Origin of the sequence: Candidatus Tumulicola sp. (genome assembly GCA_036490475.1) — a bacterium.
Lineage (GTDB): Bacteria > Vulcanimicrobiota > Vulcanimicrobiia > Vulcanimicrobiales > Vulcanimicrobiaceae > Tumulicola.
On sequence record DASXDT010000004.1, the window covers coordinates 57,672 to 114,679 of the forward strand.

General features: G+C 61.9%; 63 protein-coding genes (2 of these 63 cut by a window edge). 15 read left to right on the forward strand and 48 right to left on the reverse strand.

Translation table 11 applies throughout. From position 1 onward, the window contains the following. The 19 genes from recO to rpmE all read right to left on the reverse strand — a co-directional run. On the reverse strand, positions 1-238 hold the 5' end (the start) of the coding sequence (recO, locus tag VGF98_03155) for a DNA repair protein RecO (GenBank protein HEY1680619.1). It extends 530 nt beyond the left edge of the window; 238 of the gene's 768 nt are visible here — the first part of the coding sequence; the start codon lies at positions 236-238; its stop codon lies beyond the left edge, outside the window. Continuing rightward, a complete protein-coding gene (locus tag VGF98_03160) occupies positions 192-1,526 on the reverse strand; it encodes a hemolysin family protein (GenBank protein ID HEY1680620.1) in 1,335 nt (444 codons plus the stop codon). Before VGF98_03160 ends, recO begins: the two co-directional genes overlap by 47 nt. Before the next feature lie 10 nt (positions 1,527-1,536). Further along, positions 1,537-2,328, reverse strand: a complete 792-nt coding sequence (locus VGF98_03165) for a diacylglycerol kinase (protein HEY1680621.1) — start codon at positions 2,326-2,328, stop codon at positions 1,537-1,539. Between the two features lie 10 nt (positions 2,329-2,338). After that, the gene (gene ybeY, locus VGF98_03170) at positions 2,339-2,794 is read right to left on the reverse strand and encodes an rRNA maturation RNase YbeY (GenBank protein ID HEY1680622.1); all 456 of its coding nucleotides are present in this window, start codon (positions 2,792-2,794) and stop codon (positions 2,339-2,341) included. Positions 2,795-2,801: 7 nt separating this feature from the next. Next, a complete protein-coding gene (locus VGF98_03175; GenBank protein ID HEY1680623.1) occupies positions 2,802-3,749 on the reverse strand; it encodes a PhoH family protein in 948 nt (315 codons plus the stop codon). A gap of 8 nt (positions 3,750-3,757) precedes the next feature. Further along, complete coding sequence (locus VGF98_03180; GenBank protein HEY1680624.1) at positions 3,758-4,255, reverse strand: hypothetical protein; 498 nt, start codon at positions 4,253-4,255, stop codon at positions 3,758-3,760. Between the two features lie 3 nt (positions 4,256-4,258). Further along, the gene (gene floA / locus VGF98_03185; GenBank protein HEY1680625.1) at positions 4,259-5,260 is read right to left on the reverse strand and encodes a flotillin-like protein FloA; all 1,002 of its coding nucleotides are present in this window, start codon (positions 5,258-5,260) and stop codon (positions 4,259-4,261) included. Between the two features lie 9 nt (positions 5,261-5,269). Further along, positions 5,270-6,592, reverse strand: coding sequence for an NfeD family protein (locus VGF98_03190; GenBank protein HEY1680626.1), 1,323 nt, complete (start codon positions 6,590-6,592; stop codon positions 5,270-5,272). Between the two features lie 74 nt (positions 6,593-6,666). After that, entirely contained in the window at positions 6,667-7,116 is a 450-nt protein-coding gene (locus VGF98_03195) for a GatB/YqeY domain-containing protein (protein HEY1680627.1), read from the reverse strand. Positions 7,117-7,121: 5 nt separating this feature from the next. Next, positions 7,122-7,292 carry a 30S ribosomal protein S21 gene (gene rpsU, locus VGF98_03200; protein HEY1680628.1) on the reverse strand — a complete coding sequence of 57 codons (171 nt, stop codon included), beginning with the start codon at positions 7,290-7,292 and terminating at the stop codon, positions 7,122-7,124. Between the two features lie 119 nt (positions 7,293-7,411). Then, a complete protein-coding gene (locus VGF98_03205) occupies positions 7,412-7,759 on the reverse strand; it encodes a histidine triad nucleotide-binding protein (GenBank protein ID HEY1680629.1) in 348 nt (115 codons plus the stop codon). 12 nt (positions 7,760-7,771) lie between these two features. After that, on the reverse strand, positions 7,772-9,262 hold the full coding sequence (locus VGF98_03210) for a copper amine oxidase N-terminal domain-containing protein (GenBank protein HEY1680630.1): 1,491 nt from the start codon (positions 9,260-9,262) through the stop codon (positions 7,772-7,774). Beyond that, the gene (locus tag VGF98_03215; GenBank protein ID HEY1680631.1) at positions 9,256-10,296 is read right to left on the reverse strand and encodes a glycosyltransferase family 1 protein; all 1,041 of its coding nucleotides are present in this window, start codon (positions 10,294-10,296) and stop codon (positions 9,256-9,258) included. Before VGF98_03215 ends, VGF98_03210 begins: the two co-directional genes overlap by 7 nt. After that, positions 10,275-11,018, reverse strand: coding sequence for a glycosyltransferase family 2 protein (locus tag VGF98_03220; protein ID HEY1680632.1), 744 nt, complete (start codon positions 11,016-11,018; stop codon positions 10,275-10,277). Before VGF98_03220 ends, VGF98_03215 begins: the two co-directional genes overlap by 22 nt. After that, a complete protein-coding gene (locus VGF98_03225) occupies positions 11,018-12,694 on the reverse strand; it encodes a CTP synthase (protein HEY1680633.1) in 1,677 nt (558 codons plus the stop codon). The genes VGF98_03220 and VGF98_03225 overlap by 1 nt, the downstream gene beginning before the upstream one ends. A gap of 48 nt (positions 12,695-12,742) precedes the next feature. Beyond that, positions 12,743-13,624 carry a peptide chain release factor N(5)-glutamine methyltransferase gene (prmC, locus tag VGF98_03230; protein ID HEY1680634.1) on the reverse strand — a complete coding sequence of 294 codons (882 nt, stop codon included), beginning with the start codon at positions 13,622-13,624 and terminating at the stop codon, positions 12,743-12,745. Then, positions 13,597-13,896 (reverse strand): hypothetical protein, encoded by a 300-nt coding sequence (locus VGF98_03235; GenBank protein HEY1680635.1) that lies wholly within the window; start codon positions 13,894-13,896, stop codon positions 13,597-13,599. The genes prmC and VGF98_03235 overlap by 28 nt, the downstream gene beginning before the upstream one ends. Positions 13,897-13,950: 54 nt before the next feature. After that, a complete protein-coding gene (prfA, locus tag VGF98_03240) occupies positions 13,951-15,000 on the reverse strand; it encodes a peptide chain release factor 1 (protein HEY1680636.1) in 1,050 nt (349 codons plus the stop codon). Between the two features lie 60 nt (positions 15,001-15,060). Next, positions 15,061-15,330 carry a 50S ribosomal protein L31 gene (gene rpmE, locus VGF98_03245; GenBank protein HEY1680637.1) on the reverse strand — a complete coding sequence of 90 codons (270 nt, stop codon included), beginning with the start codon at positions 15,328-15,330 and terminating at the stop codon, positions 15,061-15,063. Between the two features lie 64 nt (positions 15,331-15,394). Between rpmE and VGF98_03250 the strand changes: the two genes are divergently transcribed. Beyond that, on the forward strand, positions 15,395-16,042 hold the full coding sequence (locus VGF98_03250; protein HEY1680638.1) for a hypothetical protein: 648 nt from the start codon (positions 15,395-15,397) through the stop codon (positions 16,040-16,042). Positions 16,043-16,065: 23 nt separating this feature from the next. Here VGF98_03250 and VGF98_03255 read toward each other — a convergent pair whose 3' ends face one another. Continuing rightward, on the reverse strand, positions 16,066-16,575 hold the full coding sequence (locus VGF98_03255; protein ID HEY1680639.1) for a 3-isopropylmalate dehydratase small subunit: 510 nt from the start codon (positions 16,573-16,575) through the stop codon (positions 16,066-16,068). A gap of 24 nt (positions 16,576-16,599) precedes the next feature. After that, positions 16,600-17,919, reverse strand: coding sequence for a 3-isopropylmalate dehydratase large subunit (locus tag VGF98_03260; protein ID HEY1680640.1), 1,320 nt, complete (start codon positions 17,917-17,919; stop codon positions 16,600-16,602). Between VGF98_03260 and VGF98_03265 the strand changes: the two genes are divergently transcribed. Genes VGF98_03265 through VGF98_03280 form a run of 4 tightly spaced genes read left to right on the forward strand, consistent with a single transcriptional unit; the run spans position 17,918 to position 21,176 of the window. Next, entirely contained in the window at positions 17,918-19,156 is a 1,239-nt protein-coding gene (locus VGF98_03265; GenBank protein HEY1680641.1) for an O-acetylhomoserine aminocarboxypropyltransferase/cysteine synthase family protein, read from the forward strand. The two genes, VGF98_03260 and VGF98_03265, sit on opposite strands and share 2 nt — an antisense overlap. Before the next feature lie 15 nt (positions 19,157-19,171). Further along, on the forward strand, positions 19,172-19,564 hold the full coding sequence (locus VGF98_03270) for a VOC family protein (protein HEY1680642.1): 393 nt from the start codon (positions 19,172-19,174) through the stop codon (positions 19,562-19,564). Next, on the forward strand, positions 19,561-20,043 hold the full coding sequence (locus VGF98_03275; GenBank protein ID HEY1680643.1) for a CoA-binding protein: 483 nt from the start codon (positions 19,561-19,563) through the stop codon (positions 20,041-20,043). Before VGF98_03270 ends, VGF98_03275 begins: the two co-directional genes overlap by 4 nt. Continuing rightward, complete coding sequence (locus tag VGF98_03280; GenBank protein HEY1680644.1) at positions 20,040-21,176, forward strand: hypothetical protein; 1,137 nt, start codon at positions 20,040-20,042, stop codon at positions 21,174-21,176. The genes VGF98_03275 and VGF98_03280 overlap by 4 nt, the downstream gene beginning before the upstream one ends. A 15-nt stretch (positions 21,177-21,191) precedes the next feature. Here the strand turns inward: VGF98_03280 and VGF98_03285 are convergent, their stop codons facing one another. Further along, positions 21,192-22,427: a DUF1565 domain-containing protein gene (locus tag VGF98_03285; protein HEY1680645.1), complete on the reverse strand. Its 1,236-nt coding sequence runs from the start codon at positions 22,425-22,427 to the stop codon at positions 21,192-21,194. An 83-nt stretch (positions 22,428-22,510) separates the two neighbouring features. Between VGF98_03285 and VGF98_03290 the strand changes: the two genes are divergently transcribed. From VGF98_03290 to VGF98_03300, 3 genes are read left to right on the forward strand one after another with little or no spacing between them, the layout of a single operon-like run. Continuing rightward, the gene (locus tag VGF98_03290; protein ID HEY1680646.1) at positions 22,511-23,722 is read left to right on the forward strand and encodes an acyl-CoA reductase; all 1,212 of its coding nucleotides are present in this window, start codon (positions 22,511-22,513) and stop codon (positions 23,720-23,722) included. After that, entirely contained in the window at positions 23,712-25,004 is a 1,293-nt protein-coding gene (locus VGF98_03295) for an aspartate aminotransferase family protein (GenBank protein ID HEY1680647.1), read from the forward strand. Before VGF98_03290 ends, VGF98_03295 begins: the two co-directional genes overlap by 11 nt. Beyond that, a complete protein-coding gene (locus VGF98_03300; protein ID HEY1680648.1) occupies positions 25,004-26,038 on the forward strand; it encodes a Gfo/Idh/MocA family oxidoreductase in 1,035 nt (344 codons plus the stop codon). The genes VGF98_03295 and VGF98_03300 overlap by 1 nt, the downstream gene beginning before the upstream one ends. 7 nt (positions 26,039-26,045) lie before the next feature. Here VGF98_03300 and VGF98_03305 read toward each other — a convergent pair whose 3' ends face one another. From VGF98_03305 to glpX, 5 genes are read right to left on the reverse strand one after another with little or no spacing between them, the layout of a single operon-like run. After that, a complete protein-coding gene (locus tag VGF98_03305) occupies positions 26,046-27,302 on the reverse strand; it encodes a competence/damage-inducible protein A (GenBank protein HEY1680649.1) in 1,257 nt (418 codons plus the stop codon). Between the two features lie 7 nt (positions 27,303-27,309). Beyond that, complete coding sequence (locus tag VGF98_03310) at positions 27,310-28,164, reverse strand: NAD+ synthase (protein ID HEY1680650.1); 855 nt, start codon at positions 28,162-28,164, stop codon at positions 27,310-27,312. Continuing rightward, positions 28,139-29,059 (reverse strand): nitrilase-related carbon-nitrogen hydrolase, encoded by a 921-nt coding sequence (locus VGF98_03315; GenBank protein ID HEY1680651.1) that lies wholly within the window; start codon positions 29,057-29,059, stop codon positions 28,139-28,141. Before VGF98_03315 ends, VGF98_03310 begins: the two co-directional genes overlap by 26 nt. Continuing rightward, positions 29,049-30,479: a dihydrolipoyl dehydrogenase gene (locus tag VGF98_03320; protein HEY1680652.1), complete on the reverse strand. Its 1,431-nt coding sequence runs from the start codon at positions 30,477-30,479 to the stop codon at positions 29,049-29,051. The genes VGF98_03315 and VGF98_03320 overlap by 11 nt, the downstream gene beginning before the upstream one ends. A gap of 13 nt (positions 30,480-30,492) precedes the next feature. Continuing rightward, on the reverse strand, positions 30,493-31,479 hold the full coding sequence (gene glpX / locus VGF98_03325) for a class II fructose-bisphosphatase (GenBank protein ID HEY1680653.1): 987 nt from the start codon (positions 31,477-31,479) through the stop codon (positions 30,493-30,495). 57 nt (positions 31,480-31,536) lie between these two features. On the opposite strand from glpX, the gene VGF98_03330 reads away from it, so the two are divergent. The 3 genes from VGF98_03330 to VGF98_03340 are packed head-to-tail and all read left to right on the forward strand — an operon-like array spanning position 31,537 to position 35,103. Then, on the forward strand, positions 31,537-33,039 hold the full coding sequence (locus VGF98_03330; protein ID HEY1680654.1) for a mannosyltransferase family protein: 1,503 nt from the start codon (positions 31,537-31,539) through the stop codon (positions 33,037-33,039). 13 nt (positions 33,040-33,052) lie between these two features. Then, complete coding sequence (locus tag VGF98_03335) at positions 33,053-33,457, forward strand: GtrA family protein (GenBank protein ID HEY1680655.1); 405 nt, start codon at positions 33,053-33,055, stop codon at positions 33,455-33,457. Next, the gene (locus tag VGF98_03340) at positions 33,433-35,103 is read left to right on the forward strand and encodes a glycosyltransferase family 39 protein (GenBank protein HEY1680656.1); all 1,671 of its coding nucleotides are present in this window, start codon (positions 33,433-33,435) and stop codon (positions 35,101-35,103) included. Before VGF98_03335 ends, VGF98_03340 begins: the two co-directional genes overlap by 25 nt. Here the strand turns inward: VGF98_03340 and VGF98_03345 are convergent. From VGF98_03345 to proS, 6 genes are read right to left on the reverse strand one after another with little or no spacing between them, the layout of a single operon-like run. Then, positions 35,100-35,882 (reverse strand): hypothetical protein, encoded by a 783-nt coding sequence (locus VGF98_03345; GenBank protein ID HEY1680657.1) that lies wholly within the window; start codon positions 35,880-35,882, stop codon positions 35,100-35,102. The two genes, VGF98_03340 and VGF98_03345, sit on opposite strands and share 4 nt — an antisense overlap. Before the next feature lie 8 nt (positions 35,883-35,890). Beyond that, positions 35,891-36,550, reverse strand: coding sequence for a tetratricopeptide repeat protein (locus VGF98_03350; protein HEY1680658.1), 660 nt, complete (start codon positions 36,548-36,550; stop codon positions 35,891-35,893). Then, complete coding sequence (locus tag VGF98_03355) at positions 36,540-37,436, reverse strand: DUF2837 family protein (protein ID HEY1680659.1); 897 nt, start codon at positions 37,434-37,436, stop codon at positions 36,540-36,542. Before VGF98_03355 ends, VGF98_03350 begins: the two co-directional genes overlap by 11 nt. A gap of 7 nt (positions 37,437-37,443) precedes the next feature. Further along, positions 37,444-38,700, reverse strand: a complete 1,257-nt coding sequence (locus VGF98_03360) for a pitrilysin family protein (GenBank protein HEY1680660.1) — start codon at positions 38,698-38,700, stop codon at positions 37,444-37,446. Then, on the reverse strand, positions 38,700-39,263 hold the full coding sequence (locus tag VGF98_03365; GenBank protein ID HEY1680661.1) for a hypothetical protein: 564 nt from the start codon (positions 39,261-39,263) through the stop codon (positions 38,700-38,702). The genes VGF98_03360 and VGF98_03365 overlap by 1 nt, the downstream gene beginning before the upstream one ends. Next, entirely contained in the window at positions 39,247-40,704 is a 1,458-nt protein-coding gene (gene proS / locus VGF98_03370) for a proline--tRNA ligase (protein ID HEY1680662.1), read from the reverse strand. Before proS ends, VGF98_03365 begins: the two co-directional genes overlap by 17 nt. Positions 40,705-40,782: 78 nt before the next feature. On the opposite strand from proS, the gene VGF98_03375 reads away from it, so the two are divergent. Then, entirely contained in the window at positions 40,783-41,382 is a 600-nt protein-coding gene (locus VGF98_03375) for a cob(I)yrinic acid a,c-diamide adenosyltransferase (GenBank protein HEY1680663.1), read from the forward strand. A gap of 28 nt (positions 41,383-41,410) precedes the next feature. Then, positions 41,411-42,928, forward strand: a complete 1,518-nt coding sequence (locus VGF98_03380; protein ID HEY1680664.1) for an amino acid permease — start codon at positions 41,411-41,413, stop codon at positions 42,926-42,928. Positions 42,929-42,946: 18 nt separating this feature from the next. Here the strand turns inward: VGF98_03380 and VGF98_03385 are convergent, their stop codons facing one another. The 13 genes from VGF98_03385 to cysD form a co-directional block, all read right to left on the reverse strand. Continuing rightward, positions 42,947-43,384 (reverse strand): copper amine oxidase N-terminal domain-containing protein, encoded by a 438-nt coding sequence (locus VGF98_03385; protein ID HEY1680665.1) that lies wholly within the window; start codon positions 43,382-43,384, stop codon positions 42,947-42,949. Further along, the gene (ispG, locus tag VGF98_03390; protein HEY1680666.1) at positions 43,381-44,523 is read right to left on the reverse strand and encodes a flavodoxin-dependent (E)-4-hydroxy-3-methylbut-2-enyl-diphosphate synthase; all 1,143 of its coding nucleotides are present in this window, start codon (positions 44,521-44,523) and stop codon (positions 43,381-43,383) included. The genes VGF98_03385 and ispG overlap by 4 nt, the downstream gene beginning before the upstream one ends. Before the next feature lie 2 nt (positions 44,524-44,525). After that, positions 44,526-45,653 carry a M50 family metallopeptidase gene (locus tag VGF98_03395; protein ID HEY1680667.1) on the reverse strand — a complete coding sequence of 376 codons (1,128 nt, stop codon included), beginning with the start codon at positions 45,651-45,653 and terminating at the stop codon, positions 44,526-44,528. Beyond that, a complete protein-coding gene (locus VGF98_03400) occupies positions 45,644-46,795 on the reverse strand; it encodes a 1-deoxy-D-xylulose-5-phosphate reductoisomerase (protein HEY1680668.1) in 1,152 nt (383 codons plus the stop codon). Before VGF98_03400 ends, VGF98_03395 begins: the two co-directional genes overlap by 10 nt. Then, positions 46,792-47,595 carry a phosphatidate cytidylyltransferase gene (locus VGF98_03405; GenBank protein HEY1680669.1) on the reverse strand — a complete coding sequence of 268 codons (804 nt, stop codon included), beginning with the start codon at positions 47,593-47,595 and terminating at the stop codon, positions 46,792-46,794. The genes VGF98_03400 and VGF98_03405 overlap by 4 nt, the downstream gene beginning before the upstream one ends. Beyond that, a complete protein-coding gene (uppS, locus tag VGF98_03410) occupies positions 47,592-48,326 on the reverse strand; it encodes a polyprenyl diphosphate synthase (GenBank protein ID HEY1680670.1) in 735 nt (244 codons plus the stop codon). The genes VGF98_03405 and uppS overlap by 4 nt, the downstream gene beginning before the upstream one ends. Beyond that, a complete protein-coding gene (locus VGF98_03415) occupies positions 48,323-48,544 on the reverse strand; it encodes a hypothetical protein (GenBank protein ID HEY1680671.1) in 222 nt (73 codons plus the stop codon). Before VGF98_03415 ends, uppS begins: the two co-directional genes overlap by 4 nt. Next, positions 48,541-49,098 (reverse strand): ribosome recycling factor, encoded by a 558-nt coding sequence (gene frr / locus VGF98_03420; GenBank protein ID HEY1680672.1) that lies wholly within the window; start codon positions 49,096-49,098, stop codon positions 48,541-48,543. The genes VGF98_03415 and frr overlap by 4 nt, the downstream gene beginning before the upstream one ends. Before the next feature lies 1 nt (position 49,099). After that, positions 49,100-49,849 (reverse strand): UMP kinase, encoded by a 750-nt coding sequence (gene pyrH, locus VGF98_03425; protein ID HEY1680673.1) that lies wholly within the window; start codon positions 49,847-49,849, stop codon positions 49,100-49,102. 5 nt (positions 49,850-49,854) lie between these two features. Next, entirely contained in the window at positions 49,855-50,451 is a 597-nt protein-coding gene (tsf, locus tag VGF98_03430; GenBank protein ID HEY1680674.1) for a translation elongation factor Ts, read from the reverse strand. 45 nt (positions 50,452-50,496) lie between these two features. Continuing rightward, positions 50,497-51,312, reverse strand: coding sequence for a 30S ribosomal protein S2 (rpsB, locus tag VGF98_03435; GenBank protein ID HEY1680675.1), 816 nt, complete (start codon positions 51,310-51,312; stop codon positions 50,497-50,499). Positions 51,313-51,442: 130 nt separating this feature from the next. Then, complete coding sequence (gene cysC, locus VGF98_03440; GenBank protein HEY1680676.1) at positions 51,443-53,251, reverse strand: adenylyl-sulfate kinase; 1,809 nt, start codon at positions 53,249-53,251, stop codon at positions 51,443-51,445. A 17-nt stretch (positions 53,252-53,268) separates the two neighbouring features. Continuing rightward, a complete protein-coding gene (gene cysD / locus VGF98_03445) occupies positions 53,269-54,078 on the reverse strand; it encodes a sulfate adenylyltransferase subunit CysD (protein HEY1680677.1) in 810 nt (269 codons plus the stop codon). A gap of 124 nt (positions 54,079-54,202) precedes the next feature. On the opposite strand from cysD, the gene csrA reads away from it, so the two are divergent. Continuing rightward, positions 54,203-54,385 carry a carbon storage regulator CsrA gene (csrA, locus tag VGF98_03450; protein HEY1680678.1) on the forward strand — a complete coding sequence of 61 codons (183 nt, stop codon included), beginning with the start codon at positions 54,203-54,205 and terminating at the stop codon, positions 54,383-54,385. Between the two features lie 9 nt (positions 54,386-54,394). Here csrA and VGF98_03455 read toward each other — a convergent pair whose 3' ends face one another. Next, entirely contained in the window at positions 54,395-56,146 is a 1,752-nt protein-coding gene (locus VGF98_03455; protein ID HEY1680679.1) for an ABC transporter ATP-binding protein, read from the reverse strand. Positions 56,147-56,241: 95 nt separating this feature from the next. On the opposite strand from VGF98_03455, the gene VGF98_03460 reads away from it, so the two are divergent. Next, entirely contained in the window at positions 56,242-56,829 is a 588-nt protein-coding gene (locus VGF98_03460; protein HEY1680680.1) for a hypothetical protein, read from the forward strand. Positions 56,830-56,838: 9 nt separating this feature from the next. On the opposite strand, the gene VGF98_03465 is transcribed toward VGF98_03460, so the two are convergent. Next, a protein-coding gene (locus tag VGF98_03465; protein ID HEY1680681.1) for an FAD-binding domain-containing protein crosses the window boundary here: on the reverse strand, positions 56,839-57,008 show its 3' portion. It continues 1,246 nt past the right edge of the window; only the last 170 of its 1,416 coding nucleotides appear in the window; the start codon falls outside the window, past its right edge; it ends in the stop codon at positions 56,839-56,841.

Here is a 57,008-nt window from a genome sequence, read left to right on the forward strand (position 1 = left end):
CGTCGAGCGATCGTCCGCGGTGCATCGACAAATCGCACTCGTTGCCGAACTCGAGACGGCCGGCCAGATGGCTTCCCGAACGGCGGACGCCTTTTGCGACGGCGTCCAATTTGCCGCGCTCGGTCGTCAACAGCGTTAGAATGCGATCGGCTTCGCCGAGTTGCCGGCCGCGTAAGACGATCCCGCGCGTCTTATAGGCGCGAGGTTGCGTCGTCGTCTTCCTCTTCTTCGCTGGGATCGGGAGTGCCGTTGGAAAAAATGCGCACGGCTAAGATCCGGCGGCCGCGCATGCGTTCGACGCGCAGGCGTGTAGCGGCGTCTCCAACGATTTCTTCGCCTTCTGAAGGCAGCCGGCCGAAGCGTCCGACCGTGTACCCGCCGATCGTCTCGAAGTCTTCGGTTGGAATGTTTGTATGCAAACGCGCGTTCACGTCTTCGATATTAGTGCCGGCATCTACGATCGCTTCGCCTTCGGATACCACGTGAATGGCCTCTTGTTCGTCCTCGTCGTGTTCGTCGCGAATCTCGCCGACGATCTCTTCGAGCAAGTCTTCCATCGTCACGAGTCCGGCCGTTCCGCCATATTCGTCGACGACGATCGCCATCGAGAACTTGTCGCGCTGCATCTCGCGCAACAACTCGGCGATCTTCTTGCTCTCGGGCACGTGGACCGCAACCCGCATCAGCGTGCGTAACGGCGTGTTCGCCAACGAGCCGTTCGCCAAGGCGACCAACAGTTCGCGGTCGTGTACGACGCCGACGATGTCGTCTTTGGATTCCTGATAAACCGGCAGCTTGGAGTAGCCTTCGGCGATGACGACGTCGAGCACGCGACGAGCGGGATCGGTCACCGACACGGCGACCATCTCCGGACGCGGCTTCATCACTTCCCGAACGATCGTATCGCCGAACGCCATGACCGAATGAATCAGTTCGCGCTCTTCTTCTTCGATCACGCGTTGTTCGGCGCCGACGTTGACCAACGTGCGGATATCTTCTTCGGTTACGTACATCTTGTTGCCGTGCTTGATGCCGAACGGCCGCAACAGCAACTCGGTCGCGAACTGAAATGTTTGCGCGATCGGGTTCAGCACGAGAGCGGTTCCGCGAATCGCCCCGCCGAGAATCAGCACCCATCGCTCGTTGTCGGCGGTCGCAACCATCTTGGGTATAATTTCGCCGAACAACAGCATGACGGCCGTCATGAAGACGGTCGAGACTACCGCCGCGGCCGGCAGCGAGAGTTCGATGGCCATGTAGGTTGCCAGCGAATCGGCAGCCAGCAGAACGATCGTGTTGCCGACCAGAATCGATGTCAGGAATCGATTCTTGTCGTCGACCAGTTGGAGCACGCGAGCGGACCCACGGAGCCGGCGCTCGGCCATGGTGCGCGCGCGCAGGCGAGAGACCGAGATCAGGGCCGCTTCCGAGGCTGCGAAAAAGGCCGCAAGCGCGACCAGCAGCAGCAAGATGGCGAGGTGGGCCCAGAAGACCTCGGGACTACTTCGATACGAGTCGGTGTTCAAATCGGCGCCATTATAACACAACGTGCGGGCGGACGAGGACGTAGATCGCCACCGCGACGATCGTTCCGAGCACGGCGCCCCAGAGAACCTCGAAGGCGCTGTGGATACGGGCCTCGACGCGAGTCTGTGCGACGAGGAATGCCACGAAGTAGCCGAGAGCCGCAGCCAGCGGCTTACGATAGAAGAGCGCCAACATCGTCGCGACGGCGAACGCCAGCGCGGCATGACCGGAAACGGCGCCGCCCTGTAACGCCGATCCGCGCCCAAAGCGCGCCTTGAAGAAAATCGTTGCGATTCCGACCACTGCGATAACGATAAGCGCGATATTGGCCGGAACCTGCTGCACGGCTTCGAAAACGGTCTGGCCGCCGCTGAGCAGTCCCTGATAAAAGATCAGATAGCCGGCGATGACGGAGCCGGTGGCCGCTACCAGCACCGCGCCGGCCGCTGCGTCTTTGGCCGTCTTGGCCAATGGATGGTGCGCCGTGGTAAGCAGATCGACGATCGCCTCGATCGCGGTATTCACCAGCTCCATACTCAGTACGAGCGCCACGAACGCGACCGTCGCGATGACGTAGGGACGTTCGAGTCGCAAGACCAACGTCGCGAGCAACACCAACGCCGCGATGATGAAGTGGATTCGCATGTTGGGTTGCGTGCGCGTCGCATGGATAATGCCATCGAACGCATGTGAAAACGAGCGCCAGAATTTACTTTCGTCGATACGAACGTACTCGGGCCGGCGCCGCTTAGGGTCGACTTCGAGATCGGTCGCCGAGGGATCGTCTTGCGGATAACGCATCGGCTAACAGCTATGCGTCGTACGGCCACGGCAGCGCGATGGCGGCCGCTAGCCGGCGTTCCTCACGTGTCATGACTTCTCGCTCGCGTTGTTCTTCGTGATCGTGCCCCAAAACGTGCAGCAATCCGTGGATGAGCAAGCGGTACAACTCGGCTTGCAGTTTCGCGTCGTAATCGGCGGCTTGGCGGCGCGCGGTGTCGATCGAGATGACGACGTCGCCGAGCAATCGCTCGGGATCGCCATCATCGCGCGGGGCATCCGGTTCGAGCGGAAAACTCAACACGTCGGTCGGCGAATCTTTACCACGGTGCTGCTGGTTCATGACTCGAATGGTCGCGTCGTCGACCAACGTCAAGGAGATCGACGAGCCGTCCTCGCCGCAAGCACCGAGTAGCGTTTTAGCGGTGGCGACCAATGCGCGGCCATCGACGCCGCTGCGCCGGACGCGATTTCGGTAGTGGATCACCAGTGGATCACCGCTCGAGTTTTACCTGGTAGGCGCGGATGATCCGCGATACGAGCGGATGCCGCACGACGTCGCTTTCGTTGAGTTCGACGACGCCGACGCCTTCGACCCCGGCCAGTCGGTTAGCCGCGTCGCGCAAACCGCTACGATCTCCCGAGGGTAGATCGACTTGCGTTGCGTCGCCGGTGACGACCATCGTGGAACCCGACCCCAGCCGAGTAAGAAACATCTTGATTTGATCCGATGTGGCGTTCTGCGCTTCATCCAAGATAACGAATGCGTCGGACAGCGTGCGGCCACGCATGTACGCGAGCGGCGCGATCTCGAGCGTCCCGCGCTCCATATACCGGTTGACGATGCCTTCCTCGAGCAACTCCGCAAGCGCGTCGAACAACGGACGCATATACGGATCGAGTTTTTCTCGGAAATCGCCGGGAAGAAAACCTAGTTTCTCGCCAGCTTCGACCGCAGGCCGCGATAAAATTATTCGCGACACGTCGCGACTCTTGAGCGCTCGAACGGCCATCGCTACGGCTAAGAACGTTTTACCCGTACCGGCCGGCCCGACGCCGACCGTCAGCGTGTTGTGCTCGATGGATTCGACGAAGGCGCGCTGTCCGTTGGTGCGCGGGCGAATTTCGGTACCACGCTGCGTTCGAAGCAACGTGCGCGGCACTTCGCTAGTCTGCGGACGCTCGTGAACGTCGGCGATTGCGAGCCGCACGTCGTCGGGCGTAATGTGCGCACCGTCGACCGCGGCTGAAAGCACCCGGCGGACGACGCGTTCGGCACGCTCGACATCGGGAGCCTCGCCGGCGACCAGCAGACGGTCCCCATCGGCGTGGAGCGACACTTTCAGGGCGGATTCGATGGCGGAGAGGTTGCGATCGTACTGTCCGAACAGACGGACGCGATCCGGCAAGCCCTCGAGTTCGATCGTTCGTTGAGCGGTCAACGAGCGAGTTATTCGTTGCGCAGGGCGAGAGGCTTTCCGATGACTTCAGAAAGGATGACTGCGTCGGCCAGCCTGCGGCGATTGCTCAGCAAAGCGTCGATTGCAGATGTCCGGCGTGGAGGCCGTTCGTCGATCAGGTGCATCATCGGCTCGGCGGCGCCTATGACAAGGGACGCAGGCATTGGAGCCGCGGGTGCGACCGGAGCCGTCGGTGCGGAGGGCGAGGCGGACGGTGGCGCCTGCCGGGCCGGCGCCGCTTGAGCCCTCGAGCCACCCGGCGGCGTCGGAGCGAGTGAAGCCGGTCGGGGCGACAACACGGTCGCTCCGCCGGGTCCTACTCTCACCGTGACTGACTCGGCGATTCTGCGAGCTTCGGCGAGAGTACCAGCCACGCCGGCGGACTGCGTTGTCTTCGCGGGAGCGTTGCGGCGGGCGCTCTTCACGATGCTCGAAACGACACCGGCGAAGATGACGATCGCCCAGACGACCAGGCCGAAGTCGTGCATCCGCTATTTCGGCAGCTGGGAGCCCGGTGAAGAATCGGTATTGCCGTCGACCGTGCTTCCAATCGAGGAGCGCATTTCGGTGTCGGCTTGCATGTTCTTCAGACGGTAGTAATCCATCACGCCCAGATGGCCGCTGCGAAACGCCTCGGCAATCGCCTGCGGAATGGACGCTTCGGCTTCGACGACCTTCGCGCGCATCGCTTGCGTCTCGGCCTTTTGCTCTTGTTCGGCGGCCATCGCTGCGTACTGCCGCTCGGACGCCTTTGCTTGCGCGATTCGGCGGTCGGCTTCGGCTTGGCTCGTTTGAAGATCGGCACCAATGTTTTTGCCGACGTCGACGTCGGCGATGTCGATCGATACGATCTCGAATGCCGTTCCGGCATCGAGGCCCTTGGCGAGAACCGCCTTACTGATACGGTCCGGATACTCGAGGACTTCTTTGTGGTCGACCGCCGCGCCAACGGCTGAAACGACGCCTTCACCAACCCGCGCGACGATGGTCGGCTCGCCCGCACCGCCGACGTACCGATCCAAATCGCTGCGGACGGTGATTCGCGCTTTCACATTGAGCTGAATACCGTTTTGCGCGACGCCCTGAAAGATCGGTGTCTCGATGACCTTCGGATTAACCGACGTCTGCAGCGCTTCGAGTACGTTGCGGCCTGCCAAGTCGATTGCGGCGGCGCGCTGCCACTCCAACGGAATCTGCGCGCGTTGAGCGGCGATCATTGCGAGCGTGACATTCTCGATGTTACCGCCGGCCAAGAAGTGCGACTGCAACTGATCGACCGTCAAATTCAAGCCGGCCTTGCGAGCACGAACGTAGTTCGTGACGACGATGCTCGGCGGAATTCCGATCAACCGCATACGAACGAGCGCGATGATCCCCAACGGGACGCCCGCGGCGATCGTACGGATCCACAGACCGACTGGAAAGTAATACAGAAACACGAAAAACAAAATGACCGCAACGACGATAATAACGCCGGCGCTGACTGCAATCATGAACGGCTCCTATTGGTAGCTCGGAAGAGTAACGGCTTCGACGAATACGCGGGCACCTTCGACGCGAACGACGCGAATCGGCGTGCCCTGTGCGATGAATTCACCGGCGGTCAGCACGTCGACGCGCTTCGCGTCGATCGTGGCGATTCCGGCCGGACGCAAGAACGATACGGCGGTACCGGTTCTTCCGGCCAACGCACTGAGGTCGGCCGCGGTAACATACTCCGGACCTTGCGTCGCGCCAAGTGCCAGCCGATGCGCCCACGCATTTTCGGGCAAGCGCTTCAACAACATCGAATACACGATGACGGCGATCACGATCGCCGTCGCAAGCGTTTCGACCGCGACGAAAAAGAACGGCAGCCCGAAGGCCAGCAGCGAACCGAGTAACAAGCACAAGACGCCGACGACGCCGGGCACTGCGTGACCCGGTACGACGTGCAATTCCCATAGAATCGCCGCCACTCCGGCCACCGCCAAACCGATCACCAGCGGGCCGGCACCTCCGGATATGGCGTGGCCGCCAAAAAACAGCACCAGCGCGACGACGCCGACGGCGCCCGCCACACCATGGAGCGTTTGCATCTCGATCAGTAAGCCGACGAGTCCCAACGCGAGCAGGATCGCACCGGCGACTGGACTGCTCAAGAATCGGACGGCAGCCTCGCTCCAACTGTATCCCTGCACGAGTTGCGGGTTGGCGTTGAGCTCGGACAACGCCAACGCGGATTGGAGCGTCGGAGCCATCGCCTGCGCGATATTCGCGCGCACGGCGTCATCGCCGTCGAGTGCCAGCACCGTACCCGAATTTTTATACTGTGGCACGTCGACCGACGGATCGACCATCGCAGCAGCCAGTTGCGCGGGTTTGTGCGTTCGTTGGGCGGCCGATTCGAACGCCGCGCGTATCTCGGCGACTTGGGATCCGATCGCGGGTACCGGTTCGGCCGAACCGATCGAGGCTTGCGGCGTCACGACGATGCGGTCGGCATTTAGCGCAATCAGCGCGGCTATGGTGTCGGCCCGGCCATGCACGAATGCAATAACCGGGACGCGCGCCTTGGCGATCGCCGCGCGAATCGCTGCCGCCGAAGCAAAAGAACCGCTGGCGTTACCGACGTCGAGAACGATGGCAGCGGCGGAGCGTGAATCGGCGAGATCGACCGAGCGACGAAGCAAGTTCGTCGTGCCGGAGTCGACCGGGCCGGAAATCGGGACGACGATAACGTCACGACCCGACGAGGACGTTGCGGCGGCCGACGCGACCGCGCCAACGCCCCAAAGCAATAGAGCCGCGACTCCAAAGCGGCGAACGAACGGGACGACCTTCATGCTGGTGGATACCGAGGGGCGGCGACAAAGGTTACGTCGCGGCCCTCCTTCTTTGACGCAGGAGGCGAGCTGGGCTATTTCGGGTCGAGTTCTTCGCCGACGATCTGTCGTACGGCGTTGCCGTCGGCCAATCCGCGCATCTGCGGTAAGACCACTTTCATAACGGCGCCGACGTTGCGCGAGCCCTCGGAAATTCCCGCGATCGCGGCTCGTACGGCGTCGCGAATCTCTTCCGACGATTTCTGCGCCGGGAGATATTCCACGAGAATCGCTCGCTCGGCACGTTCTTTATCGGACAGATCGGTACGGCCGGCCTTATCGAATTCGGCGGCCGAATCGGCACGCTGCTTCACGAGGCGGCCGACGACGTCGAGCTCCTCTTGGTCGCTTAGGTCCTGACCGGCTTCGGAGCGCTTGTACGTGAATCCCGACAACGCCGAGCGGAGGGTGTCCAAACGAAGCTGGTCGCGGGCTTTCATCGCCGCCTTAAGGTCGGCGGCGATGCGGTCTTTGAGGGTTGCCATCGCGTCTAGGTCCGACGCTTGCGCGCGGCGGCCGACTTCTTCTTTCGGCGAACGCTCGGCTTTTCGTAATGTTCGTGCTTGCGCGCTTCGGCCAGGATACCGGCCTTCTGGGTGGCTTTTTTGAAACGGCGCAGCGCGCTCTCGATCGATTCACCTGGAGCTACGCGTACTTCCATATTATTCGACACCCCCTCGCGACGCGGCCGTGCACGGCACACGCAAAATTAGAGCCCGTGTGGGCTCGAACACCAACGGTAGCACAGGCCCGCTCCGGGCGTCAAATCGCCGCAGGCTCCTACCCGGGCGGCCATGCCAGCGGACGCCCGGCCAACACATGCACGTGGACGTGCCCTACACTCTGCCCGGCCATCGGGCCACTGTTCACGACCAAACGAAACCCGTCTTCGCCCCCGCGCTCGCGTCCGATCCGAGCGGCGGTCGCGAACAACTCCGACAATAGGGCCGCGTCGCCGCTAGTAGCCAGATCCGCGACGGTGTCATGGTGGGCCTCAGGAATGACCAACACGTGCGTCGGGGCTTGCGGGGTCAGGTCTTCAATTGCCAGCACGCCGTTGCCGCGATAAACGATCGTGGAGGGAATCGCCCCGGAGGCGATGCGGCAAAAAATACAGTCGTCGCTCATCGTTGCCTTCGGTCAGCGGGTTCGAATGAAGAACGTCCACGACTTCGTGTACGCGTTGCCGGCTCCATCGGCGACGCGCACCGTCACGCGGACCGGGCCGTCGGGATACCCATAGGCCGGCAGATAGTGCACGAACTGCGACGTGCGAACGGCGTCCGACGTCACGTCGTGTCCGTTCACCACAATTTGCACGCTCGACGGGCTCACGGGTACCGCATCCGTGCTAAACGTCGCGTAGATCGACGGGCGGTTGTCGTTGACCGTTACATTGTTGTCCGGCCCGAAATCCGAAACGCCCGGCGGCACGCTCGAGGCCGAAAACAGCGAGGGGGCTTGGGCTTGCAACGACCCGGAGGCAACGCGTAACCGGCCGATCACCGGAACGGAATCGAAGTTCGCGCCGCGTGGTATTGCGTAGCTGCCGTCGTAGACGCCGGACGAGCTTTCGCGCATTGCAAGATTCGAGACGTACGACCCGATGTCGAACGTCGCCGAACCACCCGCCGGACCGCGCATCACAACGTGTAACGTTTCGTCCGCGCGCAGCGGACGCGTCGCGTCGGTCGACACCGACAGGCCGTTTTGCACCGGCGTTCCTTGAATCTGGCGGCTGGCCAAAATTTCGCGGACTTCGTTCGTCTCGACGTTGTATCGCACGGCAACCATGTCGCCCGCCCGCAGATCTGCAAAGCCGGCCGCGGCGCCGTTGAGCGACACTTCGACAGTACGCCCGGGCGAGATGACCTGTCCGCTGTCCAAAACAAACTCGTTCCCGCCGACGGCCACGATCCTTCCGTCGTGCGAGCCAAACGCATCCACGATGCGCTCGACACGACCGTCTTTGCGCATCTCCACGCGAGCGAAGTCTCCGGGACGCACGTCGCCGAGTTCGCCCGGCGTCGTAACGTTGGCGTCGACATCTTCGATCTCGATGATCGCGTTAGGAGCGATCGAAACCGTTTTCGGCCCGCTGAAATACCCGAACGTCAAGGTCGGCGGATTTGACAAGAGATCGACGGCAGCCACCGTTCCGACACGCGTGTAACCCGAGCCGGTCGAGGATAGACCGGTGTCCGATCGTCCGACGAGTTGCGCCACGATCGTCACGACATTCGAACGGCGGTCGAACGTGGCTTGCGCGCCGAGCACATCGGTAAAAAAGCGCAGCGGCGCATAAATGACGCCGTTGTCTTCTTGAACCGGTTGATCCAGTTGCACCTGAACCGAATCGATTGTTGCAGTACGGCTACCGACAACCAGCGTGGCGGTCTTCGAGCCGACCTGGGTTACGAGCCGGCTGCCGTAGCGGTTAAACGGCAGGCCGAGTGCGATCAGCGTTCGGCGTACCGGACAGAAGAGAACGTTCTTATCGAAGCGCGGCGCGGGATCGATCGGCAACGCGTTGCCGTTGATGACGATCGAGATCGGGTGCCGGCTCGGCGCGGGCGCGCGAACTGCCGGCGCGGTCGATGTGGCGGCGGCCAGAACGATAACGGCTAGCACGCTTCCTCCATCACTTCTGCATACACGGATGCGGTCGCCAGCGCGCACCGGTCCCACGTCAGCGTCGCGGCCGCAATACGTCCGGCTCGCGCATGTTGTGCGCGCAAGCCGGGTTCGGCGACGATGCGTTCTAGCATCGCGCGCAATTCCTCGGCGCTCTCAAAAACGAGAGCCGCAGGCGCGAGCACACGAGGAAGAGCGCCTTCGGTAGCAACGACGGCACATCCACTCGCCATCGCTTCGAGAGCAGGCAACCCGAAGCCCTCACGAAACGAGGGTTGGACCAGCGCGGTGGCCCCCGCATAATAGGATGCCAATTCGTCTTGGGAGACGTCGCCTAATGCGACGATTTTGCGCTCGGGCGTGCTGCGGCGCTGGAGCTCGCCGCCGAAGTCGTCGTCTCCAGTTACGTAGAGATCCACTGCCACGCCGTCCGGCAGCGACGACCACGCCTCGAACAACGTGTGTAAATTCTTGTGAGGGCGGTGATTGCCGGCGTACAGCAGATACGGCGTCGCGGCGACGTGCGGCGAAGGAGCGGCCAGAAAGCGTTCGTCGACGCCCAGCGGAATCACGCGCACCTTCGCGCGGTCGACGTGCAAGAAGCGCTCCAAGTCGTCGACCGTTTTTTCGTCGTCGGTGATCACGCGTTTGGCGCGCGCACACGCCCACCGGACGACGGTTTGGTAATACGGGCGCACTTTGGACTTGAAGTATTCCGGAAAATGCAAATGGATCAGGTCATGGATCGTCACGATCGACGGCGCAGGCGACAGCACGGGAACGTAGAGTGATAGATAGTGTACGAGCGAAACGTGCGACCGCGCGATCGCCAGCGGTAAACCGATTTGCTCGTCCCAACCGAAATTGCCGCCGCGCTCGAACGAGACGTAGTCGTATTGCGATGCTACCGCCGGTAGGCGCCGCGTCAGCTCGCGTACGTAGGATTTCATCCCGACCGAAAGTTGGCGCGTCAGACGGGCGTCGAGGCCGATCGCAGGCCGTGCGCCGCTCAGCGCGCCAGCGCCTTCCATGTAACTGCGGCGCGATACACCGCCGATCGGTACGCGATGTACAAGCCGCGCGGTCCGTCTAACGCACCGCCGCGCAGAACGGCCAAACGAAAAAATCGCAACGGAACTTGGGCGAGCGCCAGCGCCCAAGCCGAAAACGAGCGCGGTACGCCTTCGGACTCGACAGAGGTGTACGAGTCGAACTTGCGACGATACGTCGCGTAATCCGGATAGGAAAAATGGAGTAGGGTGCCGCCGAGCTCGCCGACGCGCGCGTCCGACGACCATCGTTCGTGTAAATTTGCGGTTCCACCGGCGGCCGGATGCGTCGCTAAACGCGCCGAGCCGACTCGAAAAAGGCGAACTAACGGCTCGTCGCGCCAGACCCGCATCGCCTTTCCGCAAAAGTAGGTCGTACGCAACACCCGGTACGCGTCGTGCTCGTCGCCGGCAGCCAGCAACGATGCACGCAAGCGATCGTCCAATGCTTCGTCGGCATCGAGCATCAAAGCCCAAGGCGTGCGAACGTTGGAGAGCGCGAACTCGCGCGCGTCGACGAAATTGGTCCACTCGCGCTGCACGACGTCCGCTCCGGCGCCCTTGGCGAACTGCACCGTATGATCGCGCGAGCACGCGTCGAGCACGAAGACGTGCATGCCGCGCGGCAGGCTCGTTAAGGCTCGCGGCAGATTGCGTTCCTCGTCCCGCGTGAGGATGACCGCGGTAACGTCCGCAGGGTTCATTAGCCTCCCGTTGCGGGAAATGCCGGAACTGCGGTTCGCTCGGACGACGGTGCGTTGGCGGGTGCGTTGCGCTGCAACGCCGCGCCGATAAAATCTCGATACAGCGGCGACGGCCGGTTGGGACGCGACATGAATTCCGGATGTGCCTGCGTACCCACGAACCACGGATGTAATTCCATTGGAAGTTCGACGAGCTCGACCAGCCGGGTTTTCCCGATCGTATGATGTCCCGTAAACCGCATGCCGTGCTCTTCGAAAACGGGACGATACCGGTTGTTGAATTCGTACCGGTGACGATGGCGCTCGCTAATGTCTAGGCGAGCGTACGCGCCGGCCGCATGGCTTCCCGGCTCGAGCGTACAAGCATAGGTGCCGAGGCGCATCGTTCCACCGTAGGTTTCGAGGTTGCGCTGATCAGGCATGAAGTCGATCACCGGTTCGGACGTCGTTTCGTCGACTTCGCTGGTCATTGCCTCGGTCAAGCCGCACACGTTGCGAGCGAACTCGACGCACGCGAGTTGCATACCGTAGCAGATTCCAAGAAACGGCACGCCGTTCTCGCGCGCATGGCGGATGGCCGCGAGTTTCCCATGAACGCCCCGAGCTCCAAAACCGGGTGCGACGAGAATTCCGTCGGCACGAGCCAAGACGGCGAGCCCGTCGCGCTCGATCGACTCGGAGTCGATGCGATCGATTTCGACGTGCGCGTCGTGGAAAACGCCGGCGTGATTGAGCGCCTCGACGATCGAGATGTACGCATCCTTCAGTTCGACGTATTTGCCGACCAACGCGACGCGTACGTGGCGGCGCGGGTGCAAGATGCGGCGGGCGATGGCGCTCCATTCATCCAGCTGTGGCGCGACGGTAGTCAGACCGAGTTTGCGGACGGCCGCCTGAGCCAATCCTTCGGCTTCGAGGTTGAGCGGAACTTGATAGATCGATGCGGCATCGCCGTTCTGCACCACCGCGCTCGGCGGAACGTCACAAAACAGCGCGATCTTTTCTTTTAATTCGGAGGGCATGGGCGCCGAGGATTGGGTGCGGCAGACGATCGCGTCGGGCGAGATACCGATACCGCGCAGTTCCCGCACGGAGTGCTGCGTCGGTTTCGTTTTCAGCTCGTCGGCGGCGCCAAGATGCGGAACCAGCGTGAGGTGCACGTACATGACGTTCTCTTCGCCGACGTCGTAACGCATCTGGCGAATGGCTTCTAAGAACGGCAGCGACTCGATGTCGCCGACGGTGCCGCCTACTTCGACGATACAAACGTCGGCGCCGCCGGCCTCGGCGAGGCGACGCACGTGCGCTTTAATCTCGTTCGTGATGTGCGGAATGACTTGCACCGTCGCGCCGAGATAATCTCCGCGACGCTCTTTTTCTATGACCGCGTTGTAGACTTGACCGGTCGTGACGTTATTGACGCGGTGAAGATTCTCGTCGATGAACCGCTCGTAATGCCCGAGGTCGAGATCGGTTTCGGCACCGTCTTCGGTAACGAAGACCTCGCCATGCTGGTACGGGTTCATCGTGCCGGCGTCGACGTTAATATACGGATCCAGTTTCTGGATCGAAACGCTGAGGCCGCGCGCTTTGAGCAATCGTCCGAGCGATGCGGCCGTGATCCCCTTGCCCAGAGAACTAACGACGCCGCCGGTGAAGAAAATATACTTCGCCATCTCGGGTTGACGGATTTCCCGCTCGCGGCTGTGGAATCCCGTAGAGTCTTACGCTTCGGGCAGCACAATTATGACGAACCGTTCGAGGCGGCCCAGATCGCACCCGACCGCGACGCTCGCCTTCGAAAAAGCCGCCTCGCAGAGCGCGCGTAACGCCCCAATCTGGTGCGGAGCCGCTTCGCACAGCGCCAGGCCGCCCGCCACGAGCAGACGCGGTAGTTGTGGCAGCAGCCGGGCATACGCGCGCAACCCGTCCGGGCCGCCATCCAAGGCTATCCGCGGTTCGAACGCGAGCGGGTCGGGCGCGGCCGGGATATCGGCGGTTGCGACGTACGGCAGGTTCGCGATGATGGCGTCGTATTGCAGATCGGCAACCGGACCAGCCAAATCGCCGAGATAAAAATGGCAACGGGAGTCTACGCCGATGGTGCGCGCGTTGGCTCGCGCAACGGCGAGCGCTCCGGCCGAGCAATCGGTCGCGTCGATCGTGGCGGACGGCAGTTCGGCCGCGAGCGTACACGCCAGGGCTCCCGACCCGGTGCCGACATCCAGAATGCGCAACGGCTGCGAGCCCTGGCACTTTGCGAACTGGAGAGCATAATCGACCAGCGTCTCGGTTTCGGGTCGGGGAACGAGCACGGTTTCGTTGACCGCAAACTCCCGGCCGTAGAAATACGCGCTTCCAAGCAGATACGCAATCGGAACGCCCGCCGCACGCCGAGCGCACAGGTCGCCAAACCGCTGCGCCTGGGGCGCCAAGACGAGTGCCTCGCCGTGTGCGATCAGCCACGCTCGACTCCGACCGAGCACGTAGGCCAATAGGATTTGGGCATCCGCATGGCCGGAATCGCCGAGCGCTCCGAGGCGCCCGGCGCTCTCGACGAGCAGCCGGCCGACGGAGCTTACCGGTTCTTGGATGCTTTTTCTAATCCGGTTCGCAACTCTTCCAGGTTCATCACGGGCACGAGCTCGACGCTAGCGTTCAATTCGAGAAATAACGGTTCGACGATCGACGGTATATCCGACGGGTCGTTCAAATCGAAGATAAACGTTGCAGATCGCTTCCCATCGTGTGCGGAGAAGTACGTCGCCTCCGGTTTCAAGCGGGCGATCGTAGCCTCAAACGTTTTGCCGAGCGAACCATCCTTGACCGCCGCATTTGACTGTTCCACGGGAAAAACGGCCCGTAACATCGCGCGCATACTCAAGTCTCCTTTTACCGCAAGCTTATCCCGCGACCAAGCAGCCGCCTGCAGTCAAGCATTTTCGCCGGCCAGCGCGCGAGCGCGCTCGTCGGCCAGCAACTCCTCGACGATCTGCTCGAGTTGCCCGTCGACGATCCCACGAATGTTGCCGAAGCTGCGATTGATGCGGTGATCGGTCACCCGATCTTGCGGAAAATTGTAGGTGCGAATCTTCTCCGAACGGTCGCCCGTACCGACTTGCGAGCGGCGCATCGAGCCCATCGCTTCTTCTTGTTCGCGGCGCTTGCGATCGAACAACATCGACCGCAGCATGCGCATGGCCTTTTCACGGTTTTGTATTTGCGATCGCTCTTGCTGCGACGCGACGATGATTCCGGACGGTACGTGCGTAATGCGAATGGCCGACTCGGTCTTATTGACGTATTGGCCGCCGGCACCGGACGATTTGTAGGTGTCGATTTCAAGGTCGGTCGATCGAATCTCAACTTCAACGCTATCTTCGACCTGGGGCAATACTGCGACCGTCGCCGTGCTGGTGTGAATGCGGCCCTGCGCTTCGGTTTCCGGGACGCGTTGCACGCGATGGACGCCCGACTCGTGCTTGAACGAACGATACGCGCCCTGGCCTTTGACTCCGAAGACGATCTCCCTGAAACCGCCGGCGTCGCTCGCGTTCTCGGACGTCAGTTCCGGCCGCATGCCCAGTTGTTCGGCGTAGCGCATGTACATGCGCGCCAGGTCTCCGGCGAAAATTGCGGCTTCGTCACCACCGGCGCCGGCGCGAATTTCAACGAAAATATCGTTGTCGTCGTTCGGATCGCTCGGGACGAGCAGCTGAGCGAGTTCGGCGGAAAGTTCGCGCTCGCGTTCCCGCAGCGTACGAACGTCGTCCTCGGCCAGGTCGCGCATCTCCCCATCGGTTTCGGCGACGAGGCCCTCGCTGGTCACCGCGTCGGCCTGCACCTTGCGCAGGCGGCGGTACACGGCGACCGGCGGTTCGAGTTGCGAACGCTCTTTGAGGAGCGCGGTGTAGCGTTGTTGATCGAATGCTCCGCTCGGATGTGCCAGCTCGGCTTCGATTTCATCGAAGCGACGCGACATCGTTTCGAGCCGGAGCTCGGATGGCGAACTCACGCGGTCGACCGTAAGGCCCGTGCGGCCCTACGTACGAGCGGCCTGTTGCGCCTCGCGAGTCGCGCGGCGCGAAGCCGCCTCTTCTTGCTTGCGCTTGGCCGCTGCGGCGCGCTGATTGAACTTATCGACGCGACCGGCGGTGTCGATGAGTTTCTGCTGACCGGTGAACAGGGGATGGCAGGCAGCGCAAATTTCCACGCCGATCTCGGCCATCGTCGAGCCGGTCGTGAACGTGCTGCCGCATGCGCAGTGAACGCGGGCCTCGGGGTACCACTTGGGATGAATCTTGTCTTTCACAGCCTCTGCATTATAGCAGCCACCACAAGAGGGTCCCCTCGCGCCCGGTTCTAAACGGAGGAGGGTGAAACCGAACTCGTTTTTGACCGCGATTGCCGGCGCCGCGCTGGCCGTCGTCTTCGCCGCCTCGGCCGGCGCCCCGCATCCCGCGATCGGCGCTACCCCGCCTCCGACGCCGCCGCCGCTTGCGGCGCCGTCCTCAACTCCGGAGCAGGCGCCCGCACCCGGCGTAAACCCGGGATCGGTCGCGACTCCCGTCCCGGTTCCCTCGGGATTTGCCGTGCCGGGACAGCCGGCGCCTGGAGCATCGACCGCGCCTACTCCGCCCCCGAACGCGCGCAAGGGCATTGAGGGCGTATGGGAAGTCCAAATTCAACGCGGTAGTAACACCGAGTACACGCACCTCGTCCTCAAGCAAGACGGTTCGACGATTAGCGGCACCTACGTCAACAGCAATGGAAAGAAATACCCCATCGCCGGGTCGCTCGACGCACAAGCCGTCCATCTCGTGGTAACGCTCCCGGACGGAACCTCGATCAGCCTCGAGGGACGCCTCGATGGAACGACCGATATGATCGGAGAGTTCACGACGCCCAAAGAACAGGTGACGTTCACGGCCGCCTATCGTCCCAAATCGAAGTTCATCGACAACCTGAACGCGGCTCCCGGCGGAATGGGCGGGAACAACAGCGGAGGCGGCGGGCCGCCGTAACCTCAGGGGTTTGGTGGGGGCGCCTACTTGGCGGCTTCAGCCAGCCGGCGCTCCACGTATGGAACCAATCCACCGGCGTCGATCAGCGATCGCATAAACGGCGGGAACTCGGCGGCTTGGTATTCCGTGTTCTTGGTAATGTTGCGGACGATGCCGGTCGCCGGCTCGACCTCGATCACGTCGCCGCTCTCGATGCCGTCGACGGCTTCGTCTGATTCGAAGATCGGCAGACCGATGTTGAGCGCATTGCGATAGAAAATACGCGCGAAGCTCTTTGCGATCACCGCCGACGTACCCGAACCCTTGATCGCGATGGGCGCGACCTCGCGGCTCGATCCACAACCGAAATTACGATCGGCGACGATGATGTCCCCTGATTGCATGCGCGCGGTGTACTCCGGGTCGAGGCCCTCGAGTGCGTGCTTGCCCAACTCTGCCGGGTCGACGATGTTGCAATACTTGCCGGGGATGATCACGTCGGTGTCGACGTTCTTTCCGTATTTGTGTGCGTGTCCGCGCAGCTTGCTGTCCATGACCGAAACCTTTCTTCGCTGTAGTTAAACGGCGGCGAGTTCGAGCGCGCGCGGGTCGGCGATTTTTCCGGCTAAGGCCGACGCGGCACAGGTCGCGGGAGACGCGAGGTAGACCTCGGCTTTCGGCGAGCCCATCCGGCCGACATAGTTGCGATTGGTGGTGGAGACCGCACGCTCGCCATCTCCGAGCGTCCCCATGTGGCCGCCGAAACAGGCGCCGCATCCGGGCGTGTTCACCGCACATCCGGCCGCCGCTAAGATGGTGAGAATGCCTTCCTGAGCGGCTTGCATCCAAACTTTTTGACTGCCAGGGTTGACGATCACGCGCAGGTTCGACGCGATTTTCTTTCCGTCGAGAATCTTCGCCACGACACGTAAGTCTTCGATATAACCGTTCGTACACGATCCGATAAACACTTGATCGACGTCGATGTTATCGGCCGCGACTTCGGAAATGGGATGCACGTTATCGGGCGTATGCGGACAGGCGACTTGCGGTTCCAGTTGGCCCACATCGATGTTGACGATCCGCTCGTACACGGCGTCGTCGTCAGAACGTTCGACGACGAACGGGCGATCCGTTCGCTCGGTAACGTATGCGAGCGTCTTGGCATCCGCGTGGAAAATGCCGTTCTTGGCGCCGGCCTCGATCGCCATGTTGGCCATCGTAATGCGACCCGTGATCGACAAGCGATCTACCGTGGTGCCGTGATACTCGATCGCGCGATAGGTTGCGCCGTCGATGCCGAGTTCGCCGACCGTACGGAGCATGACGTCTTTTGCATAGACCATGGGACCGAGCTCGCCGTCGTACACGATCTTGATCGTCGAAGGAACTTTCAACCATACCTCGCCGAGTACGAAGGCTGCGGCGATATCGGTCGAGCCCATTCCTGTGGCAAACGCGCCGAAGGCACCATACGTGCACGTATGCGAATCGCCGCCGACGATCAGCTCGCCGGGTGCGACGAGGCCTTCCTCAGGCAGCACGACGTGTTCGATTCCGCCGCGGCCCACGTCGAAGAAGTGCTCGATCTCTTGCTCCTTCGCGAATTCTTTCATGAGACGAGCAAGTTTTGCGGACTGCGCGTCCTTGGCCGGAACGAAGTGGTCCTCGACCAGCGCGATTTTTTTCCGGTCGAACACGCGGCTCGCGCCTTTGATTCCGCGCATGACCGCGATCGCGACCGCGGCCGACAGTTCGTTGGCCAACACCAAGTCGACGTTTGCGTTAATGATGCTGCCGGCGCTAACGCGTTCCAAGCCGGCATGTCGAGCCAGAATTTTTTCGGTGAGCGTCATTCCCATGATTGAATCGGTTATCCAGCGAAGCCGCGGAGTCATGCAGGACCGGGACTTCGGATTCGCCACGCGCGCGATCCACGCCGGGACGCCGCCGGACCCGGCGACCGGGTCGCGGGCAGCCCCGATTTATCAAACGGCCGCGTATGTGTTCGACTCGGCCGAGCAAGCTGCCGAACTCTTCGCACTACGCAGCTATGGGCACATCTACAGCCGGATCAGCAACCCGACCGTTGCCGCCTTCGAGGAACGAATGGCAAGCCTCGAATCGGGGCTCGGCGCGGTCGCGTTCTCCAGCGGCCTGGCGGCGCAACTGTGTACGGTGTTGGCATTGGCTCAATCCGGCGATCACATCGTCTGTTCGCGAAATGTCTACGGCGGAACCATTACGCAACTCTCGGTCACGATCAAGCGCATGGGCATCGAAACGACGTTCGTCGATACCGATGACGACGCGGCCGTCGCCGGCGCGATCGGGCCGCAGACACGCCTCCTGTTTGTGGAGACCGTCGCCAACCCGTCTGGTTCGCTCGCCGATATCGAAGCGTTGACGCGCATCGCGCACGACGCCGGCGTGCCGCTTGCCGTCGACAACACGTTTGCAACGCCGTATTTTTGCCGCCCGATCGAACGCGGCGCCGACATCGTCCTGCATTCGGCCACGAAGTTCATCGGCGGGCACGGCACGAGCATCGGCGGCGTTGCGATCGAATCGGGGACGTTCCCATGGGGCAACGGGCGCTTTCCGCTGTTGTCGGAACCGAGCCCGGGCTACCATCGCAAAGTGTTCTCCGAGACGTTCGGTGAGTATGCGTTCTTGATGCGTTTGCGGGCCGAAGTTTTGCGCGATATCGGTGCGCAACTCTCGCCAATGGACGCGTGGCTCTTGTTACAAGGACTCGAAACGCTACCGCTGCGGATGGACCGTCACACCGCTAATGCGCGCACGGTCGCGGACTTTTTGCAGGGCCGCCCAGAGGTTGCGTGGGTACGTCCGCCACTCTTAGGTGCAGTGTTTACGTTTGGTTTGAAGGGCGGACGCGAAGCCGGAAGCCGTCTCATCGACGCGCTGAGTTTGTGGAGCCACTTGGCGAACGTCGGTGATGCCAAGAGCTTAGTCATTCATCCGGCGTCGACGACCCACTCGCAACTCAGCGATGGCGAGCTCGAAGCGGCAGGGGTGCCACCCGAATCGGTGCGGCTGTCGGTTGGGTTGGAAGACGCGAACGATCTGATATGGGATCTCGAACGCGGGCTACGCGCGGCAGCAGCAGTCTAGGGAGCACGACATCGCATGATACACCACGTCGACGTTCACGTCCGCGAACTCCGATCCGCGGAAACGCTGTTCGGCGCATTATCCGCCCCGCTCGGATTCCGGCGAGTCCCGGATGAGGCCGGCTTCGTCGGATACGAACCATCGGACGGCAGCCGTCCGCGCATCGGTTTTACCCAAAACGACGAAGCCTCCGGCGGAACGATGCAACTGGCTTTTGGCGTCGACGACCGTGCTCGTGTCGACGCGGCCGCCGAAGCGGCGCAAAAGGCGGGCGCGCAAAAGATCGACGGTCCGTCGCTCAATCCCGAATACGGCGACAATTATTACGCCGTTTTCTTTGAGGACGTGGACGGAAACCGGTATGAGGTCCTTACCCGTTCGCAAGCCAGCCCGCAGGTGGACGCGTGATCGCGAGTACGCCGGCCGATATTCGTTCGCTGCTCGAGCGCGTGACATCGATCGCGATGGTCGGCGCTTCGGATAATCCGCTGCGCCCGAGCTATACGGTTTTCTCCTATCTTCGAACGCAAACGCCGTATCGCGTGGTTCCGATCAATCCCAACGTCGCAGAGATCGATGGTATTGCAGCGCTGCCGTCGCTGGCTGCGTACGCCGACGCGTACGGTCCACCAGACGTAGTCGACGTTTTCCGTCGGCCGGCCGATGCTCTCACGGTCACCGAAGAGGCCATCGCCGCCGGCGCGCGAGCGATGTGGTATCAGTACGGGGTTATAAACCAAGACGCTATCGCACGCGCCGACGCTGCCGGGTTGACCGTAGTGGTGGATCGTTGCATCAAAGTCGAGTACGCGCGCTTTTGCGGCGGACTCGCTTCGGCCGGACTCAATAGCGGCGTCATCACGTCGCGCCGTCGCGCGCCGCATTGACGTACGCGAGCGAATCGGCGGCGCTCGACGCAGACATTCTCGCCGTCATCGACGCCTGGCGAACGCGCGGAGTGACGTTAGCGGACCAAGCGTTCGACGATCTCGCGTTGCGGCTGTTCGACTATCAGCGCCGTTACAATCTGCCGTATGCGCGCTACTGCACGATGCTCGGATGGAATGCTACGACGACGCCACAGTCTTGGGATCGCATTCCGGCCGTCCCGGCTGCGGCATTTAAGGAAGCTGCGCTCGCCTCGTTCCCGGTCGAGGGCGCCGTCCTGACGTTCGAAACCAGTGGCACGACCGACGGGCATCCCGGCAATCACTATTTTGAAACGAGCGCCCTCTACGATGCCGCGCTGCTGGCCGGTTTCGAGCGATTCATGCTCGGCGACGGGGCGCGGCTGCGGTATTGCAACGTCGTTCCGAATCCGGCGATCCGTCCGCAGTCGTCACTTGGGTACATGATGCGCGCCGTTGCGGCCGCCTTCGGCGACGGCGAGACGAGCTGGTACGTGCAACCGGATCGCATCGACATCGACCGTTTGATCGTCGACTTGCACGACGCCGCTCGACACGACCGGCCCTTGTGTATCGCGACCACCGCGTTTGCACTCGTAGCGCTTCTCGACCGGCTCGAGGAGCTTGCAATGCAGTTGCCCTTGCCGCACGGATCGCGCGTGATGGAAACCGGCGGCTTTAAGGGCCGCACGAGAACGCTGGATCGCGGCGAACTCTACCGGCAAACGGCGGCTGCGTTCGAGCTTTCCGATTCGGCGATCGTCGCAGAGTACGGCATGACCGAGCTAACCTCGCAATATTACGATGGACCACCCAACAGCGCAGCTCGCAGCGATACGGACGTTCGGTATAAGTATGCCGGACCGTGGCTGCGCTCGCGCGTCGTCGGTGCCGATGGACGAACGCTTCCCGACGGAATCGTCGGCGCGCTCGTGCACGTCGATCTTGCGAACCGCGCGTCGTGCATCGCCATCGCAACCGAAGATCTCGGAGCGCGCCTCGTCGATCCGCAGACGGGCGAGACAGCCATCGTCCTCATCGGCCGGGAACGGGGCGCCGAATTACGCGGCTGCTCGCTCGACGCGGAAACGCTGCGCGATCTGCGGGCCTAAGGAACGCTGCAGTCGTTACGTCGGAGACGGGTACGGACTGGGGCTGCCGGGGCTAAACGACGGATTCGGAGTCGGCGACGGCGGGGGAGGCGGGCCGACGAAGACCCTCGACGCGCTTGCATACGAGGCAATCGTAATGTTGCGTCCGTGCGCGCCCTGCCGGAAGACACGCATGCGCGGATATTGTCCGTGCGCGTTGGAGCCTTGCGTCAGCGGATTCCAAGTGTTTGCGAGCGCGGCAATTTGGGCGTTAGGGGTGACCACTGAGATTTCAGAGATTATGCCGTGTGCCGCGATGAAGACGTTACCGCCGGGAGAAAAGGCCGCCCCGTGCCCGAAATCGATCATGGGCAACATCGGCGACGGCTGCGGCGAGGTCACCGGCGCCGGGAACGAATCGCGGTATCCGTATTGCTTCGATTGGTACGTTTGATACGACGAAGTAATGTTCGCAGTGCCGTCAGTGTAGATTCCGATGTTCGCGCCAAGAACGCTCTCTGCCGGCTGACCGTTGAGTGTTACCGACGGATGCAGACCTTGCGCCGAGAAGGCCAACACCGCGTATCCGCTTCCGAGCAACGCGCAAGCCGTGCACGTCACCGCACCGCCCGGCAACATCAACCCGCCGGCCTTCGCCGACGTCGACTTGGTTGCCGCTGCAAAGGTTACGTGCGAAGCCACGAGCTGGCCTAACCCGTCTAACGATGCGTAACTGGCACTTCCGGGAATCGACAGCGACGGCGCGCCGACGTACAAGCGATTGATCTGTACCTCGGTTACATCCGTTCCGACTTCCAGCGTCGCGAATGCCGTGCGCGAACTCGGATGTCCGACGATCGCTTCGTAATTCAAATCTTCGCCGAAGCCACTGATGAACGCGGCATCGGCTTGACGAGGTCCCATGCCGTAGCCCGAGCCGTTGATCGTGACACCCGTGGGGATAACGATCGGAAACAGTTCGCCGCTGGCAGTTGTGTATGCGCCGGGCTGCAGTTCGATCGTCAGGCCGGTGACCGTCTCCGACTTCACCACGGCCAGCGCCTTCGTCAGCGTCTTGAACGGGCTCGTCTGCGAACCGTTCCCGGTGGTGTCGTTTCCGGTTTTCGGATTGACCATGAGCGTCGTCAGCGGCGTGGCCGTCGGCGGAATGATGGTCGAGTGACCGCGTCGCGTGCACGCGGCGGTATCGATGAGGCCGGCGATCGACGCTGCAGCCAATAACACAAAGAACGCGCGCACGCACCACGTCATGCCGCTCTCGTTTGCCGCATCTCCGCCGGTAACCTCGAACGCGTCCTGCGGGCGCCTCTTGGCTTTCCGCGAACCTGGGAGGCATGACGACCGGTCGACGTCCGGTCCGCTCGGTGATTCGGGCGGTTTCGGATGCCGCGCGACGCTGGAGCGACGGCGATTTCCCCCCTCGCGTTCGTACGTTGGCGGCCGTCAGCCGGAGAACCGGCTATTCGTCGCCCGTTGCTGAGTATGCGTTGGACCGATTGTTTTCATCCATTTCTAACGATGCGCTGGTCGCGACGATCGCGGGCGAACTGGGGTCGCTCGACGCGCTGGATGGATTCGTCGACCGGAACGGCATGCGGGTGCGCGCGCTGCCGGCCGGACGAACGTGCATCATTTCAAGCCGGACGACGATCGGCGTCGCGATCGTTCCGGCGGTCTTCGCAATCTGCGCGGGATGCGACGTGATGGTCAAGGATCGCGAAGATCACATGGTCGATGCTTTTTTTCGTACCCTGCTCGAAGAGCTGCCGGATCTTTCGCAACGGATCGCCGCGCAAACCTGGGACGGTTTCGCAAGCGAACGAGATTTGCGCGATTTCGATACGGTCGTAGCGTTCGGCGACCGAACCTCGCTCGAAACCATTCGCGCGCTGTGCGCCGCCGAGAGCCGCTTCATCGCGTACGGCCCGCGAACCAGCGCCGGTTACGTCGCACGAGAGTCGCTCGAGGGCGACGTCGAAGCGCTGGTTCGAGAGGCGGCGCGCGACGCCGTCCTCTACGACACGGAAGGCTGCCTATCGTTACGTACGATTTTCGTAGAACGCGGTGGCGCCATTTCGCCCGAAGACTTTTTCTCGGCGTTGGCGCGCGAAATGGAGCGCGCCGCAGTTGAGTTTCCGCCTTCGCGGAACGACCCGGCGGCGATTGCCGCGGTGGCCGCGGCGCACGATCTCGGAGCGTTTCGCGCGGCGAACGGGCAGGGCACGGTGCGCACCGATGCAGCGCGAAGTTATGTGGCAGTCTTCGACGGCGGATTCGAACGTGCGCCCGACTTTCTGCCTCGAACGGTCGCCGTTTTCCCGGTCGACGCACCGTCGCAAGCGGCCGACTACCTTCGGCAGCACGCGCTCCCGATCGAAGCCTGGAGCGCAAGTTCGCAACGTGCCGACATCGTCGACGCCGCGATCGCATCGGGCGCGGCGCGCGTGGCTGCATTCGGCGCGTTGCAGAACCCGCCGCTATCCACTCCGCACGGCGGCAGGCCTCGAATCGCGGAATTCGTGCGATGGGTGAGCGATGAGCGGTGAGCGTTCGGCGAACGGGACGCCGATTCCAGGTCCGCGCAGTCGCGCGTTGTTAGATCGCTTGCGCGTCCGCGAATCTCGCAACGTTACGGCTATTAGCCACGATTTTCCAGTGGTGTGGCAGAGCGCTTCGGGTGCGTTTATCGATGATTGCGATGGCAACCGCTACCTCGATCTCACGTCCGCATTCGGGGTGGCAAACGTCGGCCACGCAAATCCGCGCGTCGCACGTGCGATTTCAGAGCAAGCAGCGCTACTTCCGCACGCGATGGGCGACGTCCATCCGCCCGAAGTGCGTATCCGGCTGCTGGAACGGCTGCACGACATTTTGCCGGGAGACATGTCGAGAACGTTTTTGGCGACGACCGGTTCGGAAGCCGTCGAAGCCGCTTGTAAAAGCGCCGTCCTCGCGACCGGCCGCACGCGCTTTGCCGCCTATCGCGGTGCCTATCACGGCTTGTCGCTTGGAGCGCTCGCGGTGTGTGGGCTCGAGAAATTTCGCGCGCCGTTCGCGGGGGCATTTGCGGCCGGAACGGTCTGGCTCGATTATCCCGGCCACGACATCGACGCAGCGGCGGCGATCGCTGCAACCGAAGAACAACTCAGGGAGTGGCACGACGTCGCTGCGGTCGTGATCGAACCCGTTCAAGGCCGAGGCGGCTGTATCGTGCCGCCTGACGGCTACTTGTCCGCGCTACGATCCTTGTGCGATCGCCGGGGAATCCTATTGATCGTCGACGAGATCTACACCGGCTTCGGAAGAACGGGAACCTGGTTTGCGATCGAGCGCGATGCAATCGCTCCCGACGTACTCTGCATCGGCAAAGCGATGGGCGGCGGATTTCCGATTAGTGCCGCCGTAGGATCGAAAACGGTCATGGACGCGTGGCCGGTTTCCAGCGGAGAAGCGCTCCACACGTCGACCTATCTCGGCAACCCGATGGGTTGCGCGGCCGCACTCGCTGTCATCGATGAAGTGCAAGACCGCTCGCTGCCGGAACGAGCCATGCGATTGGGTGAGACGATCGCAGAACGGTCGCGGCGATGGACCGGCCTCTCGGGTGTGGTCGACGTGCGCGGGCGCGGAGCGTTCTGGGGAATCGAATTCGATCGGCCGGAGCGCGCAGAACGACTCGTGAAAGATGCACTGCAAGACGGGCTCATCTTGCTCCAATCGGGAGCGACCGGAAATGTTGTCACGATCGGTCCTCCGCTCGTCATCGCCTTCGACGATCTCTCGCATGCGCTCGAGACGATCGAACGCCGCCTAATGGAGAACGACTAATGGAACGGTACAAGATCGGAATCGTCGGATCGGGATTCGGCGTCACGTCGCATCTGCCGGCGTTGCTGGCGCACCCGCGGTTCGATGTGGTGGCGTTGGCATCGCCGTCGAGCGCGAAGCGCATCGCAGCCGAACGCAACATTCCCAACGCCTTCGCTTCCTGCCGCGAGATGATCGCCGGGTGCGAGCTCGACGCGGTGACCGTCGCCTCGCCACCCTTCGCGCATCTCGACGACGTCGATGCGTGCCTGGATGCCGGCAAGCACGTGCTCTGCGAAAAGCCGTTTGCCCTCAACGTCGCGCAAGCTGAAACGATGGTCGAGCGTTCGAAGCGCGCCGGCACCGCGTGCGGAATCGCGCACGAATTCCGCTTCGTCCCGCAAGCCCAAGCGTTGCACGAGCTGGTCGCCAACCGGCATCTCGACCCCCTGCGCGACATCGAAGTCACGGCGCTGCGGCGCTCGCTGCGACGCGACGTGCAGCGCGAGCGTAGTTGGTGGTTCGATCGCGAGCGTGGAGGCGGCATGGCGGGAGCGCTGCTCTCTCACATGATCGATCAGGCGACCTGGACGTCGGGGCGCGAACCGCGCAACACGGTCGGAATGCTTCGTACCGCAAACCCGCGACGAACCGACGAGCGCGGAACGTTCGAATCGAACGTCGACGATGGCGCGTTCGCGATCGTCGACTATGGCGGCGGCCTCGTCGCACGATTATGCATCGATGCCGCGACCGGGTTGGACAGCTATACGTGTGCGATTCACGGTGAAGACCGGTCGGCGGTTGCCAGCGGGGACACCGTCACCGACCTGACACTATTCTCGATCGACGAAGAAGAAACGAGCGAGTTGGAGTGCAAACCTTCACCCTACGCGCGTTTCGCCTCGATCAACGCCAACGTTCCGTTGCTCATGGAACTGTACGATCAGTTCGTTCTCGCGATCGAAGGCAAATCCAGCGGGTTGCCCACCTTCTCGCAGGCGCTCGCGACGCAGCGCGTTCTCGCTGCGCTCGGATTCGGTTCGGCCGTCTAACCTGCGATCATTCGCGTTCGCCGCGGAGAAAACGCCACAGTAGCCCCAGGGCGTAGGTCGTCGCTCGCGTCTGAATTCCGACGCGGTCGCCACGGAAGACGAAACGCCGTGAAACCATCGTCCCATCCGAGGCGGCGATCGCGAACCATACTACGCCGACCGGCTTCTCCGGAGTGCCACCGTCCGGACCGGCGATGCCCGTCGTCGCGATCGCGACGTCGGCGGAAAATGCGGCGCACGCGCCGCGCGCCATCGCTTCCACCACGCTTTGGCTGACGGCGCCGTCCCGCTCGATCGTGTGGGCGGGCACGTTCAGCGCCGATACCTTGACAGCGTTGTCGTACGCGACGATGCCGCCGACATACGCGAGCGACGCACCCGCACGTTCCGTCATCGCAGCGGCGAGCCGTCCACCGGTACACGACTCGGCAGTTGCGACCCGCATCGTTCCGTCGACCAGCAACCGTGCGATCGCCGACGCGAGCGTCGCATCATCGCGACCGTACACGAAACCGTCGAGCCGACGTTCGATTTCGGTCTGCAACGGCGCGATCGCCGCCTCGGCCGCATCGGCATCGTGCGCTTTCGCCATGATCTTCACGTCGGTACGCCCGTCGTGCGCGAGCACGGCGATCTTGGGATTTTCTCCAGCGCGAAACACATCTTCGATGCGCCGGTCGACGTCGGACTCGCCGATTCCAATCGTGTGGATCGTCCGGGTAAAAATGGCCGCATCGGGCGAGAAACGCTCGCGCAGCCAGGGGACGAGCCGCTGCAGCAGCATGGGCTGCATCTCGCGCGGGACGCCCGGCATACAGGCTACGAATTTTCCGTCGTTTGCGAAGGCGATGAATCCCGGTGCGGTTCCGTTGGGATTCTCCAGCGCGCGGCTACCCCGCGGAAGTTGCGCTTGTTTACGATTGTTTTCGGGCATGGGGCGGCCGAACGACTCGAATACCGCGATCATGTGCGTCAAAGCCGGCTGGTACAGTTCGGTGTCGAGTCCGAGCGCATCGCAGACGGCTTCCTTCGTTAGGTCGTCCACGGTCGGGCCGAGTCCGCCGGTAACGATCGCTCCATCCCGGCGTGACAACACGTCGCGGACGACCGCCGCGATCCGTTCGCGATTGTCACCGATCGCGTGCGTCCCGAGTACGTCTATTCCAATCGACGACAACTGACCCGCAATCCAGGGCGTGTTGGTATCGACGAGTTGCCCGAGGAGCAACTCCGTGCCGACCGCGATGCATTCGACGCTCGCCACGACGGGTCTAAAAATCGACCGGACGCAAGTAGAACTCGTTGATCGCCGTGCCGGTCAGCATCGCCGTCGTCGGTAAATGCCGTTTCCAGTGCGTTGCGTCGACCAGCCGTCGAACCAATCGTACGTCGTGCACGTCGAATCCGCGAGCTGTGAGTTGGACGTCGTCGTATCCCAGCAACAGAAAATTCAGGATTGCGTCGGCGCGAGCGTACGATATTCCGAGATCGACCTCGTCGGTTTGTCCGGCCTCGAGATCGGCGCTAGGCGCCTTATCGATCAGTTGTTCGGGCACGCCGAGATAGCGCGCCAAGGCCCACACTTGGGTTTTTAGCAAGTCACCGATCGGATTGACCGGGGGCGCGTCGTCGGCGTGCCACGTGAAATACCCCAACAATCGTTCCGTCTTGTTTCCGGTTCCGACCGGAAGCGCGTCGAGTTTGGCCGATTGATCGAACAGCACCACCATGCGCGTACGCGCCATCACGTTTCCCCGGCGACGCGCGCTTGCGTCGGGTTCGAACTGGAGATAGCCGTCGACAGCGGCCGTTATTTCGATGGTGCGACAGTGAATGCCGGTGGCATCGACGACCAACTGCGCATCGTCCAGGCTCGATTTGCTGGATGTGGCGTACGGCAATCGAAACGCGTGCACGTTGTTCGAGCCGAGCGCGCGAGCACACAAGAACGCGGTAACCGCCGAATCAATACCTCCCGACAGTCCCAGAACGGCTCGATCGATTCCACGACGGCGTTGCAGTTCGTCACGCAAAAAATCGACGAGCCATTCGGCTGCGAGTGCGGTGTCGATCCCGGGCGGCTCGTGCGCGAGCCGCGCTTCAATCCGCTGAAACGTCACCGTCATTGCGATTGCGCGAAACCGGCCACGCATCGTCCAACAGTAGATCTGGTAATACCGCTCGCAGATCGCCGAGCAGCGGCAGGTTGGCGCGGGCCAGTACGACCTCGCGCAGATCCAAGTCGGCTCGAACGATGCAAGCCCCGAGCGCCGGCGCTTGCACGAGCACCGTACCCCACGGGTCGATGACGCACGAGTTGCCGGTCATGCCCTTCCCGCCTTCGAAGCCGGCGAGCCCGGCATACAAGACGAAGATCCCGTGTTCTGCGGCTGTATCCGCCAAGGTGTTTCGCCAACGCGTGACGCTCGTAAGCTCGCCGCTTCCGCCGTTATCGATGCCGCGCCCCGGCGAGGCGCTCGGGACGATCAAGATGCGGGCCCCTTTGATCGCGGCGAGCGTCGGAACCACGGCATGCCACGCATCCTCGCAAACGACGATCGCCGCCGGTCCGGCAACGCTGTCGAACACGCCGACGTCGCGACCGCGCGAAAGAAATCGCTCTTCGTCGAACACACCGTACGTTGGTAAAAACAATTTACGATGCACGTGCACGATGTGCGGCCGGCCGCTTTCGATGCGAACGTAGATCGCGCTATTGTAAAACGTTCCGCCGGCGTTTTCAAAAAAGCCGGCCACGAGGTCGACTCCAGCGTCGCCGCACGCCGCGCCCCACGCCGCCGCCAAATCGTTGGCGAACGCGTCCGACGTCCGCGCGAGATCGTACACCGCTCCTTCGAGGAAGTAGCCGGTGAATGCGGCTTCGGGGAACACGATCAGCTCGGGTCGATCGGGAGCGAGTTCGGAAAAAGCCTCGCCTGCGGTAGCGAGATTTTCGGCGTACCGGCCCTTGGCCGGTTTCATCTGTACGAGGGCGGCGCGCACGCGCTCGCTAGCCGGCACCGGTAACGCTCGTTGCTATCTCGATCTGCTCGTCGCCGGGGCGCCGCAAACCCACTTGCGACGCGCAAATTTCCGCCGGATACGTCCAAATCTCGGCCAACGTCGGATGCAGGTGCGGAATGCGCATAAATTGCGTGACGGTCGCCCCGAACTCCATCGCGACGATCGTTTCGTGAATCAACTCGGACCCTTGCGGCCCGATGACCGCCGCGCCGAGCATCCGGCAATCCGTCGGGTCGGCCATCATCTTTACGAAGCCCTTGGTCTTTCCCAAACACTGCGCTTTGCCGTGCTCCGCGAAGTCGTAGCGGCCGACGACGTACGTTATCTTCTTAGCGCGTAGTTCTTTCTCGGTAGCGCCTGCGACGGCAACCTGTGGATCGGTAAACACGGTGTGCGCGGAAACCAATCGATAATCGGCGCGTTCGTCGTTTCCGGTGCACGCGTGCCTGGATGCCACTTCACCCTGATAAATCGCTACGTGCACCAGCATGTAGCGCCCGGTGACATCTCCCACCGCGTAGATGTTCGGATTGCTGGTGCGAAGGTGCTCGTCGACCTCGATGCCGCTCTTGGGATCGAATCGCACGCCCGCTCGATCGAGTTGCAGACCCTCGACCATCGGCCTTCGTCCCAGCGCGTAAAAGATTTGCTCGGCAGCCACTTCTCGCTCTTCGCCGTCGACCGAAAACGCAATCACTTTCTTGCCGTCGCGCACGAACGCACGCGACAACGACGCGTGCTCGAACACGCGAATGCCTTCTTCGCGAAAATATCCAGTCAGCGCTTCGCCGATATCGTCGTCCGTCTCGGTCAGCAAGTGGCCGCTGCGGATGATCATCGTCGTTTCGGCGCCCATCCGGCTCAAGAACTGTCCGAGCTCGCAGGCGGTATAACCGCCGCCGAGCACGATCGCCGAGCGTGGAATCTCTTCTAAATCGAGTACGCCATCGCTGTCGACATAACCGGTTTCCGCAAGGCCCGGCAACTCCGAAGGCGTGATCGCGCTGCCGGTTGCGATGACGAACTTGCGCGCTCGAAGCACGTCCTCGCCAACGGCCAACTCGGTTTCGGAGAGAAACGTCGCAGCGCCGGAGTAGAGCGGAAACTCCTCAATGCCGCCGATGCGATAGTCGGCGAATTCTTTGACGAGCGCACGCTTGCGGCGAGCGACGAACGGCATATCGGCGATTGGCCGGTCGACCTCGATACCGAGCTGCGATGCGTGACGCACGTCGTCGATGGCGTCGCTCGTCGCGATCAAGGCTTTACTCGGCATGCACCCACGTAGAATACACAAGCCCCCGAGCGGCCCGGGATCGACCAAGGCAACGTTGCAGTGAAAATCTTTGGCCGTGCGAGCGGCGGCATATCCGCCCGAGCCGGCGCCGATCACGACCATGTCGTGCGTGCGTTGCATTACCGGAGCCGGATTAGCGGCCGGATCGGGCGCCGAGCCGGTGAATCGATTCGATAAACCGGACGGTTCCGGCCGAGTGCACGTGAATCGAGTGCGTGCGCGCTTGGTTTCCGTAGAAACGCACGCCGCGCACCAAATCGCCGTCGGTGATTCCGGTCGCGCAAAACACGACGTCGTCGCTCATAACCAGATCGTCGAGTTCCAACACGCGATCGAGCGAACCGAACCCCATTGCGATTGCGCGCTCGGCCTCTTCGGCATTCCGCGGTTCTAAGCGGCCCATAAAGTTACCGCCCAAGCATTTTATGGCGGCCGCCGCCAGCACGCCTTCGGGTGCGCCGCCGGTTCCCATCGCGACGTGAATGCCGGTCGTTTCGATCGCCGTCGCGATGCACGCATCGACATCGCCATCGGAAATCAACCGAATCCGAGCGCCGACCTCGCGTACTTCGCGAATGAGATCGGCGTGACGAGGCCGATCGAGAATCACGACGCACACGTCGTTGATCGGTTTTTCGAGCGCGTTGGCGACGGCTTCCAGATTTTCGCGAACGGGAGCATCGATATGCACGTACGGCGCGGCTTTCGCACCGACCGCGAGTTTCTTCATGTACGAATCCGGCGCGTGCAGCAGGCCTCCGCGTTCTGCAATCGCCATCACGGCGATCGAGTTGGGCAGCCCGTTGGCAACCAGGTTCGTGCCTTCGACCGGGTCGACTGCGATGTCGACCTCCACCCCGCCGAGACCGACTTCTTCGCCGATATAGAGCATCGGCGCTTCGTCGCGTTCGCCTTCTCCGATCACGATGCGTCCGGCGATTTCCATCTCACCGAGCGTCTCGCGCATCTTTTCGACGGCGGCGCCGTCGGCAGCATCGCGCTCGCCCCGGCCCATCCAGCGCGATGCTGCCAGCGCCGCACTTTCGGTCACTTTAACGAAGTCCAAGGAATGAACCGGGTGGTTCAAATCCGCTCGTGCGGAAGCTCGCGCCATATTCATGGGCTACAAGGGAAGCGGCGCATATCCTCTTAAACTTCGGGGACCGTGTCTGCTAGTATGCAACCCGCGCCGTCGCTGCAAGCGTTCGCGACGCGTTTCGGCGAGTCGATCGTGCCGCAATGGCTATGGGCGTCGTTCGTCGGTGCGTCGGGTGCGACGTTAGGCTTCTTCGCGTGGTATGCCCTGGCCGTTCCCTCGCGCGCGGCCGTGGCGGAACTCACGCTTCTGGCCGGCCTGGTGGCCGGTGCGGCTCTCGCGATCGTGGTCTGGAGCGAGTATTGTCGCTTTTTCGCACGCCGAACGGGATTGTCGCTCGGGCGTTCTTTGCAATACGACGCGGCGACCTGGCTGCCGTTCTTACTCTTATGGCTAACGTTCGTGCTTCCGCCGCAAGTGACGCACGGGGCGCGACTGCTGCTGCTTGCAACGGCGTTGTTCTGCGTCGCCAAACTATTGATTGCGGCCCGGTTCAACCAAACCGTCCGGGAAGTGCTACTCGATTTCGTGGCGACGCGTGCCGCAATCATCGTCATCGCCGAACTTGCGGCGGTCATCATCGGACAGCGCCCGGGAACGCACATCGAAGAGTCGCAGCACGTCCTGCTGTCGGTGTGGGGACGTTGGGATGCCGTTCACTACATCGATATTGCGACTCGCGGCTATCTCGGCACCGATATGGCGTTCTTCCCCCTCTATCCGCTCCTCATCAAGCTGGTCGGCGCCTTTGCCGGAAACCACCTCGTTGCGGGATTGCTTATCTCGAATGCGTCGTTTTTCTTCGGCCTGCTGTTTTTGTATCGTTTGCTCGAACGCGAATACGACCGGGCGGTTGCGCGGCGCGCGATCTTTTATGTGTCGATCTTTCCTACCGCCGTCTTCTTCTCGGCCGTCTACACCGAGTCGCTCTTTTTCATGCTGACCGTCGCGTCGTTTTACTACATGCGCGCCGGCCGCTGGTGGATCGCGGGAGCGATCGGATTTTTTGCGGCGCTCAGCCGGGTCGAGGGCGTGCTCCTGATCGTTCCGTTTATTATGGAATGGTTCGCGGCGATGCGCGCGCGGACGGCGTCACCGTTCGGCGTGCTGGCAGCCGGGCTGATTCCCCTCGGTCTCGTGACCTACATGGCGTATCTGTGGGTGCTGCGTGCGGATCCGTTGTATTTCTCGCACGTGCAGATTCACTGGAATCGACATCTGGCGTTTCCATGGGTAAGCGTCATCAATGCATTCGAGAAGATCGCGCATGCCACGACCGCCCTTCTCATCGCCAATCAATCGCTGGAAATCGCCTTCACGTTGCTGATGCTGGGAGTACTGGCGTTCGGCTGGAAGAGCCTGCGGCCGTCGTACATCGCGTACATGGCGCTGTCGATCCTCGTGCCGATGTCGACGTCGAGCCTGATGTCGATGCCGCGTTTCGCTCTGGTGCTCTTTCCGATGTTCGTCATCTTCGCTCGCTGGGGCGAGCGCCGCTGGGTCAACAACTTGATCTCGGCTTTTTCACTACCGTTGTTAGGACTGTATACGGTGTTGTTCGCCAATTGGTATTGGGTTGCGTAGCGCGGTGGCCCCGGTGACCTCGCGCCGGGGTGTCCGGCAGTTCATCAAGTTCGGGCTGGTCGGGTCGACCGGTTTCACGATGAACCTGATCGTGTTCACGTTGCTGCAGAAGGTCGTACCGGGACACGCGCGCCCGTTCGAATACAACATCATTTACACGGTGGCATTTCTGGCGGGCGGCGTTTCGAATTACTATCTCAACCGCATTTGGACGTTTCGCTCGACGCGAAACATCGTGCGGGAGGGCGCACAGTTCTTATCGGTATCGACCGTCGCGTTGGCGGTCGGCCTTCTCGTGTCGGCGGCGGTCAGCCCGTGGTTCGGCCACGGTCATAAAACGTGGTTCGTCGCCAACGTCTCGGGCATTTTCATCAACTTCTTTCTGAATAAATATTGGACGTTCAAACACGTGAACTAAGCCGGCCGCCGGCCTCGACGCCGCTGGCCCTGGCGCGCTGGTGGCCGGCGGTGCTCGCGGCGATCGTACTCGCCGGGCTGTGCTTACGTCTAAGCGGGATCGGCCATCCCATCTTGGACCATCCGGGATGGCGGCAAGGCGACACCGCGGCGATCGCGCGCAATTTTGCGCAGCTCCGGTTCAACGTCTTCTATCCGCAAACCACATATAACGGCCCACCACCCAACTACGTCGAGTTGGAACTGCAGATCGTTCCGTTTCTCAGCGCCGTCGTCTATCGAATCGCCGGTGTGCACGTATGGATCGGTCGCGCGTTCACGATACTGTTCAGTCTCGGAACGATCGTGACGCTGGCATACTTCGGCCGCCGGATCTTCGGGAGCGCGACGGCTGGGTTGTGTGCGGCCGCGTTCTACGCCGTTTTTCCGGGCAGCGTATATTACGGGCGAACGTTTATGCCCGACACCGCCATGGTCTTTTTTCTCACCGCTGCGCTGTACGCATGCGACCGCGCCTTGATGGACGTGCGGCCGTTTCGCTGGCCGCAGGTTGCGCTGCCCGCTACGCTGCTCGCGCTGGCCTACCTGGCGAAGCCGGTAGCGGTGGTCGCGATCGTCCCAGTCTGCGCGCTGTTAGTCCTTCGGTATCGCGCCGGGCGGCCAACCAATGCCGGCGCGGTTGCAGCGCTACTGATCGCGCCGGCGATCCTACTCGGATGGTACGACCATATCGTTTCGTCGCATGCAGAATGGCACTGGGCCAGCGGCATTACAACGCTCCACGTGCTTCCGGCGCTGCGGCAGGCGCTTACCAGCCCGGGCGCGTTGTTGGCCAAGTTGGCAGCATTCGGCAACGCGATCGGCCTCGTCCGTACGACCATGCTCGGGACCGCCGGCTTCGTGCTGGCGATCGCCGGCTTCGCCGTACTGGCGTGGTCGCGAACGAAGAACTCCATGTTGTTGTGGTCGTGGCTTGTCGCCGAGCTCGCCTACGTTTTCGTGGTCATGACCGTCGAGCACGTCGATTATTACGCCTATTCGCTGCTGCCGCTTTGCGCGCTGGCAATCGGCGGCGCTGCCGCACGCTACGTATCGATGCTGCGTCGTGCCGACGTTGCACCGGCCGGGCGGTGGGCATTAGGTGCGCTGTTGCTGCTGGCCGTTGCGGGCGTCACTATTCAAGGACGTGCGGCAGTTGCTCCGTATTACAAATACAACGTGCGCGCGTATACCGATGCGGTCGCGCTCGATCGGTGGTTACCGCCAAGTGCGGTTATCGTGCTCGGACATTACGGGCCGGACGTACAGTATTACATCGACCGCTTCGGCTGGGAAGAAGATCCGCTGCTGTGGACGCCGTTCGACGAACAGAGCGCCATCCGCAAGGGGGCGCGATACTTCATTTCGGTCGAGGATAATCGCCTGCGCCGCAACGTCGAATTGTGCGCGTGGCTCCAGCGCTTTCCGATGGCCGGCGCAAACACGGACTGGCCGGTCTACATCACCGATCCGCAACGGATACTTCCCGGTGCGGACCGTTTCTGGCGAGGGTTTCGCGTCGCCGAACGGCGGGGGCAGGGCCGCGCGTTCTTAGATGCGGCGAACGTTTGTCGCGTTGCGCCTCCCGGACTCGCTCAAACTCCCTAGGGCCCGATCGCGTCGAAGGTTTTTATGGCGCTGTGAAAAGCCTCCGGTGGAACCGAAATGTTTCCTCGATAGGGATAGTTCAGCGCGACCGTGAGAAACATTACCATTGCGATTAATAATCCTAAGGAACCAGTCATCAACTGCTGCATCAAGCTGTGACGGAATCCGAACAAAAACGTAAAACCCACGGTTATAACCGCTCCAGACACCAGCACGATCCACAGCAAAGGGTCGATTCCGGTAGAGTCTTCGGAGAGTCGCGTATCGCGGTCGGTTTGCGCGGAGTTGACGGACTCCAACATTTCGGCGTGCACGTCTTGCCGCCCCGGACCGTCGACGGGCAGTGCGCGGACGATCAAATCGACGCGTTCCAGCAACGCATCGGCTTTGGCCGATTGACCGCCATGCCGCATCAACGGCCATTCGTCGTTAATCACCGATTCGGTGTACGCGCGCACCGCTTCGCGCAGTTCCCGCGATTGTGGAAACTGATCGGCATCGCGGTAGATTACGGAGAGCTTGGTACCCTCGTCGAAGCTGCGCGCCTCGGCCTGTTGGTAGCGTTCCCAAACTCCGATCGTCACGAACGCAAGCAAAACGGCATACACGACGCCGATCACGGCGAGAATAAACCCCGCCAGGTCGTTGTGGGCCATCCGCACTTCGCGAGATGCGAACCGATCCACGAGGTAGCCGACGGTAATCGTCAGCAGCATAAAGCCACCGACGATCACGACACCGGCGCCCGCGGTCGGCAGCGATTCGATCCAGACTTCCATCGGTCTCCTTAGGGCAGCGGTAGGATCGACGCGCCGGTCGTTTCGGCAGCCTCACCGGCCGCAGGGCGCACGCCCGACGTCACCAACTGCCGGTAGGAAATGAGATGATTACCGTTCTTGACCAAATCCAATTGCATCTCGTAGCTTCGTTTAATTGCATCGCTTAAATCGCTCGCGTCGAACGTGTACTGAAACCGCCTCAGGCTACGCAACAGCAGCTTATTTGTCAAATCGAGCTGTGCGTATGCTCGCTGCAGTTGCATGCCCGTCTCACGAAATGTGGGGTAGTTCGATACGACGATCTCGCGTTGCAGTCTGGCTTCGTCTACCGTACGTTTGAGTGCCGCCAGCCGAACGCTCTGCGAATCGTACCGCAGGCCGTCGCCGATCGTCGCAAGCGCGTCGTCGAAATTGCCGCGCGCGTATTCGGACTGTGCGTATGCCGCGGCCGCGCGGACGTAGCCGGCGCGGGCGCGCGGGTCCTCCGGATCGACCCGCAAAGCCAGACGATACGATAATTCTGCGTCGCGCACGTTTCCAACGGCAAGCGCCTGCGATCCCTGATGGACCCGCACGTTCACGATCCAATGCTGAATCGACCCCGCACAGCCCGACAGGGCGACGCATGCGGCGGCCGCCGCAAGCAACCGGATTCGCTTACCCGCCATGATTTACCAAATGAGCCACGATCTTTATCACCTCGGCCGCCGGCCACAGCAGCAGTTGCGAGAGCACCCAGCCGGCGATGGCCGTCACGGACAGGTAGAATACCATCGAGCGAACCTCCTCGTGATCGCGCTCGCCTTTCACCGCTTCATCCACGATGATCGAGGACGTCGGGTCGACGAAGAACGTGAAGGCGACCGTCCCGATGCCATTGATGATTCCCGAGATGCCGATGGCCGTACGCGTCACGTTGACGTCGAGAACGCTGGCATAGTACGCCGCCACGACGCCGATTGCGTACACGCCGGTGACGACCACGTTGAACACCAGCAGGCGCCGCGGGATTCCCTTCAGTGAAAATCCACGAATCTCGGAGAAACGCGGCATCCGCAGCGACCGAAAAAGATCCCCGATCACGCGCGGAGAGAAGATACGCACGATCGAGTGGGGCATCGACTTGGTCCGCTCGAACGAACGGACGCCGCGGACGTACAAGTACGTGAACGTCGGCAGCAACATACTTCCGATGGCCGTCCCGACCGTCCCGGCGATAATGATCGCTCGCAGCTGCCATTCGAACGTGTGCTGTACCGCCCCAACCAGCTCCAACCGGATCGGCAGCGAGAATGGCGAGTTATGCGCGAGTAACGAGCGCACCGCATTACCGGCAGTGTCCGACAGTGGGCCCAGCATCAGCGTATAGACCAGCGTCGCTAGCCGGCTGGCCGTAACGAAGAGATTGAACAACGACGTGGAGGTCGCGATGCGGCCCGTTCTAACGCCGGCCAGTCGTGCCGCATAGGCGCCGATCTGAATCGCTTGGACGATCGCGTTGATCAGCAGCGCGATAACGAGTTGCCAGGTCCAAAAGTGGACGCCGACGAGCACGCTCGGGTTAGGCTGCGTCACGACTCCAGGAAATGGTCGACTCTTCGACCGGGCCGACGACGCAAAGCCCCAGATTGCCGGGATCGAACCGCTCGGTGGCCAGTTGCACGACGTCGGCGGCCGTGACCGCATCGATCCGGCGCTCGATTTCTTCTTGCTCGATCTGCCGCCCGAATGCGAACTCGTTGCGTCCTAAACGGATCATGCGACTCGAACTCGACTCGAGCGACAGCGTCAAACTTCCCTTAATGTGCTCTTTTGCCAGCGTCAGTTCGTCGGATTCGACGGGTGCTTCGCGCAGTTTTTGCAACTCCGCAACCATCAGGTCGACACATTCGGAAACGTTTTTTGGGGACGTTCCAGCGTATATGCCGAACAGTCCGGCGGCGCGATAGGCGGCTTGAAACGAATACACCGTGTACACCAGTCCGCGCTTCTCGCGAATCTCTTGAAAAAGGCGGCTGGACATTCCACCGCCGAGCATCGTATCGAGTACCGATAATGCGTAGCGGCGATCGTCGGTCGCCGATAACCCTTGCGTCCCGAGGATACAATACGCTTGCTCGGAGTCTTTTTGTTTGATCGCTCGGGCCGGCGTCATCGCGGGCGTTTCTAAAACGAACGGCCGACCAACGCCGGAAAATTCTGCGAACGCACGCTCGACCCGATGTGCGAACTCGTCGTGATCGACGTTTCCGGCGGCGGTGACCACGACCGAGTTCGGCGCATATCGCTCGCGCATGTGCGAGCGTAGATCGTCGGGCGTTAGGCCCGAAACGGTTTCGGCGAAGCCGATCGTCGGCTCGCCGAGATTCGATCCATTCCACATCGTTTGCAAGAATAGATCGTGAATCAACTCGTCCGGGGAGTCTTCATACATCTTAATTTCTTCGAGCACGACCTGCCGTTCTTTGGCCAGCTCCCCGGCGTCGAACAACGAGTGCAAAAACATATCGGAGAGCACGTCCAGGGCGAGGGGCAAATGGCGATCCATCACTTTTGCGTAATAGCAGGTCGCTTCTTTATCGGTAAAGGCGTTCAGGTTACCGCCGACCCCATCCATGATTTGCGCGATGTCGCGCGCGCTGCGGCGGCTGGTGCCCTTGAACAGCATATGCTCGACCATGTGCGAAACGCCGCGGCGTTCGTGCAGCTCGAGCGACGAGCCGACATCGGCCCACACGCCGATCGTCGCCGAGCGCACCGACGGCATACGCTCGGTAATGACGCGTAATCCGTTTGGCAGCGTGCTTTTGCGATACATTACGAGGTGGCCTTTAGAAAGGCGCTGCGAACCCACTCGCGGTCCCAAAACGCAGCGTCACCGGCGGCGAGGCGCGTGATCGTCGCGGCATCGCTCGCCGCGTGCGGGACGGATAACGTGAACACCACTCGCGAGGTCGGGCGAGCCAAGTCGCCACTAACGATAATGTCGCGCGTCACATCGATCGGGACGCTGGTCCAAACGTCGACTTCTTCTGCGGACGGCGCGATTGCGAAGGCGGTACGAATCAGCCATGCGACTTGGTCGACGAACTCCCGTTGCGTGATCGGCTTGTGAAATTTCACGCCCCACATCCGGATTCCGAGCACCAGATGACCTCCGAATTCGTTGGCCGAGATTTGGCTCACTTGCGCCGGCAGCATCGAGGCAAAAACGCGGTCGCCGATCTGGGTCGCGATATCCAGACGATTGCCCGACGCGCGCGCGCTAGCATCCAGCTCCGCGACCGACGGGGAAGCGGCAAATGCCGGCGACGCGCCGGCAGCCGGCGCAATCATCGCGCACGCGAGTGCGAGCGATACGCGATTAATACGACTGCGCAAAATAGGCGTCCGTGATCGCCGGCTCCCCGCACGCGACGCAGTTAGCTCCCGGCCGCGACAGCGGGCGAAGGTTGCGCGTCGTCGCTCCGGTTTGCGCTTTGACCGTAGCTTCGCAATCGGCCCGGCCGCACCACGGAATATCGATCATTCCAGCACGTTCGGCGCACATCGCGAAAAACGCCTCACGTTCGCGCGGCGCCACCGTATGCGAATGCAGATACTCCGAGGCCTGCAGGTAGAGCGACCGTTGAATTTCGTCGAGCAAACCGGGCAATACGTCCGGCAGATCGCTCAAGGCAATCGTGGTTTTTTGCCCTTCGGCTCCCTTGTCGCGATCGCGTCGAACGACGACAGCAGTTCCCGCGTCGACGTCACGGGGGCCAAGCTCGACGCGCACCGGCACGCCGCGCACGTCCCACTCGCCGTACTTCCAACCAGGCTGATGGTCGCGGGCGTCGACCCGAACGCGATGTCCGCGGGCGGACAACACTGCGGCAGCGTCGCGGCAGGCCGCGATCGCACGTTCGTCGCCGGAACGAACGATCGGGACGAACACAACCTCGATGGGCGCTAACTTGGGCGGAACGCGCAACCCGCGGTCATCGCCATGCATCATAATCACCGCGCCGAGCATCCGCCACGACATGCCCCACGACGTCGTGTACGCGTGCTTGATCGTGCCGTCGGCGTCGGCGAACGTAATGTCGTACGCGCGAGCGAAGTTTTGTCCCAAATCGTGCGACGTGGCCGATTGCAAGGCGCGGCCGTCGGGCATTAGCGCCTCGATCGAATACGTTTCGACGGCGCCGGGAAACCGTTCGCTCGCGCTCTTGATGCCTTCGTATACCGGTAGCGCCGCAACCTCGCGAGCGAAATGCGCGTACACGTCGAGCATGCGCAACGTTTCTTCGCGCGCCTCCGCGGCGGTCGCATGCGCCGTGTGGCCCTCTTGCCACAAAAACTCCATCGTGCGCAAGAACGGACGCGTGGCTTTTTCCCAGCGCACGACGTTCGCCCACTGATTGATCAGAATCGGAAGATCGCGATACGACTCGACCCACTGCGCGTACATCGTTCCGATGATGGCTTCGGACGTCGGACGAATGGCCAGTCGCTCGGTCAGCTCCTCGCTGCCTCCATGCGTAACCCACGCGACTTCGGGCGCGAAGCCTTCCACGTGTTCGGCTTCTTTAATTAAGAGACTTTCGGGAACGAGCAGCGGGAAGTAGGCGTTTTCATGCCCGGTCGCCTTGAAGCGTATGTCGAGATCCCGTTGCAGGTTTTCCCACATTCCGAAGCCGTAGGGGCGCAGCACGACACAGCCGCGGACCGGGGAATAGGAGACGAGTTCGGCCTTCAGGCAGACGGCGGTATACCAGGCGGAAAGATCGGCCGCTTTCGGGGGAATTTCCCGAACGACCGCCGCTTGCGATTGCGACATGACCGGCCCGGCTTCGCGCGACCCTAGGCGCCGGCCTCCCACTCGGAGCCGGAGCATCGCGCGGCGAAGGCTTATCCGATGACGAAACGCACCCGATTGTATACGCGCACCGGCGACGATGGCAGCACCGGCCTGGTCGGTGGCGAGCGTATTCACAAAGATTCCAAGCGGATCGAAGGCTATGGGACGGTCGACGAGCTGTCGAGTGCGATCGGCGTCGTTCGCGCCGCCCTCCGCGCGCACGACGTACCGCGCGCGCTGCGCCTGGACGCATGGCTCTCGTGGACGCAGGACACGCTGTTCGATCTCGGAGCCGAACTTGCTACGCCGCCCGCAAAGCGTTGGGACGATATGCCGACGATGGGCCCTTCGCAAATTGCGCCACTCGAACGCGCCATCGATGAAGCCGACGCCGATCTTCCGCCGTTGCAGACCTTCATCCATCCCGGCGGATCGGATGCCGGAGCTGCGCTCCACCTGGCTCGCACGATTTGCCGGCGCGCCGAGCGCCGCGTGCTCTCGCTGCGTCGTGATGATTCTACCGTGTCGCCAGAAACGGTACGCTATCTGAACCGGCTTTCCGACGCGCTGTTCGCTTGGGCGCGTTGGATCAACGACGGACTCGGAGTTCCAGAACATCGCTGGACATCGAGGGCCCAGCCGCCTGCAGGGGACTAGCTTGGTACCCCTGCGAACCGCAGGCTGAATGTCGTTTCGCAGCGCGTTGTTCGCCACGACCAGCGTCGATAAGCTTCGCGAGCTTGGAAGCCAGAAGATTCTGCGGCGCGCGCTCACCGCCAAAGATTTGATCGCTATCGGCATCGGTACGATGATCGGCGGCGGCATCTTCACCACCATCGGTACCGGCGTCAAGGGCGCGGGACCGGCGGTCATCATCTCGTACCTACTGGCCGGCATAACGTCGTTTTTTGCAGCCTTGTGCTATGCCGAGCTGGGCGCGATGGTTCCCGTGGCCGGCAGCGCGTACACGTACGCCTATGCGACCATGGGCAAATTATTTGCGTGGATCATCGGCTTCGCGCTCATCTTCGAGTACGGGATCAGCGCCGCACCGGTCGCACAGCAGTTTTCGGCGTCGCTCCAGGACGTTATGAAATCGATCGGCTTAGCGTTGCCGTATTGGGCGCAACAGTCGAATCTGATCATCAACGGGCCGTGGTGGAATCCAGGCAGTTGGGACCTGCTTCACTCGCAATGCGACGTTCTGAGCGCGCTGTTCGTCCTAGCGCTCAGCGTGCTGCTCTCGATCGGTATCCGCGAGTCCGCCACCACCAACAACATCTTTGTCGTTCTAAAGCTGTCGGCGCTGTTCGTTTTTGTCGTAGCGGGCCTGTTCTTATTCCACGCGTCGAATTTGCACGATTTCAACCCGATCGGTTGGGGAACGCTGCACCCGTTCGGCGGCGCGGCCGAGTCGGCGCAACCGTACGGAATCATCGCGGTGGGCGCGTTCGTCTTCTTTAGTTACATCGGATTCGACACTGCCACGACGACGGCCGAAGAGTGCAAGAATCCAAAGTTCGACGTACCGGTCGGCGTCATGGGCGCCCTGGCGGTCGGCACGATCGTGTATTGCGCGACCGCGATCGTCCTGGTCGGAGCGGTGCCGTGGAATCACGTTCCGATTAAAAACCCGCTCGTCTACGCGCTCGCTCCGCTGCATATGCCGATTCTGAACTGGGTCATTACGATCGGCGTGCTGGCGGGAACGACCAGCGTCGCACTGTCTTCGCTGTTAGGTCAATCGCGAATTTTTTACGTGATGGCGCGCGATAAGATGCTCCCGCCGGCGGTCGCAGTCATTCACCCGCGGTTCAAGACGCCGTTGCGTACGACCATGGTCACGGGCGTCGCGGTAGCGATACTCTCGCTGATCGTGCCGCTGAACAACCTGCTGAACCTGGTCAACATCGGCACACTTATCGCGTTTTCGGTCGTCTGCGCAGGGGTGCTGTACCTCCGCAAGCGCAAGCCCGATTTACCCCGCAGCTTCCGCGTGCCATTCGTCCCGCTCTTCCCCATCTTGGGAATTTTGTGCTCGCTGTTTTTAGCGATCTTCGGGCTCTCACGCACGACGTGGGTATGGTTTTCCATCGCGCTAGTGGTCGGGCTGATCTTCTTCTTCTCGTACGGGTTCCGAAAATCGAATCCGGCCGAAATTACCGCCGTCGAGGAACCCGCGGGACTGCCAGACTACATCTAGCGCACCGGTACGCGGCTTTTATCTGATCGTGCGAACGTCGATGCGCTGGGCGCCGCGATCGTAGTTCGCGTGCAACTCGAACGCATCGGCTAAAACGTTGAGGTCGACCATCACGCGGCCACGCACGCGAAAGGGTGGATGCTCGAGCATCAGCGGGTGGCCGTTGATGGCCGCGGCGGTCTCGCCCACCTTCACGTGCAACGATCGCGCTCCACGCACCACGTCGACTCCACCATTGGCATGCTGAATCGTGCGTACGCCGACGCCTTCGGCAACCGTGCGCAAGGGAACAAAGACGTGATTGGACGTGGTCGCGATCGGCGACACGTCGGACGCCAACCGCGTGCCGTCGATCCGCATCTCAACCGGCCGTGCGAAAGCCACCAGGGCCGAAGCGAACGTCGCGGATACGACGATCGCGAGCAATGCCTTCGCGCCGAGCGGACGATAGGTCACGTGGCGGCGCCGATTTCGTGCGAGAAATCGGGATACTTCTCGGCGATCACTTTTTCGATTTCCAGCCGCAACATGCCGAGCAATTCGCTCTCCGGATAGGTGCCGACCAACTCGCCGGCGCGATAGATCGCGCCTTTGCCTTTGCCGCCGGCGACGCCGACGTCGGCCATCTTGGATTCGCCCGGACCGTTGACGACGCAACCCATGACGGCGACTTTGACGGGCGCGTTATATGACTTCGCGATCGCTTCGACCGAGCGGCCGAGTTCGAGCACGGAAATCTCCGCACGTCCGCACGAGGGGCACGCCGTTATTTCGAAGCCTTTTTCGCGCAATCCAAGTGATTTCAGGATGCCCCAGCAGACCGGGACCTCCTCGATCGGATCGTCGGCCAGCGATACGCGCAGGGTGTCGCCGATGCCCTCGAACAGCAGAATGCCCAAGCCGATCGACGACTTGATCGTTCCGTCGCGCAGCATGCCCGCTTCGGTGATACCGAGATGGAGGGCGTACGGCGTTTCGCGCTCGCGAAGCCGGCGATCCATCAGCCGGTAGGCTTCGACGGTCGTCAGGACGTCGTGTGCTTTGAGAGAAATTGCGATGTCGGTATGGCCGTGCTCCTCGAGCATCTCGACATGCCGCAATGCCGACTGCACCATCGCTTCGGCGGTGAGGCCCAGCGTCTTCTCCAGGTCGGGCGCCAGCGAACCCAAATTGACGCCGACGCGAATCGGAATACCGCGCGCTTTCGCTGCGGTTACGACTTCGGCTACCTTCTTGGGGTCGCGGATATTGCCCGGATTGAGGCGCAGTTTAGCGACACCGGCTTCGATGGCCGCAAGCGCCATCTTGTGATCGAAGTGAATGTCTGCAACGATCGGAACGGGCGAGCGATACACGATCGCCGGAAGTCCGGCTGCGTCGGGCGGATCCTTGACCGTCACGCGGACGATTTCGCAACCTTCCATGGCCAGACCGTAAATTTGCTCGAGCGTTTTGTCGGAGTCGGCCGTATCGGTGGTGGTCATCGACTGAACGGCAATCGGATGATCGCCGCCGATCCAAACGCTTTTGGCGTCGGCTTTGCCCGTCTTATTCTGTAAAAAAATCGGCTTACTTTGACGACGCAAACGTAACACGACTACATGACTCCGTTTCCGCTCGCGATGCGAGCGATATCGTGGAATGCGACGATCAGCATCAGCGCCATCAACGCGGCGAATCCGGCAACGTGTACCATCGCCTCTTTTTCGGGATCGACCGGGCGTCCGCGAAGCAGTTCGGCGACGATGAACGCCGCGCGCCCTCCGTCCAGCGCGGGAATCGGCAACAGATTAAAGAGTCCGAGCGCGAACGAAATCGTCGCTCCCAGCCAAAAGTACGGCCCCCAGCCCCAATCTTCGATCGTCGTCGCGACCTGGCCCATGCCGATCGGGCCGGATATTTGTGGCGCGTACTGTTTAAAGTGCGTCGCCAGAAGCACGATGCTTCCGACGGTTTGGTCGGCGATGTCGCCAAACTGCTTTGCGCTGGTGGTGATAGCCGTGCCGAGTCCCACGCGTTCGTACACGGGAACCGGCGTAAAGCCAATGCATCCAAATTTTTTCCCGGCTATCGGACACAATTTCGGCACGACGAAGACTTCAGCGCGCTGGCCATTACGCTCGTACACCAGGTCGAGCTTCTTGTCGAGCGACGCATGGATGGTGTCGATCAACGCCGTGCCGCTGGCGATCGGACGGCCGTTGAGTTCGACGATGCGATCGCCCGCCCGCATCCCGGCGGCGGCGGCGGGCGAGCCTGCGACCAGAATTCCGACGACCGGCTGCATACCGTTTCCGGAAACACCGAAGGTGATGGCCGAAATCAGTAAGATCAGGAAGCAGAGCAAAAAGTTGGCGGCCGGACCGGCCAGCACGATGGCCAGCCGCTGCCACGGCGACTTGGCTTGAAAGTTGTCGCTCGTCGTGGTTTCGGTGGTGCGGAACTCGCGCTGCTGCTCGGCCTCGGAAGACTTGCCATCCTCACCCTGCATCGCGCAGTAACCGCCGATCGGCAGCAACCGTATCGAATAGAGGGTCCCGCTACGTGGCGACGTCCAACCCAAAAGTTTGGGACCCATACCGACCGCAAACTCGTTGACGCGAACGCCGGATCGACGCGCGACGATAAAGTGGCCGAACTCGTGGAGCACCACGAGCACCGATAACATGGCCAGAAACGTTACGACTTTCTCGATGCCGACGAGGTTCACAACGGCTAACGACACACGGGCCTTTCCATGCGTTGCACGATCCGTTCGGCCGCGCTGCGAGCGGTCCGATCGGCGACGCGGATTTCTTCGAGCGTCAGCTCGGCGCGGCCCGTTTCGGACATCGCCGTTTCGATGACGGTCGGGATCTCTCCAAACGCGATCTTTCGTTCGACGAACGCAGCGACCGCGACTTCATTGGCGGCCGACAGGGTCGCTGGAGCCGTCCCCCCGGCGGCCAAGGCCTCGTACGCTAATCGCACGCACGGAAAGCGCACTGGATCGGCGGCTTCAAAATCGTAGCGGAGCGGCGCCTCGCCCCGGCCGCCGATGGCATCCAGCACCGACTCGTCCTGCCAGCCCGAAGGCGTTCCGGGCAAGCGGTCCGGATAGGCGAGCGCGTACCCGATCGGCACCCGCATGTCGGGAGCCGCGAGCTGCGCTTTGACGCTTCCATCGGTGAAAATAACGAAGCCGTGTGCGATCGACTGCGGATGGACCACAAATCGCACCCGCTCGCCGGGCAACCCGAACAATCGGCTGGCCTCGATCACTTCCAAACCTTTATTCATCATACTGGCCGAATCGATGGTGTTTTTCGTCCCCATATTCCACGTGGGATGCGTCAAGGCGGCCTCGACGCCCGCCGAGGCGATCTCCTCTGCGGACCAGCGCCAGAACGGCCCGCCGGAGGCGGTCAACACGATCTCGCGCACGGACTCGCGACGTTCGCCTTCCAAACACTGAAAGATGGCGCTGTGCTCGCTATCGACCGGCAGAAGAGACGAACCGCTCGCCGACGCCGCCGCAACCAACAACTCGCCGGCAGCAACGATTAATTCTTTATTCGCAACCGCGATGTCGATGCCACGCTCCACTGCGGCAAACACGGCGTCGAACGCGACCGCGCCATCGGTGGCGGCCAAGAGCACGTCGGGCTTCGATTCGAGCGCAACGCGCAGCAGAGCTTGCGGCCCGTCTTCGGCCGTCGTCGCGATTCCGGGCCGGAATCGCTCGGCTTGTTCGCGCAACAGCGAAACGTTGCGCCCGGCAGCGAGGCCGACGACCGTAAAGCGATCGGGATGCGCCGATATGACGTCTAAGGCTTGCGTACCGATCGAGCCGGTCGAGCCGAGAATGGCTACACGCCGTCGCTTCACGATACTTGCAACACTCCAACGACGTGCAGTAGCGCGAAAAACGTTACGCCGCCGAACAAATACGAATCGAAGCGGTCCAGCACTCCGCCGTGACCAACGATCATCGCTCCGGCATCCTTCACGCCGGCATCACGTTTGAGCGCCGACTCGACGACGTCGCCCAGTTGCGCGGCGACGGACGTCAGCGATCCGAGCACCACGCCCTGCCACCACACCAAATGCAGCTGCGGAACGAGCGTCGCGGCTGTAGCGAAACCGGTCACGATGACCAGCGCTCCGACCGACCCCTCGACGGTCTTTTTCGGAGAGATCTGCGTGAGCGGATGCCGTCCGACAACCGTTCCGATGACCATCGCGAAAATGTCGGTTAGGGCGATCGTCAGAATCACATAGAACGTCAGCCATAGTCCGTTGCCGTCGATCGCGCGCACGAACACGAAATACGTCAGCAACTTGCCGATATACAAAACGGCGAGTAACGTGTAGGCAGTGCGCGCGAAATAACCCTTTTGTTCGCCGTACATCCCGATGCAGAACGCCGCCACCACGATTCCGGCAAGCAGCACGCCTTCCCAACGATGCAACACGCCGAACGCGGCCATCACGATGTAGGCGCATACACCCAGGACTGCAACCGGATACTCGAGTGGTTGGCCTTTTCTCTCGCAAAGCGCGTTCAGTTCGTAGATAGCGCCGAATCCGATTCCCAGAAGCAATATATCGAACGTCCACGGTGACAGCGTACAAGCAAATCCAATGACCGCCACCACGAATCCGACGACGACGCGGCGGAGGGTCACGCTCCTCCGAAACGGCGCTCGCGCTGCCCGTATTCGCCCAATGCGTGCATCAGATCGTCGCCGGAAAAGTCGGGCCAAAAGACATCGCTCAACACGAGCTCGGCATAGGCAGCCTGATACAATAAAAAGTTCGAGAGCCGCCGCTCGCCGCCCGGCCGGATCAACAAGTCGAGCTCGGGGAGTCCCGCGGTATAGAGATAGCGCTGAATCAGCTGGTCGTCCACGGCCTCCGGGGCGATGCGCCCGGCGGCGACGTCGGTTGCGATCGCGCGAATGGCGCGTTCGAGCTCTGCGCGGGAACTGTAGTTGACCGCGAGGTTGAGCAGCAGTCCGTCGTTGTGCGCGGTCGACGCTTGTAAGTCGTGCAGTGCGGCGCGCGGGCGCGGAGGCAGCGATTCCCAGTCACCGATCACACGGACGCGTACGTTGTTACGACGCAATTCGTCGACTTCGCTGCGCGCGAAATACACGCACAGGTCGAACAACAGCGAGATCTCACGCGCGTCGCGATTCCAGTTCTCAGTGGAAAATCCGTAAACCGTCAACACCTCGACGCCGGCGTCGCTGGCGGCCCGGGTGGTTCGACGCAAGGCTACAATCCCGCGGCGGTGTCCCTCGATTGCCGGCAGTCGCCGCATCTTGGCCCAGCGCCGGTTGCCATCCATAATGATAGCCACGTGCCGCGGAACGGCGGCCGGCCGTAGCTCGACGGCGGAAGCGGGGTCGATCATTGGGAGTCTCGCGGATCGTCGAAGAGTGCGTCTACGCGTTCGTACGACTCGTAACCGACGGTAAGCTCCGTTCGATCGTCGCCGGAAATCACGCGCAGAACGCGCAGCGTTCCGCGCCCGACCCAGTGCCCGAAGGGCGCGAGCAACGATACCCGTAAGCGGCGGGCGTCGAGGGCGCGTCGAGCGTCGACCTCCGGGAGCAGCACGAGCTCGTTCACACTTCCATTATTTCTTTTTCTTTGGCGGCAGCGAGACCGTCGATTTCCTTCACGTAGCGGTCGGTCAGCTTCTGCAGCGTATCTTGCATGCGCTTCGATTCGTCTTCGGTGATGTCGCCGGCTTTGAGCTGCACCTTAATGTCGTCGTGCGCCTTGTGCCGCACGTTGCGGACCGCTACGCGGCCATCCTCGGCCTTCTTCTTGACGACCTTGGCGAGCTCTTTGCGGCGATCTTCGGTCAGCGGCGGCACGATCAGGCGGATCGTCGTGCCGTCGATGTTGGGGGTCAGCCCGATGTCGCTCTTTTCGATCGCCTTTCGAATTTCCGGGACGACGCTTTTGTCCCAGGCGGTGATCGTCAGCGTACGTGCGTCGGGCGCGTTGACTCCGGCTACCTGGTTGAGCGGAACGGGCTGGCCGTACGCTTCGACCTGCAAACGATCCAGCAGTGCGGGCGTGGCCCGGCCGGTTCGAATCGTAGCAAAGTCGCCTTGCGTCGCCTCACCGCACTTGCCCATACGATTCTCGACGTCTTTGAAGAACGAGTCGCTCATGTTATCTGCTCCCTGCGCCCGCCGGCTGCAGCGGGCCGCCAACGTACGTGCCGATTTGCTCGCCCCAAATGACCCGGCGGATGTTGTCGGGACCGGCCATATCGAATACCACGATCGGCAACGCGTTGTCCATGCACAATGCCATGGCGGTCGAATCCATCACTTCCAGACCCCGCTGCAGTACTTCCATATACTCCAGGCGTTCGAAGCGCGTTGCGTCGGGATACTTCTTAGGATCGGCCGAATAGATGCCGTCGACCTTGGTGGCTTTGAGAATCGCATCCGCGCCGACTTCCACGGCCCGTAAGGCCGCGGTCGTATCGGTTGTAAAATACGGATTTCCGGTGCCCGCCGCAAAGATCACGACCCGGCCCTTCTCGAGATGCCGGATGGCTCGCCGGCGAATATAGGGTTCGGCGATCTGATGCATCGCAATGGCCGTCTGAACCCGCGTCGGCACTTCGATGCGTTCGAGTGCGTCCTGCAATGCCAGCGCGTTGATTACGGTCGCGAGCATGCCCATGTAGTCGGCGGTCGCGCGGTCCACGCCCGCCCGCTCGTGAACCTTACCACGCCAGATGTTACCGCCGCCGACCACCACCGCCATCGACACGCCACCGCGACTCACTTCGCCGATCTGCGCGGCAATCACGCGCGTCATCTCGACGTCGACGCCGGTTTCGTCGCCCGAAAACGCTTCGCCGGAAATCTTCAGCAGGACGCGTGAGAAACGGGGCGTTTCGGGCGGCACGGACGCTAATCTCCTAACGCGTACTTCGTGAACCGGCGTACGCTGATTTTCTCACCTAGTGCGCCGACGGCAGCGTGGACGAGCTCGCCTACGCTTAAGGAATCGTCTTTGACGAAGGCTTGATCGAGCAAGCAATGCTCTTCAAACCATTTATTTAACTTACCCTCGATAATTTTCTCGGCGACGTCGGCCGGTTTGTTCGGGGGAACGGCAGCGCGAAACTCCGCGCGCAGTGCATCGACGACCTCGGACGACACGCTCTGGCGATCCAGGTATTCCGGCGACATCGCCGCGACGTGCATCGCGATGTCACGTGCGAGATCGCCGAACTTCGGATTGCGTGCGACGAAGTCGGTCTCGCTATTCACTTCCACCAGGACGCCGATCTTGCCGCCGGCGTGAATGTAGCTCGCGACGACTCCTTCGTTGGCGACGCGCTCCGCTTTCTTGGCGGCTTGCGCCCCGCCGCGTTCGACCAGCAACGCTTTCGCTTTTTCCATATCGCCCTGCGCTTCGGCGAGGGCTTTACGGCAATCCATCATAGGCGCGCTCGTTTCTTCACGAAGCGCCTTGATCTCGTCGGCTTTCGGTTGGTAGGTCATCGCGCTCGACACGTTTTCTCTCCGGTATCAGTTCGTCTGTTACAATTAAACGACGGCGGCGGTGCCGTCTTCGACCGCTTCGGTCGTTCCGCCATATTCCGCCGAAGCGGGGTACGCACTTTCGTCGTACGAGCTCTCGCTCTCGGTCCGGCCCTCGATGATCGCGTCGGCGATCTTTCCAACCATCAAGCGGACCGCGCGGATCGCGTCGTCGTTGCCGGGAATCGCGTAGTCGATTTCGTCGGGATCGCAGTTGGTATCGATCACCGCAATGATCGGAATTCCGAGCTTACGCGCTTCTAAGACCGCGATGCGCTCCTTCTTCGGATCGACAATGAAGATCGCGTCCGGCAAACGGTGCATATCTTTGATACCGCCGAGGAAGCGCTCGAGTTTGTTCATCTCGTCTTGCAGCCGGGCGACTTCTTTTTTGGGAAGACGATCGAAATCGCCCTGCGCCTTCATATTCTCGAGCTCGCGTAGCCGCGCGATGCGCCGCTGGATCGTCGAGAAGTTGGTCAGCGTTCCGCCCAGCCAACGCTGGTTGATGAAAAACGTTCCGGCGCGCTCGGCCTCATCGCGAACGACGTCTTGGGCCTGTTTCTTCGTTCCGACGAAAAGAATGACTTTGCCCTCGCGAGACAGCTGCTTGACGACCTCGACGGTCTCTCGCAGTTTCTGCACGGTAAGGGCGAGATCGATAATGTAGATGCCGTTTCGCTCTTGGAAGATGTACGGCTTCATCTTGGGATTCCAACGACGGGTTTGATGCCCGAAGTGAACGCCCGCCTCCAGCAATTCTCGCATGGTAACGACCGACATGAACGGATCCTCTCTGGCTCCCGCTCGCGTGCCGTCCATGGCTGCGAACGCTGCTCGGAGCCATAAAACGCCCGGCGTCCGTGCCGGGCGAAGTTGGCAAGCCGCCTCGTGGCGGCCGCGAGATTATAGCACGGCCGAGCCGAGCGGGTCCATCCGCCCGGCAGGGCGGCTAATTATTCTGCGTGATTTCCTCTATATATTCCAGCAGGTGACCGGCCGACTCGGAGATCGAGTGCTTGGTCGTATCCAGAATGAGGTCGGCGTTCGCCGGCGGCTCGTACGGCGACGAAACGCCGGTGAATCGCGGGATTTCGCCCGTACGTGCTCGCCGGTAGTGGCCTTTCACGTCGCGCAGCTCGGCGGTTTCCAGATCGCACTGGATGTACACCTCGAAGAACCGCCCCGGATAGGCAGCGCGGGCGCGGTCGCGGTCGGCCGCAAACGGCGAAATGAGCGCGCATACGACGACCATTCCGGCGTCCGCTAGCGTGGCGGCTACGGCGGCGGTGCGCCGCACGTTTTCGCTGCGGTCTTCTTCGGAGAATCCGAGGTCGACGTTCAGCGTCGTACGGAGGGTGTCGCCGTCGAGCACGTAGACCAAGCGTCCGCGGTCGAAGAGCATCCGCTGTACCGCCATAGCGACGGTCGATTTGCCGGCACTCGGCAGGCCGGTTAGCCAGAACACCGCTCCAGCGTGTCCGTTCCGGCTGATGCGCTCGCCGCCCGTAACGGATGACAGCTGCGCGATGACGTCGGTAGCGCCTTCCGAGCGAGGCCGGCCGATGACCGAGCGCACGCGTCCACCGGCAACCACGTTCGTTCCGTGCATCAGCACGAAGCGACCGATCGAAGTGTCTTCGAGTTCGTCGTCCGCAGCGATCAACTCGCGCGACGACAGCGTAACGACTGCAACGTCGCTCTTTTCGACGCGATCGGCGGGTTTGCCGACGAGCGTGTCGGGATCGATGATTTCGTCTATGCGCTGCAACGTCACCGATACTTCACGCGTGCCCAGGCGGATGCGGAACGCATCACCGGCCTGAGCGGCGTCTCCTAGCCACACGACCGTCGCCTGCATGGCGTGACCGAGTGACGGTCCGTCGCCGGGATAACTCGCGACCGCTCCACGGTCTACGAAAATGCGCTCGTCGAGCGAGATCGCGACGGCGTCGCCGGCCTTAGCTTCGTCGACATCGTCAGGCCAGCGGTGGATAGCAGTTACGATCGCGTCGGTAGCCAGAGGCCAAAAGACGATACGTTCGTTGGCGCGCAGCACGCCCGAGTCGACACGCCCGGCGATGATACGATTGGCACCGCGACGGTACACGTCCTGGACGACCATGCGTAGCGGACCGCCGGCCGGCGGCGCGTACGGACGCAAACGCTCGAGCCCTTCGAGCAGCGTACCGCCCTTCCACCAGCTCCAGCGCGTGCTGCGGATGGCGACGTTATCGCCTTCGCGCGCCGCGATCGGAATGATGTCGATCGGCGTAATGCTGAGTTGCTCGAGAAAATCGCGGACTTCGCCTTTGCGCCGCGCGAACGCGGTTTCGGCGTCCTTCGCGAGGTCGAGCTTATTGATCGCGACCAACACTTCTTTGAAGCCGAACCACTGCAGAAAGAGCGCCTGGCGCCGCGTCTGCAGCGTAATGCCTTCGTCTTCGGCAACGACCAGGATGGCCGCATCAACCTCGGACGCGCCAGTCAAAAGGTTACGTATCAGCTCGCGATGGCCGGGGGCGTCGACGAACACATAGTCGCGTTCGGGCATCCGCAGCCAAATGCGCGAAATGTCGAGCGTTATCGCCTGATCGCGTTCGAGTTGAAACGCGTCCAAGAGAAACGAATACTCGATCGGCACGCCGCGCCGCGTGCTCTGGCTCTCGAGTTCGGCTAGCTTTTGCGGCGTGACTTGGCCCACATCGACCAGCATGCGCCCCAAAATCGTCGACTTTCCAGCGTCGACGTCGCCGACCATGACGATCCTTACTTGTCTCACATGTATCCCGTCGTGCGAAGTCGTTCGAAAGCATCTTCGCTTTCGTTATCCATCGTGCGGCCGGCACGTTCGGGCTCGCGCGTTAACTCCAGTTCGGTAATGACCTGGTCGAGCGTACTAGCCGTGCTCTCGATCGGCACGGTGATATTGCTTTCGCCCAGCGAGCGGTAGCGCTTGCCGTCGACGGCGAGGTACAGGGAAACGTACGGAATGTTCTCGCGTCGCGTGTAACGCCAAATGTCGAGTTCGGTCCAATGCAGCAGCGGATGGATGCGCACGTGCGCGCCGTCCGGAACTTCGTACGGATAATAGTCCCACAACTCCGGCGGCTGCGAACGCGGATCCCACGATCCGTCCGCATTACGCGGACTAAAGATGCGCTCTTTGGCGCGAATCGCTTGCTCGTCGCGACGAATGCCCAGAATGATGCCGCGATAGCCTTCGCGCGCGAGCAACGACTTCAGGCCGGCGCTCTTACGTGCGGCGTGACGGGCTGCCGGCGGAAGCGTCGGATCCACCGTGCTTTCGGGAGCACATTGTTCGTTGATGACCGGTAGGCGCCACTCCCGGACAATTTTGTCGCGGAACTCGTACACCTCCGGGAACTCCATGCCCGTATCGAGCAGCACCATTGGGAAGGGGACGTCGCCTAAAAACGCTTTACGAACCATCCACAGCAGTGCGGTCGAATCTTTGCCGATCGACCATAACATTGCGATGGGCGAAACGGTCGAAAAAGCTTCGCGCAGGACATAGATCGTCCGCGACTCGAGCGCGTCGAGATCGGAATCGGTCGCCGTTGGCATCAGCACTAATATCGACTCGCGCGCGCAAGTTTCCTACCGATTCCGGAGCGCCGCGGCGCGAGGAAGTCGGGGTCGTCTGCGTTAACGCGACTTAAGTCACCGTTGCTGCAAAAGGGGCCTTCCAATGCTGGCTTTGACCCGAAAGGTGGGCGAATCTGTCGTAATCGGCGACGGCATACGCGTCACGGTCGTCGCGGTGGAGCACGATCAGGTGAGAATCGCCATCGACGCGCCGCGCCACATCGCAGTCCACCGTTCCGAGGTGTACGACGCTATCGCTCGCCCCCGAAAGCCGCCAGCAAAGTAACGCCGGCCGTTATAGCGTCGCGAACTGCGCCGCGTGCAACTTGGCATACGCCCCGCCGCGCGCGATCAACTGTGCGTGCGTACCGACCTCGACCACTCTGCCGCTCTCGATATACAAAACCGTGTTTGCCCGCCGGATCGTCGACAATCGATGTGCGATAATCAGCGTCGTCCGTCCCGGGAGCAACCGGTCTAGCGCTCCTTCGATGAGCGCTTCCGAATGACTATCCAACGCGCTGGTCGCCTCGTCCAAAATCAAAATTCGCGGATCGCGCAAGATGGCACGAGCGATCGCTATTCGCTGACGTTCTCCGCCGGACAAACGCACGCCGCGTTCGCCGACTTCCGTAGCGTACCCGTCGGGCAACACCGACACGAAATCGTCGACGTTGGCTTCGCGCGCTGCGACGCGCACTTCTTCGTCCGTCGCCTCTAATCGTCCGTACCGAATGTTGTCGACGATCGACCCGCGTAACAGCTGCGGGTCTTGCGGAACGATCGCCATCGTGCGCCGCAGATCGGTAAGACCGACGGTCGCGATGTCGATGCCATCGATCAGCACTTCGCCTTTTTGTGGCCGGTAAAAGCGCGGAACGAGATTCGCCAAGGTGGTCTTCCCGGCACCCGACGGACCGACCAGTGCCACGATCTCGCCGGCTTGGATCGTCACATTGACGTTCGAAAGCGCGGGCGGCTCGTTGAGTGCGTACGAGAACGAAACGTCGCGGAATTCGATTTTTCCGAGCACGGCGGGTAACGGCAGGTCTTCGTCGGTGTCGCGCGTCTCGACCGGAAGATCCAACAGTTCGAACACGCGACCGGCTCCGACGACCGCCTTGCTGATATCGCCGAAGAACGCGGCAACGCGATTCATCGGGTTCATCAAGTTGACCAGCAGCGCCCAATACATGAAGACGGTGCCGGTGTCCAACCTGCCGCGCAAGACTTCGTTGACCGACATCCACATGATGAACACGACCGCGGCCACCATGATCGTCGAAACGACGACCGGCTGGGTTTGGATGAACTGCGTGAGCTTCATATACGCGCCAAAAAAGTCTTCGTTGCGCGTTTCGAACCGGCCGACTTCGTACGCCTCGCGGTTGAACGCCTTGACGACGCGTTGGCCTTGCAGTATTTCGGCCAAATTGGCCGATAGATCCGCAATACGTTGCTGCGCTCGATGGGTACTCTCGGTAATCAACCGTTGAAATTTCGAAACGGCGAAACTGACGATCGGTGCGACCACGATTAACGATAGCGTCAGCAGCCAATCCAGATAGATCATGACCGCGAACGACGATACGAACGTTACGAGGGCAACGACCAATTGCGGAACGGATACGCTGACCGCATCGGTCATCAACTGCAAGTCGGTGCTGAAGCGCGACATCAGTTCGCCGGGGCGCCAACGGTCGAACGCGTCCAACGGCAGATTGAGAATTCGTTCGAATAGCCGGATGCGGATGCGAGCGATTAGGTGTTGCCCGCTCCATGCGGTTATATAGGTCTGAAAGTAGATGGCCAAGTTCGACAGTACGAGCGCGGCGCACGTCACGGCGAGAGCGCCGTACAACGCGTGCAGGTTCGCCGGGCGGCCGTGCGGCGGCGCCAACACGTCGTTGATGATGATGCGGAACGCAGCCGGAGGAACGGTCGTCAGCACACCGGCCAACGCGCCTAACAGCGTCGCCACCGCGATGCGCGGATAGTACGGCCGGGCTTCTTTGGCCAGGCGTATGAGGATTGCTCGCCGGTTCATCGGCGTCTCGGACTTGCCGCCGTTGAGAACTGAAACCTCCCGACACGCATCCCGGTACCTACTTCAAACGACCATTGGGAGAAACCGCCACCGTCATGGACTGCTATTTTCACTCGAACGTACCGTCGGCAAGCTCGTGTTCGGGCTGCGGAAAGCCGATTTGCGCCACCTGCCGCGACTTTAACGGGGCCTGCCCCAGTTGCCGGTTGGCGGCAAAAGTCGACGCCGCGGCTGCGTCGCGTCAGCGAATCGCGGGTTCCGTCCCGCCGCACGCACAGGCCTACTCGCAACAACAGCCGTCCCAGCCGACGGTCGTGACGAAAGCCGAAGTCGCGACCCTTTCCGACCGGGCCGAGTCTCGAGCGCTGGTCGCCTTAGGATACCCGCTGTGGCCGCTGGCACTGTTGTCGGTTTTCGATCGCAAACAATCTCGCCAGCTTCGTTCGGCCGCGTTTCAAGCGCTCGGGTTAAACGTCGGCTTCGCGGGACTCTATGGGATGCTGTCGTTACTCGCAAACATACCGTTCTTAGGATTTTCGGCCGCGATCCTGATCCCGCTGCTGATTCCGCTCTTCTTAGTGGCGAGCGTCTATTACGGAATCAAGGCGTGGAACGGAGACGAAGTCCGCGTCCCGATCATCGGCGATTGGATCGACGATCGCCTGGCGACCGATCCCACCTAACGCGCCCGACTATCGCTCGAAGTCTCGATAGCGACGTAAAAACACACGCGCCGCCGTAGCGTGATCGAGCATCGGCTCGGAATAGGCTCCTGCGGCGCTCAGGTCGAGCGTTAACTGCGGCGACGTTCCGGAACGCTGCGACAAGAGTTCGGCCGAGGCATGCGCGAGTTCAGGAATCC

Bases quoted from the DNA above. Each gene is read 5' to 3' on its own strand.
- VGF98_03165 (HEY1680621.1), bottom strand. From the start codon at position 2,328: ATGCGTTATCCGCAAGACGATCCCTCGGCGACCGATCTCGAAGTCGAC.
- VGF98_03180 (HEY1680624.1), bottom strand. From the start codon at position 4,255: ATGCACGACTTCGGCCTGGTCGTCTGGGCGATCGTCATCTTCGCCGGT.
- floA (HEY1680625.1), bottom strand. From the start codon at position 5,260: ATGATTGCAGTCAGCGCCGGCGTTATTATCGTCGTTGCGGTCATTTTG.
- VGF98_03190 (HEY1680626.1), bottom strand. From the start codon at position 6,592: ATGAAGGTCGTCCCGTTCGTTCGCCGCTTTGGAGTCGCGGCTCTATTG.
- VGF98_03195 (HEY1680627.1), bottom strand. From the start codon at position 7,116: ATGGCAACCCTCAAAGACCGCATCGCCGCCGACCTTAAGGCGGCGATG.
- rpsU (HEY1680628.1), bottom strand. From the start codon at position 7,292: ATGGAAGTACGCGTAGCTCCAGGTGAATCGATCGAGAGCGCGCTGCGC.
- VGF98_03205 (HEY1680629.1), bottom strand. From the start codon at position 7,759: ATGAGCGACGACTGTATTTTTTGCCGCATCGCCTCCGGGGCGATTCCC.
- VGF98_03215 (HEY1680631.1), bottom strand. From the start codon at position 10,296: ATGGAAGGCGCTGGCGCGCTGAGCGGCGCACGGCCTGCGATCGGCCTC.
- VGF98_03220 (HEY1680632.1), bottom strand. From the start codon at position 11,018: ATGAACCCTGCGGACGTTACCGCGGTCATCCTCACGCGGGACGAGGAA.
- VGF98_03225 (HEY1680633.1), bottom strand. From the start codon at position 12,694: ATGGCGAAGTATATTTTCTTCACCGGCGGCGTCGTTAGTTCTCTGGGC.
- VGF98_03235 (HEY1680635.1), bottom strand. From the start codon at position 13,896: ATGCGCGCGATGTTACGGGCCGTTTTTCCCGTGGAACAGTCAAATGCG.
- prfA (HEY1680636.1), bottom strand. From the start codon at position 15,000: ATGTCGCGTCGCTTCGATGAAATCGAAGCCGAGCTGGCACATCCGAGC.
- VGF98_03255 (HEY1680639.1), bottom strand. From the start codon at position 16,575: ATGGACAGCAAGCTGCGCGGACACGCACACAAATACGGAAAGAACGTC.
- VGF98_03265 (HEY1680641.1), top strand. From the start codon at position 17,918: ATGCAGGACCGGGACTTCGGATTCGCCACGCGCGCGATCCACGCCGGG.
- VGF98_03260 (HEY1680640.1), bottom strand. From the start codon at position 17,919: ATGACTCCGCGGCTTCGCTGGATAACCGATTCAATCATGGGAATGACG.
- VGF98_03270 (HEY1680642.1), top strand. From the start codon at position 19,172: ATGATACACCACGTCGACGTTCACGTCCGCGAACTCCGATCCGCGGAA.
- VGF98_03285 (HEY1680645.1), bottom strand. From the start codon at position 22,427: ATGACGTGGTGCGTGCGCGCGTTCTTTGTGTTATTGGCTGCAGCGTCG.
- VGF98_03290 (HEY1680646.1), top strand. From the start codon at position 22,511: ATGACGACCGGTCGACGTCCGGTCCGCTCGGTGATTCGGGCGGTTTCG.
- VGF98_03295 (HEY1680647.1), top strand. From the start codon at position 23,712: ATGAGCGGTGAGCGTTCGGCGAACGGGACGCCGATTCCAGGTCCGCGC.
- VGF98_03300 (HEY1680648.1), top strand. From the start codon at position 25,004: ATGGAACGGTACAAGATCGGAATCGTCGGATCGGGATTCGGCGTCACG.
- VGF98_03310 (HEY1680650.1), bottom strand. From the start codon at position 28,164: ATGACGGTGACGTTTCAGCGGATTGAAGCGCGGCTCGCGCACGAGCCG.
- VGF98_03320 (HEY1680652.1), bottom strand. From the start codon at position 30,479: ATGCAACGCACGCACGACATGGTCGTGATCGGCGCCGGCTCGGGCGGA.
- glpX (HEY1680653.1), bottom strand. From the start codon at position 31,479: ATGAATATGGCGCGAGCTTCCGCACGAGCGGATTTGAACCACCCGGTT.
- VGF98_03330 (HEY1680654.1), top strand. From the start codon at position 31,537: ATGCAACCCGCGCCGTCGCTGCAAGCGTTCGCGACGCGTTTCGGCGAG.
- VGF98_03345 (HEY1680657.1), bottom strand. From the start codon at position 35,882: ATGGAAGTCTGGATCGAATCGCTGCCGACCGCGGGCGCCGGTGTCGTG.
- VGF98_03350 (HEY1680658.1), bottom strand. From the start codon at position 36,550: ATGGCGGGTAAGCGAATCCGGTTGCTTGCGGCGGCCGCCGCATGCGTC.
- VGF98_03360 (HEY1680660.1), bottom strand. From the start codon at position 38,700: ATGTATCGCAAAAGCACGCTGCCAAACGGATTACGCGTCATTACCGAG.
- proS (HEY1680662.1), bottom strand. From the start codon at position 40,704: ATGTCGCAATCGCAAGCGGCGGTCGTTCGGGAAATTCCCCCGAAAGCG.
- VGF98_03375 (HEY1680663.1), top strand. From the start codon at position 40,783: ATGACGAAACGCACCCGATTGTATACGCGCACCGGCGACGATGGCAGC.
- VGF98_03380 (HEY1680664.1), top strand. From the start codon at position 41,411: ATGTCGTTTCGCAGCGCGTTGTTCGCCACGACCAGCGTCGATAAGCTT.
- uppS (HEY1680670.1), bottom strand. From the start codon at position 48,326: ATGATCGACCCCGCTTCCGCCGTCGAGCTACGGCCGGCCGCCGTTCCG.
- frr (HEY1680672.1), bottom strand. From the start codon at position 49,098: ATGAGCGACTCGTTCTTCAAAGACGTCGAGAATCGTATGGGCAAGTGC.
- tsf (HEY1680674.1), bottom strand. From the start codon at position 50,451: ATGACCTACCAACCGAAAGCCGACGAGATCAAGGCGCTTCGTGAAGAA.
- rpsB (HEY1680675.1), bottom strand. From the start codon at position 51,312: ATGGACGGCACGCGAGCGGGAGCCAGAGAGGATCCGTTCATGTCGGTC.
- cysC (HEY1680676.1), bottom strand. From the start codon at position 53,251: ATGGTCGGCGACGTCGACGCTGGAAAGTCGACGATTTTGGGGCGCATG.
- cysD (HEY1680677.1), bottom strand. From the start codon at position 54,078: ATGCCAACGGCGACCGATTCCGATCTCGACGCGCTCGAGTCGCGGACG.
- csrA (HEY1680678.1), top strand. From the start codon at position 54,203: ATGCTGGCTTTGACCCGAAAGGTGGGCGAATCTGTCGTAATCGGCGAC.
- VGF98_03455 (HEY1680679.1), bottom strand. From the start codon at position 56,146: ATGAACCGGCGAGCAATCCTCATACGCCTGGCCAAAGAAGCCCGGCCG.
- VGF98_03460 (HEY1680680.1), top strand. From the start codon at position 56,242: ATGGACTGCTATTTTCACTCGAACGTACCGTCGGCAAGCTCGTGTTCG.